Annotated in this window: 51 protein-coding genes and 3 pseudogenes (2 of these 54 cut by a window edge); 12 read left to right on the forward strand and 42 right to left on the reverse strand. The window is 45.9% G+C overall.

The features are described 5' to 3' along the window. Positions 1 to 249, reverse strand: partial view of a pyridoxamine 5'-phosphate oxidase family protein gene (locus DWW13_RS08700; RefSeq protein ID WP_117801882.1) — the 5' portion only. The gene continues 147 nt to the left of window position 1, outside the view; only the first 249 of its 396 coding nucleotides appear in the window; the start codon lies at positions 247 to 249; its stop codon lies off the left edge, out of view. Positions 250 to 514: 265 nt separating this feature from the next. On the opposite strand from DWW13_RS08700, the gene DWW13_RS08705 reads away from it, so the two are divergent. Then, on the forward strand, positions 515 to 883 hold the full coding sequence (locus DWW13_RS08705; protein WP_117801881.1) for a winged helix-turn-helix transcriptional regulator: 369 nt from the start codon (positions 515 to 517) through the stop codon (positions 881 to 883). A 67-nt stretch (positions 884 to 950) separates the two neighbouring features. Here the strand turns inward: DWW13_RS08705 and DWW13_RS08710 are convergent, their stop codons facing one another. From DWW13_RS08710 to DWW13_RS08760, 12 genes and pseudogenes are all read right to left on the reverse strand, one after another. After that, positions 951 to 2,996, reverse strand: a complete 2,046-nt coding sequence (locus DWW13_RS08710) for a beta-galactosidase (RefSeq protein ID WP_118719864.1) — start codon at positions 2,994 to 2,996, stop codon at positions 951 to 953. A gap of 18 nt (positions 2,997 to 3,014) precedes the next feature. After that, positions 3,015 to 6,053 (reverse strand): glycoside hydrolase family 2 TIM barrel-domain containing protein, encoded by a 3,039-nt coding sequence (locus tag DWW13_RS08715; protein WP_118719866.1) that lies wholly within the window; start codon positions 6,051 to 6,053, stop codon positions 3,015 to 3,017. A gap of 97 nt (positions 6,054 to 6,150) precedes the next feature. Next, positions 6,151 to 6,957 (reverse strand): carbohydrate ABC transporter permease, encoded by an 807-nt coding sequence (locus DWW13_RS08720; RefSeq protein WP_243026074.1) that lies wholly within the window; start codon positions 6,955 to 6,957, stop codon positions 6,151 to 6,153. After that, positions 6,957 to 7,820 carry a carbohydrate ABC transporter permease gene (locus tag DWW13_RS08725; RefSeq protein WP_243026076.1) on the reverse strand — a complete coding sequence of 288 codons (864 nt, stop codon included), beginning with the start codon at positions 7,818 to 7,820 and terminating at the stop codon, positions 6,957 to 6,959. Before DWW13_RS08725 ends, DWW13_RS08720 begins: the two co-directional genes overlap by 1 nt. Positions 7,821 to 8,032: 212 nt before the next feature. Then, positions 8,033 to 9,409, reverse strand: coding sequence for an ABC transporter substrate-binding protein (locus DWW13_RS08730; RefSeq protein ID WP_118697302.1), 1,377 nt, complete (start codon positions 9,407 to 9,409; stop codon positions 8,033 to 8,035). Positions 9,410 to 9,612: 203 nt separating this feature from the next. Continuing rightward, a complete protein-coding gene (locus DWW13_RS08735; protein WP_226906344.1) occupies positions 9,613 to 10,212 on the reverse strand; it encodes a helix-turn-helix domain-containing protein in 600 nt (199 codons plus the stop codon). Between the two features lie 43 nt (positions 10,213 to 10,255). Further along, a complete protein-coding gene (locus DWW13_RS19340) occupies positions 10,256 to 10,555 on the reverse strand; it encodes a hypothetical protein (RefSeq protein WP_243026078.1) in 300 nt (99 codons plus the stop codon). A gap of 181 nt (positions 10,556 to 10,736) precedes the next feature. Beyond that, positions 10,737 to 11,036, reverse strand: coding sequence for a cupin domain-containing protein (locus DWW13_RS08740; RefSeq protein WP_118719868.1), 300 nt, complete (start codon positions 11,034 to 11,036; stop codon positions 10,737 to 10,739). A 36-nt stretch (positions 11,037 to 11,072) separates the two neighbouring features. Continuing rightward, positions 11,073 to 12,476 (reverse strand): ATP-binding protein, encoded by a 1,404-nt coding sequence (locus DWW13_RS08745; protein WP_118719870.1) that lies wholly within the window; start codon positions 12,474 to 12,476, stop codon positions 11,073 to 11,075. Positions 12,477 to 12,719: 243 nt separating this feature from the next. Further along, a pseudogene (locus DWW13_RS08750) lies at positions 12,720 to 13,406 on the reverse strand (ABC transporter ATP-binding protein); the annotation flags it as partial. A 198-nt stretch (positions 13,407 to 13,604) separates the two neighbouring features. Beyond that, the gene (locus DWW13_RS08755; protein WP_118719872.1) at positions 13,605 to 14,858 is read right to left on the reverse strand and encodes an ATP-binding protein; all 1,254 of its coding nucleotides are present in this window, start codon (positions 14,856 to 14,858) and stop codon (positions 13,605 to 13,607) included. Positions 14,859 to 14,974: 116 nt separating this feature from the next. Next, positions 14,975 to 15,241, reverse strand: coding sequence for a TetR/AcrR family transcriptional regulator (locus DWW13_RS08760; RefSeq protein WP_118699745.1), 267 nt, complete (start codon positions 15,239 to 15,241; stop codon positions 14,975 to 14,977). A gap of 308 nt (positions 15,242 to 15,549) precedes the next feature. On the opposite strand from DWW13_RS08760, the pseudogene DWW13_RS20135 reads away from it, so the two are divergent. Next, positions 15,550 to 15,777: pseudogene (locus DWW13_RS20135) on the forward strand (FCD domain-containing protein); the annotation flags it as partial. 104 nt (positions 15,778 to 15,881) lie between these two features. Here the strand turns inward: DWW13_RS20135 and DWW13_RS19350 are convergent. The 8 genes and pseudogenes from DWW13_RS19350 to DWW13_RS20145 form a co-directional block, all read right to left on the reverse strand. Then, positions 15,882 to 16,619, reverse strand: a complete 738-nt coding sequence (locus DWW13_RS19350; protein WP_118699743.1) for an ABC transporter ATP-binding protein — start codon at positions 16,617 to 16,619, stop codon at positions 15,882 to 15,884. Continuing rightward, the gene (locus tag DWW13_RS08775; RefSeq protein ID WP_118699742.1) at positions 16,609 to 17,478 is read right to left on the reverse strand and encodes an ABC transporter ATP-binding protein; all 870 of its coding nucleotides are present in this window, start codon (positions 17,476 to 17,478) and stop codon (positions 16,609 to 16,611) included. Before DWW13_RS08775 ends, DWW13_RS19350 begins: the two co-directional genes overlap by 11 nt. Before the next feature lie 61 nt (positions 17,479 to 17,539). Further along, complete coding sequence (locus DWW13_RS08780; RefSeq protein WP_118601296.1) at positions 17,540 to 19,189, reverse strand: ABC transporter substrate-binding protein; 1,650 nt, start codon at positions 19,187 to 19,189, stop codon at positions 17,540 to 17,542. A 102-nt stretch (positions 19,190 to 19,291) separates the two neighbouring features. After that, positions 19,292 to 20,113 carry an ABC transporter permease gene (locus tag DWW13_RS08785; RefSeq protein WP_118601297.1) on the reverse strand — a complete coding sequence of 274 codons (822 nt, stop codon included), beginning with the start codon at positions 20,111 to 20,113 and terminating at the stop codon, positions 19,292 to 19,294. Further along, positions 20,110 to 21,051 (reverse strand): nickel ABC transporter permease, encoded by a 942-nt coding sequence (gene nikB / locus DWW13_RS08790; protein WP_118699741.1) that lies wholly within the window; start codon positions 21,049 to 21,051, stop codon positions 20,110 to 20,112. Before nikB ends, DWW13_RS08785 begins: the two co-directional genes overlap by 4 nt. Positions 21,052 to 21,060: 9 nt before the next feature. Then, positions 21,061 to 21,813, reverse strand: coding sequence for a class I SAM-dependent methyltransferase (locus tag DWW13_RS08795; RefSeq protein WP_118601299.1), 753 nt, complete (start codon positions 21,811 to 21,813; stop codon positions 21,061 to 21,063). 374 nt (positions 21,814 to 22,187) lie between these two features. Beyond that, positions 22,188 to 22,463 (reverse strand): IS4 family transposase, encoded by a 276-nt coding sequence (locus DWW13_RS20140; protein ID WP_330422999.1) that lies wholly within the window; start codon positions 22,461 to 22,463, stop codon positions 22,188 to 22,190. Between the two features lie 42 nt (positions 22,464 to 22,505). Further along, a pseudogene (locus tag DWW13_RS20145) lies at positions 22,506 to 22,820 on the reverse strand (DUF6783 domain-containing protein); the annotation flags it as partial. Positions 22,821 to 22,978: 158 nt separating this feature from the next. Here DWW13_RS20145 and DWW13_RS08805 point away from each other — a divergent pair. Both DWW13_RS08805 and DWW13_RS08810 read left to right on the forward strand, forming a co-directional pair. Beyond that, positions 22,979 to 24,565 carry an AAA family ATPase gene (locus tag DWW13_RS08805; RefSeq protein WP_118601300.1) on the forward strand — a complete coding sequence of 529 codons (1,587 nt, stop codon included), beginning with the start codon at positions 22,979 to 22,981 and terminating at the stop codon, positions 24,563 to 24,565. A gap of 11 nt (positions 24,566 to 24,576) precedes the next feature. After that, positions 24,577 to 24,924: a DUF2116 family Zn-ribbon domain-containing protein gene (locus tag DWW13_RS08810; RefSeq protein ID WP_118699740.1), complete on the forward strand. Its 348-nt coding sequence runs from the start codon at positions 24,577 to 24,579 to the stop codon at positions 24,922 to 24,924. A 47-nt stretch (positions 24,925 to 24,971) separates the two neighbouring features. On the opposite strand, the gene DWW13_RS08815 is transcribed toward DWW13_RS08810, so the two are convergent. The 10 genes from DWW13_RS08815 to DWW13_RS08860 form a co-directional block, all read right to left on the reverse strand. Continuing rightward, positions 24,972 to 25,277, reverse strand: coding sequence for a cupin domain-containing protein (locus DWW13_RS08815; RefSeq protein ID WP_118699739.1), 306 nt, complete (start codon positions 25,275 to 25,277; stop codon positions 24,972 to 24,974). Positions 25,278 to 25,280: 3 nt separating this feature from the next. Beyond that, on the reverse strand, positions 25,281 to 25,925 hold the full coding sequence (locus DWW13_RS08820; RefSeq protein WP_118719874.1) for an ABC transporter ATP-binding protein: 645 nt from the start codon (positions 25,923 to 25,925) through the stop codon (positions 25,281 to 25,283). Positions 25,926 to 25,929: 4 nt separating this feature from the next. Beyond that, complete coding sequence (locus DWW13_RS08825; protein WP_118719876.1) at positions 25,930 to 26,784, reverse strand: hypothetical protein; 855 nt, start codon at positions 26,782 to 26,784, stop codon at positions 25,930 to 25,932. Beyond that, on the reverse strand, positions 26,777 to 27,547 hold the full coding sequence (locus tag DWW13_RS08830; RefSeq protein ID WP_118719878.1) for a hypothetical protein: 771 nt from the start codon (positions 27,545 to 27,547) through the stop codon (positions 26,777 to 26,779). The genes DWW13_RS08825 and DWW13_RS08830 overlap by 8 nt, the downstream gene beginning before the upstream one ends. 172 nt (positions 27,548 to 27,719) lie before the next feature. Then, positions 27,720 to 28,676, reverse strand: coding sequence for a hypothetical protein (locus DWW13_RS08835; protein ID WP_147398320.1), 957 nt, complete (start codon positions 28,674 to 28,676; stop codon positions 27,720 to 27,722). A 452-nt stretch (positions 28,677 to 29,128) separates the two neighbouring features. After that, positions 29,129 to 30,445: a sensor histidine kinase gene (locus tag DWW13_RS08840; RefSeq protein ID WP_118719882.1), complete on the reverse strand. Its 1,317-nt coding sequence runs from the start codon at positions 30,443 to 30,445 to the stop codon at positions 29,129 to 29,131. After that, entirely contained in the window at positions 30,442 to 31,158 is a 717-nt protein-coding gene (locus tag DWW13_RS08845; RefSeq protein ID WP_118660557.1) for a LytR/AlgR family response regulator transcription factor, read from the reverse strand. Before DWW13_RS08845 ends, DWW13_RS08840 begins: the two co-directional genes overlap by 4 nt. A 248-nt stretch (positions 31,159 to 31,406) precedes the next feature. Beyond that, a complete protein-coding gene (locus tag DWW13_RS08850; RefSeq protein WP_118719884.1) occupies positions 31,407 to 33,260 on the reverse strand; it encodes an ABC transporter ATP-binding protein in 1,854 nt (617 codons plus the stop codon). Then, positions 33,253 to 35,574, reverse strand: a complete 2,322-nt coding sequence (locus DWW13_RS08855; protein WP_118719886.1) for an ABC transporter ATP-binding protein — start codon at positions 35,572 to 35,574, stop codon at positions 33,253 to 33,255. Before DWW13_RS08855 ends, DWW13_RS08850 begins: the two co-directional genes overlap by 8 nt. Then, the gene (locus DWW13_RS08860; protein ID WP_118719888.1) at positions 35,567 to 36,040 is read right to left on the reverse strand and encodes a MarR family winged helix-turn-helix transcriptional regulator; all 474 of its coding nucleotides are present in this window, start codon (positions 36,038 to 36,040) and stop codon (positions 35,567 to 35,569) included. The genes DWW13_RS08855 and DWW13_RS08860 overlap by 8 nt, the downstream gene beginning before the upstream one ends. Before the next feature lie 201 nt (positions 36,041 to 36,241). Here DWW13_RS08860 and DWW13_RS08865 point away from each other — a divergent pair, with 201 nt between their 5' ends. Further along, entirely contained in the window at positions 36,242 to 36,937 is a 696-nt protein-coding gene (locus DWW13_RS08865; protein WP_118719890.1) for a hypothetical protein, read from the forward strand. 85 nt (positions 36,938 to 37,022) lie between these two features. On the opposite strand, the gene DWW13_RS08870 is transcribed toward DWW13_RS08865, so the two are convergent. Beyond that, positions 37,023 to 37,949 carry an AraC family transcriptional regulator gene (locus DWW13_RS08870; protein WP_118719892.1) on the reverse strand — a complete coding sequence of 309 codons (927 nt, stop codon included), beginning with the start codon at positions 37,947 to 37,949 and terminating at the stop codon, positions 37,023 to 37,025. Positions 37,950 to 38,156: 207 nt separating this feature from the next. Between DWW13_RS08870 and DWW13_RS08875 the strand changes: the two genes are divergently transcribed. Both DWW13_RS08875 and DWW13_RS08880 read left to right on the forward strand, forming a co-directional pair. Then, positions 38,157 to 39,335 carry an MFS transporter gene (locus DWW13_RS08875; protein ID WP_118719894.1) on the forward strand — a complete coding sequence of 393 codons (1,179 nt, stop codon included), beginning with the start codon at positions 38,157 to 38,159 and terminating at the stop codon, positions 39,333 to 39,335. Between the two features lie 64 nt (positions 39,336 to 39,399). After that, positions 39,400 to 39,993, forward strand: a complete 594-nt coding sequence (locus DWW13_RS08880) for a DUF1349 domain-containing protein (protein ID WP_055218940.1) — start codon at positions 39,400 to 39,402, stop codon at positions 39,991 to 39,993. A 53-nt stretch (positions 39,994 to 40,046) separates the two neighbouring features. On the opposite strand, the gene DWW13_RS08885 is transcribed toward DWW13_RS08880, so the two are convergent. From DWW13_RS08885 to DWW13_RS08895, 3 genes are all read right to left on the reverse strand, one after another. Further along, complete coding sequence (locus DWW13_RS08885; protein ID WP_118719896.1) at positions 40,047 to 41,501, reverse strand: serpin family protein; 1,455 nt, start codon at positions 41,499 to 41,501, stop codon at positions 40,047 to 40,049. Then, positions 41,498 to 42,058, reverse strand: coding sequence for an RNA polymerase sigma factor (locus tag DWW13_RS08890; protein WP_118719898.1), 561 nt, complete (start codon positions 42,056 to 42,058; stop codon positions 41,498 to 41,500). Before DWW13_RS08890 ends, DWW13_RS08885 begins: the two co-directional genes overlap by 4 nt. Positions 42,059 to 42,180: 122 nt before the next feature. Further along, complete coding sequence (locus DWW13_RS08895; RefSeq protein WP_118719900.1) at positions 42,181 to 43,863, reverse strand: phospho-sugar mutase; 1,683 nt, start codon at positions 43,861 to 43,863, stop codon at positions 42,181 to 42,183. 397 nt (positions 43,864 to 44,260) lie between these two features. Here DWW13_RS08895 and DWW13_RS20150 point away from each other — a divergent pair, with 397 nt between their 5' ends. Next, positions 44,261 to 44,335, forward strand: coding sequence for a DUF6783 domain-containing protein (locus DWW13_RS20150; RefSeq protein ID WP_368249205.1), 75 nt, complete (start codon positions 44,261 to 44,263; stop codon positions 44,333 to 44,335). On the opposite strand, the gene DWW13_RS08900 is transcribed toward DWW13_RS20150, so the two are convergent. From DWW13_RS08900 to DWW13_RS08925, 6 genes are all read right to left on the reverse strand, one after another. Next, on the reverse strand, positions 44,314 to 44,982 hold the full coding sequence (locus DWW13_RS08900; RefSeq protein ID WP_117510068.1) for an SGNH/GDSL hydrolase family protein: 669 nt from the start codon (positions 44,980 to 44,982) through the stop codon (positions 44,314 to 44,316). The genes DWW13_RS20150 and DWW13_RS08900 overlap by 22 nt on opposite strands. A gap of 327 nt (positions 44,983 to 45,309) precedes the next feature. Next, a complete protein-coding gene (locus tag DWW13_RS08905) occupies positions 45,310 to 46,344 on the reverse strand; it encodes a TRAP transporter substrate-binding protein (RefSeq protein WP_226906341.1) in 1,035 nt (344 codons plus the stop codon). A gap of 16 nt (positions 46,345 to 46,360) precedes the next feature. After that, the gene (locus tag DWW13_RS08910) at positions 46,361 to 47,650 is read right to left on the reverse strand and encodes a TRAP transporter large permease (RefSeq protein WP_118601316.1); all 1,290 of its coding nucleotides are present in this window, start codon (positions 47,648 to 47,650) and stop codon (positions 46,361 to 46,363) included. Next, entirely contained in the window at positions 47,650 to 48,282 is a 633-nt protein-coding gene (locus DWW13_RS08915; protein WP_117761874.1) for a TRAP transporter small permease, read from the reverse strand. The genes DWW13_RS08910 and DWW13_RS08915 overlap by 1 nt, the downstream gene beginning before the upstream one ends. A gap of 104 nt (positions 48,283 to 48,386) precedes the next feature. Next, entirely contained in the window at positions 48,387 to 49,148 is a 762-nt protein-coding gene (aroD, locus tag DWW13_RS08920) for a type I 3-dehydroquinate dehydratase (protein WP_118601317.1), read from the reverse strand. 108 nt (positions 49,149 to 49,256) lie between these two features. Next, positions 49,257 to 50,471: an MFS transporter gene (locus tag DWW13_RS08925; RefSeq protein ID WP_055218956.1), complete on the reverse strand. Its 1,215-nt coding sequence runs from the start codon at positions 50,469 to 50,471 to the stop codon at positions 49,257 to 49,259. Between the two features lie 281 nt (positions 50,472 to 50,752). Here DWW13_RS08925 and DWW13_RS08930 point away from each other — a divergent pair, with 281 nt between their 5' ends. The 4 genes from DWW13_RS08930 (at position 50,753) to aroE (ending at position 55,808) form a co-directional block, all read left to right on the forward strand. After that, entirely contained in the window at positions 50,753 to 51,700 is a 948-nt protein-coding gene (locus tag DWW13_RS08930; RefSeq protein ID WP_055218958.1) for a LysR family transcriptional regulator, read from the forward strand. Between the two features lie 71 nt (positions 51,701 to 51,771). After that, the gene (locus DWW13_RS08935) at positions 51,772 to 53,793 is read left to right on the forward strand and encodes an oxidoreductase (protein WP_022462048.1); all 2,022 of its coding nucleotides are present in this window, start codon (positions 51,772 to 51,774) and stop codon (positions 53,791 to 53,793) included. Positions 53,794 to 53,843: 50 nt separating this feature from the next. Continuing rightward, positions 53,844 to 54,734, forward strand: coding sequence for a quinate/shikimate dehydrogenase (locus DWW13_RS08940; RefSeq protein ID WP_334291836.1), 891 nt, complete (start codon positions 53,844 to 53,846; stop codon positions 54,732 to 54,734). A gap of 201 nt (positions 54,735 to 54,935) precedes the next feature. Next, positions 54,936 to 55,808, forward strand: coding sequence for a shikimate dehydrogenase (aroE, locus tag DWW13_RS08945; protein WP_055218962.1), 873 nt, complete (start codon positions 54,936 to 54,938; stop codon positions 55,806 to 55,808). Positions 55,809 to 55,967: 159 nt separating this feature from the next. Here the strand turns inward: aroE and DWW13_RS08950 are convergent, their stop codons facing one another. Continuing rightward, a protein-coding gene (locus DWW13_RS08950; RefSeq protein ID WP_055267792.1) for an ABC transporter ATP-binding protein crosses the window boundary here: on the reverse strand, positions 55,968 to 57,671 show its 3' portion. It continues 84 nt past the right edge of the window; the window shows 1,704 of its 1,788 coding nt (coding positions 85-1,788); its start codon lies off the right edge, out of view — the gene reads right to left on this strand; its stop codon occupies positions 55,968 to 55,970.

Consider the following 57,671-nt stretch of genomic DNA (forward strand, 5'->3'; position numbering starts at 1 on the left):
ATTGTTTTCAAATACAGCTTTTCCGTTCAGACGGATCCATGCATAGGATGGGCTGGAAGTGGAAATTTCAATTTCCGGATTTGCCAGCATATCTTTATAAACATCTTTTGTGTTGTTGGTACAAAACCACAGTTTTCCTTCCATTTCGCCAATAAACATAAACGGACGGCATTTTGCTTTTCCATCGCGTCCTACAGTTGCTAAATACTGTACTGGGTTTTCTTTTAAGAATTCTACTACTTTACTCATGATGATGTCCTCCATTTTCGTTTTTTGATTTTGTTTTTGAGCTTGTTTCTTATGATTTGGTTTCGGCCTTTTTCGAATGCGCTCCAGACCTTTTTTCTCGAAAGGATTGCTTTTTTCTTTCGATGGCTTTATAATAAGCCCAAAGCGTCTTAACGTAAAGTAAGCACAATATTATGCTGTAGTTACCAAAAGGAAACTATTGTGTAAATACAAGGTTTTCCGTGCTTACTTTTACAAGAAAATCTTTATGAAATGGAGGTTTTTTATGTCAGTTTCTGAAAAAAACGCAATATCTTTAGCCGATCTCCCGGCCTGCCCGGTAGAGACTACCTTAACCTTAATCAGTGATAAATGGAAAGTCCTGATTCTCCGTGATCTGATGCCGGGCACCAAACGTTTTGGCGAACTAAAAAAATCCATCGGTCACGTTTCCCAGAAGGTTCTGACGAGCCAGCTCCGTCAGATGGAACAGAGCGGGCTCGTCAGCCGTAAAGTTTATGCAGAAGTTCCGCCGCGGGTAGAATATACCCTCACCGACCTGGGCTACAGCCTACAGCCAATCATGGATGCCATGTGGAGCTGGGGAGAAAATTATAAGAAAAAACTCTCCGCCGAAGAATCCGAAACCGCCTGATATTCGTTTGTTTTTTGCAAAAAAAATGTCTCAAAACCAGTCTTTTGTTTTGAGACATTTTTATTTTCTATTTTTCCCGGAAATTCGGACTGTTTTCTTTCAGCACCACTGTTTCCCAGCTTCCGATTGTTCCATCATACTGTCCGTTCCACACCGGATACTGTTCGACCGGAAGTTTGATTTCCACGGCATTCCGATTAAAGTTCTGTACGAACACATACCGGATTCCATTCTTTTCGCGCGTTGTAACCTCCACGCCATCCGGAATCTCTTTCACCACCGATGTGACACCTGCTTCTTCTGCCAGTTTTCCGCAGAGCTCATCGTACAGACCCTGTTCAAAACCGGCACAGATCTGATATGCTTTTCCTGCGCCATACTGGTTTTCTGTCAGTGCAGGCATTCCTGCATAAAAATCTTTTCCATAAGTCATCAGCACTTCTGCTGTCGATGGTTTCACCAGTTCACAGAGATTGCTGCACCGGTACGTCCGGGTCAGATGCAGACGGTTTTGCGGGACCGGAACTCCTTCGTTCCATTCCCCATCGTACAGGCCGTCAATCTCCATGCTCCGAAGTCCCATTACATCCAGCAGTCCGTGCGGCGTTCCGCCAAGGAAACAAAGATCCGTCTCATCTACAATTCCGGACCAGTACGTTGCCAGGAAAGTGCCGCCTCCGGCCACAAACTGCCGTACTTTTTCCACCCATCCTTCCCGCTGCAGATAAACCACAGGCGCTGCCACGATCTGATAGTCCGAAAGACCCTGCGTTTCATCGATGACATCAACATCCAGGCCGAGTCTGCGGAAGGCGCGGTATGATTTTTCCACGGTTTCTTTGTAAAACAGGCCCTGATTCCGTGGCCCTGCCGCATCTTCCAGTGCCCACCGGTTTTCGGTGTCATAAATCACAGCCACTTTCGGACTGCAGATGGCACCGGAAAGTTCCTGCATCTGCGCCAGGGTTTCTCCTACCTTTGTCACTTCCCGGAATACACGGGTGTCATCTCCTCCATAATGGTCTATCACCGCTCCATGAAACTTTTCGGAAGCTCCACGGCTCTGGCGCATCTGGAAATACAGGACGCTGTCTGATCCGTGCGCCACGGCCTGCATGGATGCGGCATGCAGCATGCCCGGCTTTTTCAGTTTGCTGACCGGCTGCCAGTTTGTTGCGGACGGACAGCTCTCCATCAGATAAAACGGCTTTTTCTGGATACCGCGCATGATATCATGCTGCATCGCCGTATCTGCTGCCGTAACTGCTTCCGCTTCTTTGTGCCAGGTCGGATAATTGTCCCAGGAAACAAAATCAACAATGTCGGCAAACTTGTGATAATCCAGTCCCTTGAAATCATACATCATATTGATGGTCGTAGGCTGTTTGGCACCGGCATCCCGCAGCGCGCTGATCTCCCATTTCACAAAATCGGCTGTCTGATCTGTTACAAATCGTTTCCAGTCCAGATTCAGTCCGTGCAGCGATGCGTCTCCTTTTGGCGACGGACTCTCCACCTGATCAAAACTCTGGTATGTATGACTCCAGAACGCCGTGTTCCATGCATGGTTTAAGGCCTGTAAACTGCCATATTTTTGTTTTACCCAGTTCCGAAATGCCTCCTGGCAGAGCGGACAATGGCACTCTCCGCCTAGTTCATTCGAAATATGCCATGCAATGACACCTGGATGATCCTTGAACGCTTCTGCCAGTTTTGTATTGATCTTTCTCGTTTTTTCCCGGTACACCGGCGAGGTATAGCAATGGTTATGACGCTCTCCGTACAGATTTCTCTGCCGCATCGCATCCATGCGGAGTACTTCCGGATATTTCTGTGCCATCCAGCGCGGTCTTGCCGCTGTCGGTGTAGCCATCATGACAGAAATTCCATTTTCATACAGACGGTCTACCATTTTTTTGAGCCATTCCAGATCAAACACGCCTTCTTCCGGCTCCAGGAATGCCCAGGAAAAGATGCCGAGGGAAACTTCATTTATTTTCGCTTTTTTGAAATACGCAAGATCCTGTTCCAGAATTTCCGGATATTCCAGCCATTGTTCCGGATTGTAATCTCCGCCATGCAGAAGTTTTCCAAAATTTATATTCTGTCTCATGAAAATCTCCTTTTATTCTCAAATGCCTCGGAATGTAAAGGTAAATTCCAGTTTCTGGTCAACCGGAATCAGGTATTCCGGATGGGTCTGTGCACCCCAGCTGTCGTCTCCTCCGACACCCATCTGCTGTTTTGCCACGCGCACAACGGTGTAATGTACCTGCGGCAGTTCATACGGATGCATCGCATTTTCCAGCTCGTGCGGTGTGTACGGCAGTGCGGAAAATTCCATCTTGTCGCCGCTGAACATCATACCACGGCCCTTGCGGTTCGTCACGGTTGCCCAGCGTACACCAACCTTGTTGCCGCACTCCTGCGGAACGAGATATTTCGCCATATTGTCTTCGACTTTATTCTTATAAACGCCAAGCTTTGCTCCGGCGCAGCGGTCCACATACGTCTCCTCCGGTCCCATGCCATACCAGGTAACGTGGTCGTAATCGGCATCCAGCTTGAACATCACGCCGAATTCCGGCATATCGCCGAGCTCTTTCACCGGATCATACGTCAGCGTCGTCTGAATGCTTCCATCGCCGAAGACACGGTAGGTCAGACGGCACTCACTCGCCGGTGTGGTCGGCATTACATAGCGGTAGCTGACTTCTGCGCAGTCCTCGTGTACTTCGATTTCCGGTGCATACAGTCCCGGATAATGGCTGCCGTTCGGATATTTGTGGGACAGATACATCGAAGCAATCTTCCACTGGCTGTAACGCATCGGCATCAGGCTTCCGCAGTCATTGTCGATCGGCGCACGCCAGAAGTTCGGTTTCGGAATCATTTTGATCATCTCAACGCCGCCGTAACGGTACGATACGAGTCCGCCGTTCAGATCGGAGAACATCACATCGAAATTCTCGCCGCGCACACCAAAATCATGGTTGGAACGGATCACTTCAAATTTCGCCGGTTTTTCTGCTTTCGCCGGTGCTTCCACTTCATAAACGCCCTGTCCAAATGCAACTTCATGGCCGCGCTTGCCCCATACGGTATCTTCTTTCAGGCGGAAGGAAACGGTCACCGCATACTCTCCCGGAAGTGTCTGTACCGCGATCGGCAGCTCCACCGTTTTTTCCGAAAGCGGCTCCACCGAAACTTCCATCGGCACTTCTTTCAGTTTCTTTCCTTCTTTTTCGAGAAGTACTACGCATGCAAATGTATCGGTATTCACAAACAGGTTTTTATTTTTTACAACCGCCTTGTCTTTCTGCACGTCAATGGAAATATTCTGATAGCAGAATTTTACTTCCTGCATCTTCGGAGACGCGTCGCGCTCGCCGCCGTATACGATACCATTTCCACTGAAGTTATAATCACACGGATGGTCGTCAAAATCACCGCCGTACGCCTGGAACTCTTTTCCGTAGCGGTCTTTTTTATAAATCGACTGATCGATATAGTCCCAGATAAAGCCGCCCTGGAACATTGGCTCTTCCTCGGTCAGATCCATATATTTCTTCATCGCGCCGCAGGAATTTCCCATGGCATGGGCATACTCACAGCAGACGTACGGTTTTCTGCGGTCTTTCGCTAAAAATTCCCGGATCTCGTTGACCGTGGTGTACATCCGGCTTTCCATATCGCTGGTGTCGTTGTATCTGCGGTCATCGTTCACTCCCTCATAATGGACAAGGCGGTTCGGATCCATCTTCCGGTATAACTGAGACATTTCAAAAATAACCTTTCCGCCGAACGATTCATTTCCGCAGGACCAGATCAGAATCGCCGGATGGTTTTTGTCTCTCTGATACATCGAGTTGACACGGTCCAGCATGCAGTCCATCCACTCCGGGCGGTCGCATGGTACAACACCGGAGAAATCTCCGTTTCGTACCGCATCCGTATCTCTCGTTCCATGGGACTCCATGTTGCACTCCGCGATCATGTAAAGACCGTATTCATCGCACAGATCATAAATGCCGACCGCATCCGGGTAATGGCAGGTACGGATTGCATTGATGTTGTTCTGTTTCATCGTTGTCAGGTCTTTGATCAGCTCTTCTCTCGAAACAACACGGCCGGATACGGAGCTGAACTCGTGGCGGTTGACGCCTTTAAAAACAATGCGTTTTCCATTCAGCATCATGATGTGGTCTTTCATCTCAAAGCGGCGGAATCCGACTCTCTGCGGAATCAGTTCCTGCACCGTTCCATCCTCTGCGGTGACTTCCAGCAGAAGATCATACAGCACCGGTGTCTCTGCGGACCACAGTTCCGGGTGATCGACTTTCAGAACAAACTGTGTTTCCCCATCCAGCACACCTTCGGTGCTCTGCAGTGCCGTTCCGTCTTTTGACAGGGTAATTTTTACTTTTCCTTTTCCGATCGTTTTCGTATCAATGACCAGATCTGCCTTCGTAAACGTATCATCCAGCAGCGTCTGTACTTTCAGATCCGAAACGTGAACCTCCGGAATCGTGTACAGATACACATCACGGTAAATACCGGAGAAACGGAAGAAATCCTGATCCTCGCACCAGCTTCCGCTCGTCCATTTGAAAACCTGCGCAGCCAGTTTATTTTCGCCCTCTTTCAGATACGGGGTCAGTTCAAACTCGGACGGAGTAAACGTATCCTCGCTGTAGCCAAGGAACGTTCCGTTCAGCCATACGGCAATACCGCTCTCTGCTCCCTGGAAGGAAACAAAAAGCCGTTTTCCTTTCATCTGATCCGGCACTTCAAAATATTTCACATAGGAAGCCGTCGGATTGAACCGCTCCGGAATCTCGCCCGGCTGGATTTCTTCTCTTCCTTCCCACGGATACTGCACATTGGCATACTGCGGTGCGTCGTATCCCTCCATCTGGATATGCGCCGGCACGCGGATATCATCCCATTTTGTGCAGTCATACTCCGGTGTCTCAAATCCCGGAATCGTGCTCTCGTAGTTCTTTGCGTAGTGGAATTTCCACAGTCCGTTCAGACTGTGACGGAAGTTTTCCACATGCTGCTCCATTTCTTCCACCGATCCATAATACCTGTGATCGGAATGCGCCGGTACCCGGTTCTCTCCATAATACGTCGGGTCCTTCACTTTTTCATACTGAAATACACCCATTTTTATTTTCCTCCTTCTGGAATTTTATTTTCTTTGATCTTTTGAAAAAAGGTGGATATTCATCCAAATATCCACCTTTTCTGTTCGATTCTTTTTCTTATTTTACAGCACCTGTGATACCTTCTGTGAAGCTCTTCTGGAAGCAGAAGAAAATGATTGCTGTCGGGATCGTACAGATGAATACGCCGAGCATCAGCACGCCATAATCTACAGTGTAGCCACCGAGCAGGTTCGCTACCAGCATCGGCATGGTAATGGAATCATTGTTCTGTAAAATAACCTTTGGCCACAGATAGTTGTTCCATGCATTCATGAAGGTGATGATCGTTGCTGCCGCATAGGTCGATTTCATGGTCGGCATATACATGCGGAAGAAAATTCCTGTCTCGCTTAAACCATCCAGTCTTGCCGCTTCGATGATATCGTGCGGGAAAGAACGGGAAGCCTGACGGAACATCATAATCATAAACGGAGTGGAAATCGAAGGAAGCATAAATGCTGCCATCGTGTTGACCATTTTTAACTGTGAAAACATACGGAACATCGGGATCATGATTGCTGCGAACGGGATCATCATCGCAGTCAGAAGCACGGTAAATACCGCATCTTTCGCTTTGTCATGATAAATTTCAAATCCATAACCTGCGATTGAGCAGACCAGAAGACAAAGGATCGTCAGTACCGTTGCATTCCGGAACGAGTTCCACAGTGCAAGACGCAGGTTCTGCTGCGCAATCAGTGACTTGAAGTTTTCCATCAGATAAGTACCCGGAATCAGTTTTCCGGCAATAACATCAATACTTCTGTTCGTAGACGCGCAGAACATATAGTACAGCGGAAATACAGAAAGGAGGGATGCTACCGTTAAAACCAGATACATGAAGAATTTCTTTGTTTTTCCCATTATCGCTCGTCACCTACTTTCATCTGAAGCAGTGCCAGAATGGCAACCATAATCAGGATCAGGATCGACATTGCTGCCGCATAGCCGAAGTTTGGACTCTGTACAAAGGACATGTTGTAAATGTAATGAGACATGGTCATGGTTGATTTTCCAGGACCTCCATTTGTCAGGTTCAGGGACTCATCGAACAGCTGCAGCGTACCATTGGTAGAGGTAATCGTGGTCAGCAGGATCATCGGCTTTAACAGCGGAACGGTGATCTTGAAGAAGGTCTGCAGCGGGCTTGCGCCGTCAATTTTTGCTGCTTCGTAGATCGAATATTCAATGTTCTGCATACCGGAAAGGTAGAATACCATATTGTATCCCGTCCATCTCCAGACCAATGCGATGATGATAACGGCACGGGCTGTCCAGGCATTGGAGAACCACATGATCGGATGCATGCCAAGTCCGCGCAGAACAGTGTTGATAAAACCATCGTTTGCAAACAGGGAACGGAAAATCATTGCGTAAGAGACCAGCGATGTTGCGCACGGCAGGAAAATGCAGGTACGGAACAGTCCCTTGAAACGCAGATCTTTGTTGTTCAGCATCGATGCAAACATCAGACCGAGAATCAGCATGATCGGCACCTGAATAATCAGGTAGAGGAAGGTGTTGCTTAAGGTCTGTTTAAAAGTCGGGTCTTTTAAAATACGCGCATAGTTTGCAAATCCGTTGAATTTCAGGTTAATGCCCATACCGGTCTGCAAAGACAGGATAAATGCCTGAATCATCGGATAAAAGCTCATCCATGCGATCAGAATCGTTGCCGGAAGCAGAAAAACCCATCCGGTAAGATTCTGTTTTCTTTCCAAGTTCATTCCTTTTTTCTTCTGGCTGCTCATGGAATCTTCCTTTCTTTTTTCGCTGCGAGGTACGCTTGAAAAAATCTTTTTGCAGACAACACTGCATGTTCTCCTGCAGAAATCATTTTTCAAGCCCACCCCGGTGCAGATACAGAACGGGCCTGCTTCTGTCTGTCTAGAAGCAGACCCGTTTCTTATCTTCCTACTTTTTTACAATATGAGAAATCTTAGTTACCCATGTTGAACTCTACGGTTTCCTGTGCAGTCTGGAGTTCGCTGTCCATATCTGCTCCTGTCTGGATGATATTGGAAAGTGCGGTTCCGACAGCATCGCGTGCATCGTAGTAGAATGCTCCAGTGATGTTGGATGGAGTCTTGGTTGCGAAATCAACGATTTTTGCATAAACCGGGTCATCACTGAAGAATGCAACTGGCTGTGCATATGCTTCGGACTCTCCTGCCGGTGCCCAGGTTGCCAGAGCGCCTTTTGCGATGATGTCATCGTAAAGAGCTGTGCTGCCTGCGAAGGTAGATTTCATAAAGTCAATGGCAAGATCGGTTTTCTTGCAGTTGGAAGAAATTGCCCAGGAAGAACCACCGTTGTTGGAGTAGTTGGTTGCTCCGTCGATGCCGTCCAGTTTTGGCATATTGGTGAGCGCCCATTTACCGGACTGATCGTCGTTTGCTGTGATGGAAGCCATGATCCAGCATCCGTTGATAACGCCTGCTGTGGTTCCGTTGTTGATGGATGCAATGTACTGATCCCAGTCGGTAACTTCTACCAGAGTACCGTCTTTTACCATCTGGCTGTAGATCTCAAGGATTGGTTTTAATGCTTTGTTGTCTACGATATTTACGGATCCATCCTCATTAAACAGAGACTCGCCGCAGGACTGCAGCATTTCCATAACAAGGTCCGGAGATCCGGCCTGAGATGTCAGGATTGGCTGGCCTGTTTTCTCTTTGACAACTTTTGCTTTTTCCATAAAGTCATTCCAGGTAATGTCTGTGAAATCATCTACGGTAAAGCCTGCCTCTTCCAGCATATCGGTACGCAGGCACTCGATCACAGCGCCATTGTCAAACGGAATTCCGTAGTTCTTTCCATCCAGTGTAGAGTAAGCAACTTTTGCGGATGAGAATTCACCAAAGTCGATACCGGAATCGGTCAGATCTGTGAAAATGTCCGGGTAGTTGGTTGCATATTTCTGGAAGGAGTTGTCCTGCATCAGGAAGATATCCGGCAGAGTACTTAAGTCTCCTGCAGAAACTGCTGTGGTCAGGCGGGTTTCAATGTCATCGGACTGTACTTCGCTGACTTCTACTTTAAAGCCTTCGTGATCCTGTGCGTAAATCTCAGCTGCTTTCTGGATCGCATAAACGTTGAAGTTCGGGTCCCAGGTCCATACGGTTAAGGTGTTGTCATCATCTGAACCACCTTCTACTACGTCACTGCTCTCTGATTTTGCAGTGGTGTCATCTGCTGCTGATGCATCGTTTCCGCCGTTGCTGGAGCTTGTTGTAGTTCCTCCGCTGGATCCGCATGCAGCCAGTCCAAGTACCATTGCTGATGCCATTACGATTGATACAATTTTTCTTCTCATATTGCACATCCTCCTTAAGATGTTATTTTACAACCTGACTTTTTCACATATATCGCCTAAAAGTCTTTTGGTTGTTTTGTACATTTTTTAGGCTTTTATCCCCTCAACATGTACAAATTATAACAACATTCTTTCGTCGGTTGTGCGCATATTCGACTCTATCCTATGCGTTTTCAACTATTTATAGATATTTTCACTTTGTTTCACCATCCTTCCTGTGTTTTTATGTCAAATTTCAACAAATTCTGCTCGTAATGTTCCGGTGCCCTCCGCCATTGCTGGGGCGAAACGCCGAGAATCTTTCGAAAATTACGATTAAAAGTGGATATTGTTGTGAATCCGCAGTGCAGTGCAATGTCACTTACGGAGGCATTTGTCTTTCTCAGCTCTTTGCACGCTGCCCGGATCCGAACCCAGTTGATATATTCCACCGGCGGCATCCGCATGGATTCCTGAAAAATACGGCGCAGATGTGTCTCACTGATGTGGCACACATCCGCAAGTTCTTCAATCCGGATGCTCTCGTGGAAATTTTCCCCGATATAATTGAGCGCAGGAAGAATCAGGGCAATGCTGGCATCATCCAGAATGGCATTCTTTTCCTGCGTCTCATCTTTTTCATTCCATCTCGCAATCTGCATCAGAAGCGCCCGCGTCAGCCCCTTTACTTCTTCCAGATAAAATTCCTCTTTTTCATCCATGCATTTAATAATCAGTTTGATCAGCTCCGCCACCTCAGGTCTGTCCTCATTTTTCGAGTAATGAGCCCTCTGGTTGATGCGGGAAATCAGCTTCTGTGCCATACGCGAATTATCCTTATACAGTTTTGTGATAAAGCCTTCCACATCAATAAACAGCCATGCCCAGGAGCACAGACTGTTTTCCTTTGAGTTTGTCGTATGTGGAAAGTTCTTTGGTACTACCGTAAATGCCCCCCCCGTCGTACGGAATTTCTTTATCTTCCAGGACAATTGTCCCCTCACCGTAATAGCAGACGCCGATCTCCATCATATTATGAAAATGCAGGTAATCAATCTGGTAACCGTAATTCTGCACCCATTTTTCTCCCAGAAGTGCCAGCACCGGACATTTTTCCGGCACTTCATAAAAGCGGTACTCCATTTTCATCTTTTTCTTTCTGCTCATACAGCCACCCCCTCGAAATAGTAACTCCATCATACCATGTACTGTTTTTTCCTACAAGCAAACCTGCAGAACCTGCCACTCATCTGTTCCCTTCGTATGCATGGAAACAAAAAAACTGCCGAAAAAGCTTCTCTTTCAAAATCTCTTTCGACAGTTTCCTTTCCTCTGACAGAATTTTTTATCATGCTTCTTTTTTCTGAATCATCGCCAGAAATACCAGCGGCTCGTCTCCTTTGCAGGAAATCGCATGCCCGTTTCCGTCCTCGCAGAAGGTCGTCATTTCTGCCTCCACCGGATACGTCTTGTCGTTGTCCTGGTACAGACCCTCTCCTGATAAAATGTGATATACTTCTGTCTCACCGTGATGCTCATGATAGGAAAGCTCATCCCCCGGCAAAATCGTCACTTTTGCAAATAAGGTTACTTTTCCCGAAAGGCGGTCGCCCTCCAGGAGTTTTTCTGTTGTGTGTTTGTCTGCCATAATTTTTTCCTCGCTTCATTTTGTATTTCCATTCACTTAATTCATCTCATCACCTGCAGAGATGTGAGAATCCTTGCTGTAAGCCCCTTCTAAGAACGCTTTCTCATCCACCCCTGCCAGATATCTTTTCAGCAAAAAAGCACAAAAATACGGAAACGTATAAATCTGCTCTCCGTATCCCATGTTACTGCCTGTAAATTTAATTCCGCAGTGGATGTCCGCATACTTTTTCCCGCTGATTAAAGTTCGTATGGATTTTGCCATTCCATTCTGTGCTTTAACCTCGACCGGAATCAGCGCATTTGCTGTCCGGACAAAAAAATCCTGCTCCAGTGAAGAATCGTCCCGTTTATAATAATACAGCCGGTAACCTGATTTTACCAATGCTTCTCCGACAACATTCTCATAAAGCACACCTTTGTATACACCAAGATTTTTATTGCTTCTTAAATCCACCTGGGCTTCTTCATCAAGCATGGCTACCAGCAAACCACTGTCTGCGAAGTAAAGCTTGTATTTCGTTTCATCATAATTTCCCTGCAATGGTAATTCCGGAAAATTCATACAATAGCATACATTGACCATTCCCGCATCATGCAGCCATTCGATACAGCCGCGGTAATCACGGAATCTCGCTCCTGATGCCACTTTTGAAATCTGAAACTTTTTGTTATCCTTGGCAAGCTGCACCGGAATATGGTTGAATACATTTAAAATTCTGGTCTGATCCATTCCTTCCGCATATTTGCGAATGTCCTCTTTATAGTCTGCAATCAGCTGTCTCTGTACTTCCAGTGAGCCCTCAAATGTTCCCTTTTCGACAAATTCCCGCACAACAGCCGGCATTCCGCCCAGAATACAGTAGTCTAAAAAGAGTTCACTGTACACCGCCATCTCTACTTCATTAAACGGCTTCAGCGTCCGCATATGTTCCAGCATATCCTCTACCGTGCTGTCATCATATCCTTTCGCCCACAAAAATTCTTCAAAATCCAGAGAAAACATTTCATAATCGGATTTATAGCCAACACTGTTGCTTTCAATTTTCCGGTAATTGATCCCAATCATAGAGCCACTGCAGATCACGTCGAATCTGCCATCGATTTTAAAGAATTTCAGTGCAGTTGCAATCTCCGGAAATTCCTGCAGCTCGTCAAAAAAGAGCAGGGTCTCGCCTTCTATAAAACGTTTTGACGGATCAATCCTGGAAATATTTTTGATAATACCTTCCGCTTTGTATCCATCCGTTGTAATCATTTTATACTTTGGTTCTTCTACAAAATTAATACTGATCACACTTTTATAGTTTTGCTCTCCAAACCGCCGGATGGATTCGGTTTTTCCCACCTGCCGCGGTCCTTTTACAATCAACGGTTTCCGGTCCGGATTGCTTTTCCATGCACTCAGAAAAAAATCGATTTTTCGTTTTAAATAAAGCATCTCTTTCGCGCACCTCCTCTGCTTATTCTGATGCTTTTATTATATTCTTAACCGCAAAGGAAAACAACTTTTTTCACAAAATCAGAGGGAATTTTTCTATCTTATTCACATTTTCTGAGCGACTTTACACCATTTCTTCACATTTTCCTTTTTTAGTTTATCGCGCATCAAAAGAGCCCGTCCGGATATGCCAATCGGATATTCCAAACGGGCTCTTTCTATTTTTCAATTTTTACGGATCTGCTATGCCACAACATCCTCAAACTGCGAGTTATACAGATTTGCATAGAATCCATTTGCCGCGAGCAGCTCTTCGTGATTTCCCTGCTCGATGATATCGCCGTCTTTCATAACAAGGATCAGAATCTTGTTGTCGGCCAGAATGGCACGCGCAATCGCCAGACGCTGTTTCTGACCGCCGGAGACGTTGCTTCCGCCCTGGGCGATCGGCGTTTCGTATTTGTCATCTTTTGCTTCGATGAACTCAGTTGCCTGCGCAATTTCCGCTGCTTTTGCAATCTCTTCATCTGACGCATCATCTTTTCCAAAACGGAGGTTGGATGCGATCGTTCCGGAGAACAGAACACCTTTCTGCGGTACAAAACCGATTTCATCCCGCAGATCTTTCATTGTGATCCTGCGGATATCTTTTCCATCCAGTGTGATGGATCCGCCCGTTACATCGTAAAGACGCGGAATCAGGTTGACCAGTGTAGATTTTCTACAGCCGGTACTTCCGATGATCGCGGTTGTCTTTCCAGATTCTGCCACAAAGTCGATGTCATGAAGCACATCTTCCTCGGCACCCGGATATCGGAAGTTGACATGTTCGAAACGAACCACACCGTTTTTGACTTCCACTTTTCCCGGATTTTCTGCAGCTTCAATCGAGGACTTGGTCTGAATGACTTCGTCAATTCGTCCGGCAGCATGGACACCACATTCAGCTTTTTAAACTGATGCAATGCACGAAACAGTTCTTCAAAACTCTCTGTCACTCTTTTTCCCTTCTTCTTCCGCAAATATTTAATATCGTTATCTATTTACTAGTGTTAAATAATAACACCGGCAAGTTTCTCTGCCAAGAAAAATGCCGGTGTTTCTACTTTTTTTATAAATACGCAAGTTTTATTTTATACTATACTTCGTGCTGCGTCCCTTACCTTCCACAGTTATGATCCCTTTTTCCTCCATCTCTTTCAAAAGCTTTGTCGTTTTTGATCTTCCAAATGAAACATATGGTGCAATTTCCCCCATAGATTTCAACCTGTTTTTGCTTAATATCCCGTATATCATTTTCTCATCTTCTGTCAAATCCAGATTGCTTTCCCAGACCGGAAGTACAATCTGAATCGCATTTTCTGACACTTCAAACTCCGGTTTTCTTAAGCTTTTTTCGTAAAGTTGTCTGATTCTCATAATTCCCGTTCCAAAGATCTCAACAAATCCCAACCGGTAAAAAACATTTGCCAGATTTCTATTTCTTAAAACAGAAAGTTTTCCGGACAAATATTCATCTTTTGTAATACCTGCCGGCAGACCTCCCGGAGAAACTACTTCGATTCGATCCTCAAACATCAGAACTCTGATTTGCGATTCCACATCCCAGATCCTGTGAATCAAACCATTGGCGATCGCCTCTCGAAATGCAGCTTCTGGTATTTTTTCTATTTTTTTTCTGTCCGCACCTTTAATTTCCTCATATTGATAGTAATCTCTGAAAATTTCAATCGCTTTCTCATACACCTCTAAAATCGATCTGTTTTCAAATGTTACTCTTTTCTGGATAATACTGATGTTTTCGCCGAATCTGACCATGTTGATTCCCGGAAAGTGGTTCTGATCTGCCAAAAGACCAGCGGCATTATTGTATCCATTGGCATTGTCGTATAGATTCAAGGTTTTCAGCGTGTCCTGGCTAAAGGTTTCGATCTGAATATGTTCTTTCAGCTTTCGCTGTAAAATCTGAAAGGTCAGATTCTGGTCTTTGCATGGCAGTTCTTCAAATCGGATATTTTTTCCTTCCAGAACAAGCCTGGAAAATTCCTGTGTATCTACTTCTATCGTCGCGGTATCATTTCGTTTATATGCTTTTGACCTATATAAATACGGCTTCTGCGCACCGCTTTGTACGGTAAGTTTGATAATTTTATCATTATTTTGTGTTTCCAGTTTATAATCTGGCTGTGGAGAAATACTGTCATTAATTTTATTTTCTATATCCAGGCATGACTGTTTTACATCCGATAAACCTTTACTGTTTCCCTCGTCATCGACTCCAAACAGAATAACTCCACCGTCATAATTCGAAAAAGCACTTACTGTTTTCAGAAATGTATTGGTAATCGTTTCTTTAAATTCCATGGTCCGTGTTTCTCGCATTCTGTTCACATCCTTTCCACTTTTTCATGCTTTTATTATACGCAAAACGCGCAAAAAAGCAATCGTATTTTTTTGCGATTGCTTTTTTGCGTGTTTTCAATCAATAAACTCGCGAATCAATTGTTTGTTTGCTTATTTCCATTCAAAAAATATTCGCAATCTGATTCGTTTAAAATTTCCAGCGTTCTGCCTCCTGCTGCCGGTTCCACCAGAGCGCCAAACAGTCCTTCCTTGTCCCGGAACCGGGAATAAATAGAACCCGTGGTTGTCTCTGCTTTTGCCGCAATTGTGCGAAGCGATGCATCCGCATATCCTTTTTCCAGAAACCCCTCCTTTGCACAGGATAAAATTCGCTCTGAAACGCCTTCGATTGGTTTTGTCAAGTTAACCTTCCTTCTTATAACAGTGTTATATAACGCTGTTATAAATATAAATCGTTTTCTTTTTGTTGTCAAATACGGTAATTGTCAAGGTCGGTTTTTCAAATACGCTTTCTGTTTCCATCTTGAATGGATTCCTGCTCCATGTTAGAATAAACACACAATGAAATTTCTATCTTAATCAGACTTTAGCAAAAACAAGAGTTTTTATGGGATGAAATAAATCAACCTTATCTGAACAAACTTATCAGATTCTGCGAGACGATATTTTAACGCAGAAGATCAAATGCGGAGAAAAGCTGAAAGCCGAAGTGACCTCTATTTTTGCCAAAGGGCGCGAAGCCGCAAAATGCGGGGACATAAAAACCTGGAACGACTGCTCCGATGATTTTCACCTGGTCTTCTACCGCTATTGCAACAATTCCCGACTCACCGAGTCTGCCAAACGCCTCAAAAGCGGCATTTCCATTTTTTCCAACCAGTACAGCCAGGAAACCGCCATCCAGACGAGCATTGATGCCGAACATGAAGCAATTTTCGCTGCTTACCAGAACGGTGAAACAGAAAAAGCCGTCCAGATGATGAAAACTCATCTAAACGACTCTCATGCCCTCCTGCTGAAATACTCCGGCCCTGCTGCAGCTTATTGCGCTTCATCCGGCACACACTTTATTTTCTTTATTTCTCCATCAGAAAGCATCAGAATCCGGTCGCAGACATTTGCTACCAGCGCCAGATCATGGGAAATAAAAAGCATGGCCATATGCTCTTCTTGTTGAATCTCTTTCAGAAGATCCACGATTTCCTTCTGCACCGAAACATCCAGCGCGCTTGTTGCTTCATCGCAAATCAACAGCGCCGGATGCCGCAGCAGTGCTCTGGCAATACAGACTCTCTGGCATTCCCCTCCGCTGATCTGCGATGGATATTTGGCGAGATAGCTCACCGGAAGGTGCACACGTTCCAAAATCTCTTCACACTGCCTTTTTCTTTCTGTTTTCGGAATTTTTCTGTAATAAAGCAATGCGTCATCCAGATTCTGCCCAATCGTCATCTTCGGATTCAGGGAAGATTTCGGATTCTGAAAAATCATCTGCACTTTTTTTCCAATTTCTTTTTGCGTCCTTTTTCCGGAAATCTGTTTTCCTTCCAGGTAAATGCATCCTTTCGTTGCCGTCGTAATGCCTGTCAGGATCTTTACGATTGTACTTTTACCGCTTCCGCTGTTTCCAATCAGCCCCAGACACTCTCCCGGCATCATTTCAAAACTGATGTCTTTTAATACATAAGTTCCATCTGAATTTCTGTGAAACTGTTTTTTTAAATGTTCCACCCGAAGCAGTGCTTCCATACCATTTCCGTACCTTTCTCTATCCCTCATCGAGTACAAGTTTCACCGGCTGCGGAATTGCCGCAATCAGTTTTTTCGTATAATCCTCTTTTGGGTCGTTCCATATTTCTTCCGGCAAACCCGATTCTATGATCCGGCCCTGATACATAACGCCGATTTCATCGGCAAGTCTTCTTGCAACTTCCATATTATGTGTCACCAGCAGAATCGAAAGATCTGTCTTTTTCCGCAGTGCGAGCAGCGTCTCGATCGTCATATCCTGTGAGGCGACATCCAGCGCACTGGTCGGTTCATCTGCCAGTAAAAGGGACGGCTGATTCATAATCGCAAGCGCAATTGCAACACGCTGACACATTCCTCCGCTTAATTCAAATGGATATGATTTTAAAACGCGCTGCGGGTTTTCAAATCGAAGCTCTTTTAAAAGCTCTTCCGCATCCTCTAAAATCTCTTTTTTGCTTTTTTTCCCCGCTGTTTTTGCATGCATATTTTGGCATTCCACAAACTGTTTCCCGATTTTGGCAAGCGGGCTTAATGACTGTTCCGGGTTCTGAAAAATATAACCCATTTTGTTTCCATGGACTTCACACCATTCCTTCTCTGAAAGCTGTATCAGATTCTGTTCTCCCATCCAGATATCTCCGGAAACAATTTTTCCCTCTTTTGTCAGGAGTCCTCCGATTGTACGAAGCAGAGTCGATTTTCCAGAACCACTCTCGCCGACAATAACGTAAATTTTCCCGGGAGAAAGAGAAAAGCTGACACCGTCAACTGCCAGCTTTTCTCCATATGTTACCGTTAAACGATCCACAATCAGATTTTTCTCTATTTGATTTTTCTCTGCCAGATGTTTGTCTGTCTTATTCTCTTCTATCCTGTTTTTTTTCATCTTTTGCGATCCGTTTCGTCTTTCGCCGTTGTTCCGGCTTTTGTTTCCTGTGTTTCTTTATTTATTCTTCCACAGACAGAGTATTGGTTACCAGATAATATTCCGTCGGATTGATCTGTACTCCTTTTACTTTGTTGGAGTATACAAAGATCAGCTGCTGATCTGCCACAAATGCAAATGGCATATCATCCAGTACCTGCTGCTCCAGTTCTCTGGTAAGAGAAACCACTTTGTCGTTATCCGATGTGGTACCAATTTCCGCTGCCAGCGCGTCTACTTTTTCGTTGGAATATCCACCATAATTGTTGCTGGCTCCCGTCGTAAACAACATATTGATAAAGTACGACGGAGTTCCAATCGGCGCCATGGCATAGTTTAAAATAGCAAGATCGAAATCACCCGATGCAAGAGGATCATCCAGCACATCCTGTGTCTCAATGGAAAGCTCAATTCCAATCTGGGACAGTTCTGCCTGAAGCATATCAGCAAGCTGGATGCAGTTGTCATTGTAGCTGTAAGTCAGCACTTTGAACGAAAGATTCACGCCGTCTTTGTCGAGGATACCATCTCCATCGGTATCCTGGTATCCTGCATCTGCAAGAATTTCTTTTGCTTTATCCGCATCGTAGGAATCGACGGTCAGATTTAATCCGTCTGTACCGCCAAATGCCAGGTTGTCCGGATAAATTCCATAGCACGGAGTTGCAAATCCCTGATAAACAACATCTGCATAGCCTTCACGGTCAATACAGTAATTGATTGCCTGACGTACTGCCAGATCGTCCAGTCCTTCTGTTTTCAGATTGAAGCTTAAAAAGTTTGCTCTTGTTGTCGTCACGGTATCGGTTGTATATTTCGAAGTATCTGTGAACTTTGATGCTCCGTTTGCTGTTTCCTGTGCGATCAGGTCAATCTCTCCGTTAGCAAGTGCCATATCCAGCGCATCCTGATCGTCGATAATTTTCAGCTCTACGGTGTCTGCCTTCGGAGCGCCGCCCCAGTAATTTTCGTTGGCACGCATTTTGACATCCGTCATAGCGGTAAACGAAGTTGCAACGTAAGGTCCTGTGCAGGAAACACCAAGCTCCTCATCCGGTTCTTCTGTTGCATCATAAATACCGAGAAGCGGATCACACAGATCATTTAACAGTGTTGGATTTGGTTCCGGCGTTACAATTGTAAATTTCATGCCGTCTGCTTCCATGGATTTGATTTTTAAGGTCGAATCTGCTCTCTCATTTTTCTCATAGGTACGCTCAAAGCATGCTTTTACTGCTTTTGCATCTACCGTTTTTCCGTTTGAGAACGTTACGCCATCACGAATGGTGAAAACCCAAGTATTTTCATCCGGTGTCTCTACCGATTCTGCGATCCATGGCTGCGGCTCAATATTTTCATCCAGACGGTACAGATTTTCGCTGATTCCATAGATGGACATGATCCAGCCATCCCAGTTATACGCAACGTCCAGACTTTCTGCACCAAAGAAACCGGTAGTAGCTCCAAGAACGAGATCTGCTCTTTCTCCATCTGTAGTCGTTTCCCCGGACTTTGAAACTGCGCCTGCTGCTTCCTCGGATGCTGAAGTCACACTTGCTGCTTCCGAACCTGATTTGGAAGATGTTTCACTCTCATTTGCCGTGCCGCATCCCGTTGCAAGAGATGCGAACAGGCAGGCTGCCATCATGACACTTACAATCTCTTTTTTCATTTGATTTTTCTCCTCTTTTTTGGTTTTTCCCGTCTTTCAGACGATCTTTTTTATGGAATCATCTGTCCGCCTTTTCGCGTTGCAGGTGGTTTCATCTTGAATTTAATTTTCTGTTCTTGCTTCTTTCTTATGTACAAACTCGCTCAGTCGGTCTCCGAACAGCTGAAAAACTGTCACAACCAGAAACAGGGCCAGACCATTAAAAACGATAATCCATGGTGCTTTCTGCAGATAATCTCTCGCCTCGCTCATAACGGCTCCCCACTCTGCGGTAGGACGCGCAGCACCGAGTCCCAGAAACGAAAGTCCTGCCATACTGAGGATTACACTTCCAATATCCATAGCCGCTGTTACAATAAGGCTTCCCATCATATTGGGCAGAATATAGGCTGTTATCATGCGATAAAGCGGTACACCGTTCATTCTTGCGGCATATATATAATTTTCCTGTTTCATGGAAACCACAAGACTCCGGGAAAGCCGTGCATACGTTGTCCAGTACACGGCGCTTAAGGCAAGCACGCCGTTCCACAGGCCGACACCTAAAATTCCCGCAATCGCAATCGACAGTACAAAAGCAGGAAAAGCCTGGAAAACCAGCGTGATTTTCATCAGAATCTCATCCAGAACCCCGCCTGCAAATCCGGCCAGAATTCCAACCAGTGTTCCCACCAGAAATACGATTCCGACAATCAGAAGTGCTGTATAAATCGATGTCCTGCTTCCCGCCAGAATACGGCAGAACACGCACCGCCCCAGATTGTCCGTTCCAAACAAATATTCTTTGCACGGCGATAAGAATGCATTTCTTACATTCACCGCATACGGATCGTGGCGGATCAGATGCGGACCGATTACCGGGATGATTAAGATAACTGCGAGAAACAACAGACTGATTTTAAATTTTCCATCCATTTTTTTCATCGTGCACTCTTTTCCCTTCTGACTCTTGGATCCAGAATCTGACACAAAAACTCTACTGCAGCATTTATCAGCAGGTAAATCATTGCCATCCAGACAACATAAGCCTGAATCACCGGATAATCCCGCGCGCTGATGGATGTCACAGCAAGTCTTCCGACTCCCGGCCAGGAAAAAATAGTTTCCACGATGGCAGAACCGCCAAGCAGAGTTCCAAATGACATGCCAAGCAACGTAACAATCGGAAGCATACAATTTTTCAGCACGTGGAAAAAGAGAATCCGGTTCTCCGAAGCTCCTCTTGACTTTAAACCATCGACATACTCCTGTTCCAGCTCCTGAAGCACAATGCCGCGAATCTGGCGGATATACCAGGCAGACAGTGTCAGCGCCAGGACAAGAGCCGGCATAATAATTCCTTTTCCACTTACCGATCCTATGACCGGCAGAAGCTGCAGTTTCATGGACAGTACATACATCATCAGCAGCGCCAGGAAAAAGGATGGAAGGGAGGACAGAAAATAAGTGACGAAACGAATCATATTGTCAAACCCTCTGTCCTTATACTTCGCACACAGTACTCCGATCGGAAAGGAAATCAGAATCGTAAGCGCGAGCGCTGCCACTGTCAGAAGCAGAGTCGCCGGAATCGTTTTCTTTAACTCGCCGGCCACGGCTTTTCCTGTTTTATAGGATTCTCCCAGATCTCCGTGGAAGAATTCATTCAGCCATCTTCCATACTGCACGGCAAAGGGATCATTCAGGCCAAGCTCTTCCCGTTTTAATTCCAGTGCCTCTTCCGAAACACGCATACCGGATTTTTTCAGTGCCACCATTGCCGGATCTCCCGGCGAATGATAAACCAGTAAAAAAGAAAGGAACGTAATTCCGATCAGCAGAAGTATTGTTTTTCCGATCACTGTTAACCATTTTTTTATCATGCTATTCCTCTACTTTACCGCGCGGAGCATAAAAAGCGGGGTCGATGCAAAATTAATTTTTTCTACATCATCCCAGACTTTTTTCCAGACCTCCCTGTCTGCCGTTGCTTCGCAAAAACCAGCCCGACGAATCATCCTCAGATCTTCTGTCGGACGCGCGCATCTGCTCAGAATCAGATTTCTGGCGATTTCTTCCATCTTATACGCTTCATCATATGCATTGAAATCAAAAACTTCTGCATCCTCTACATTTCTGTGATCCTCTTCGAATGCATTCTTCTGTTTGTCATCAAAAAGATAGTTATACCATCCTGCATCAAAATTTAAAAGAATGCCTCCTTTTTTCAGAACACGGCACCATTCCTGATATGCCTTCTGCGGTTCTTCCAGATTCCAGGTGAGATTTCTTGTTACAATTACATCAAAACTTCCGTCCTGTATGTTTTCTAGATTCTGCACATCTCCTCTCATCCATGTGATCCTGGAAGCATACGTTCCCGCATTCTGCATAGCATGGTTCAGCATTTCCTGCGTATAATCTACCGCGGTCACATCATACCCTCTTTTTGCCAGGCTAATGGCGAAAAATCCAGGACCAGTTCCCATATCGGCTATTTTTATCTTTTTATCCTCTGGAATTTCTTTCAATATGACATCCATCCAGCTCTTTTCATTGCTGTGATTCAGTTCATGACAGACAACATCCGAATAGCTCTCTGCCCGGCGTGTCCAATATTCTTCTACTTCTTTTAACATTTTCATAGTCTGTCTGTTCTTTTCTATCTGTAATTAAAGTCAAAATCCTCTTGCAGGTCTGCTGCAAAAGGATTTTGGAATTGATTTGCAGGAAGCAGAGGAAAACGCCCCGAAGCGGAGGAATGGCGGCGATTTACAGCTGTTCCCGCATCCTGCGCGTCAAAAAGTGCGGAACTTTCTGACGTTACAGGATCAAAAATTTTTGACGTAAGCATAATAACATAAAAAAAACGCTAAAATAAGCCCCTCTGGGGGATATTTTTCGCGTTTTTTCAAATTTTTTTTTAATACAACCACTATTTTGCCCATCTCAATTACTTGCGTAAATTCGATGGACACGTCTTATATCCCCATAGCTAAAGCCTTAACTTGACCCATATTTATACAAGATAATTTCGATAAGCAAGCAATGAATATAGTACATCCAGTCCTTGCCAGATAGAACGTACTCCGGGCATACCATCGCTCGGAGCACCTTTCGTCCCTCCAAGAACTCCCAGATCATAAATTGCTTCTTTAAGTGAATACGCTTCAGGAATTTCCTTGCTTTTTCTTGCGCAACAACATAATACTTTCCATTCCTCTTCAGCAAATACGATCCCACTTGAAATTTCCGGACATATTTTCCCAAGATAAGTCAGATTTAATATCTGCATTGCAATGACAGAATATAATAACGTCAGAAAGCTTAATCTCCCATATTCCCTTGCCTGGTTCTTTTCTATTTTGCATCCACTCTTTAATATAAAATGAAACCGTTCTATCTTCCATCTGTGTGCATAACACTGTACCAGCTTTTTTATTTCTTTTTCGCTCTTTACCGTTACCGTTGTCAGCCGTGACATGTGACAATAGGCGGTAATACATAACGCCAGAGCGTGTCTGAAAAAGGCTTTTCGCAGGCTGCGAGTCCCGTTTGTGGGAGATTTTGTCCGAATGAAGGTAGCGTAGCGTGCTACGGCAACTGAATGAGGGCAAAATGCACCGCAAAGTGGTGCTTGCAACACAGCATGTTCACGCTTGAATCACGTTCTTGCGCACCTGAACAGCAAGTGTTCAGGTGCTGAGGAAATAGCAATGAATCGTGTTCCTGGTTTTTGCCGGTCTTGCTATTTTCGTAGGTGGGTGATAAAATGACGATAGATCGTGAGATCAAAAAGGGAGGAATGTTGTGGGACGATTCTTTAATTCGAAGGTCAATGCGTTTCAGGATGTGTTAAACTCCAAAATATATATCGATAAAACAGGATTACTGGAATACACCAACAGTGTGATAGACACAACATCAAAGTTTATCTGCAACAGCCGACCCAGAAGATTTGGAAAATCAATCACGGCGGATATGCTCACTGCGTATTACAGCAGAAGTCTGGATACGGAAGAAATTTTCGAAAAACTTGAGGTCGGAAAAACAGCGGATTTTCGAAAGCATCTGAATCAGTACGACGTGATTCATATTGACATTCAGTGGTGTATTGAGCCGGCCGGAGGTGCAGATCAGGTAATCACTTTTATTAACAAAAATGTGATTGAAGAGCTGCGTGAAACATATGAAAAAGAATTATCGGAGGGAACATCGTCGCTTCCGGATGCGTTGTCACAGATCAGTGCAAAAACAGGAAAAAAGTTTATTCTGATTCTGGACGAGTGGGATGTACTGATTCGAGATGAGGCGGCAAATCAGAAAATACAGGATGAATATATCAACTTTTTGCGAGGGCTTTTTAAGGGAACGGAACCTTCGAAATATATTCATCTTGCATATCTGACTGGAATCCTGCCGATCAAAAAAATAAGGACACAGTCTGCACTGAACAATTTTTCAGAATTTACAATGCTGGATGCGAAAGTTTTTGCAAAATACACTGGTTTTACAGAAGAAGAAGTGCAGGCGCTCTGTCGGACATACAACAGCGATTTTGAAAAAGTAAAGCGCTGGTATGACGGATATCTGCTGGAAGAGTATCAGGTTTATAATCCAAAAGCAGTTGTAGAGGTTATGACCTGGAATAAATATCAGAGCTACTGGTCAGAAACGGGCACGTATGAATCAATTGTACCGATGATTAACATGAATTTTGATGGTCTGAAAACGGCAATGATTGAACTGCTGGCAGGCGGATCTGTGAAGGTAGATACTTCAACGTTTCAGAATGATATGATAAACTTTTCCGATAAGGATGATGTGCTCACATACCTCATCCATCTGGGGTATCTGGGATATGATCAGCAGCAGGAAACAGCGTTTGTGCCAAATGAAGAAATACGGCTGGAACTGACGAAGGCGGTAAAAAGAAAAAAATGGAATGAATGGATTTCGTTTCAGAGAGAATCGGATGCACTGCTGGATGCGACACTGGATGGAGATGCGGAAAGCGTTGCTGAAAAGATAGAAGAAATTCACATGGCCTATACATCTGTAATTCAGTATCACGATGAAAATTCATTGAGCAGTGTGATTTCGATCGCATATTTAAGTGCTATGCAGTATTATTTCAAACCTGTCCGTGAAATGCCGACAGGAAGAGGATTTGCAGATTTCGTGTTTTTACCGAAACCGGAATATATACAGCAGTACCCGGCGATGGTTGTGGAATTGAAATGGAATAAGAGTGCACAGACAGCGTTGAATCAGATCGCGGATAAAAAATATCCGGAGTCTTTGCGACAGTATACGGGAGAAGTTCTGCTAGTGGGAATCAATTACGACAAGAAAAGTAAAAAACATGAGTGTGGAATTGAGAGCTATGAAAAATAGGAGGAATCTGTATGAAAAGATGTAGTTACTGTGGCAAAAAAATAAACGGAAGTGTTGGATTTTGCAGTGATGCATGCGAAAGCCGCTATAAAAAAGTAATGGAAAAAGATGGACCTAAAGTTAAATATTTTATTTCCGGTATTATTTTAGGATTCCTGGTGATGTTTTATGGAATTATATCAAACAGCAGCTTCCTGATAGGGATGGGAAGCATAGTAATAGGAATTGATGTTGTTTTCTTTCCGTTTACCACGCCGGAAACAACCGCTTTTTTGGGATATCAAAAGGCAAAATTAGTGGGCCGCGTAGCAGGTATATTCCTGATAGCAGTTGGAATATGGGTGGGGACTATTCACTGATGAACAGAGATGCAGAAGCTGCCGCATTAACGTGCGGCAGCTTATTTTTACAGCAATTCCGCTTTCTTTTGGATCATTGCCAGAAATACCAGCGGTTCTTTTCCGCTACAGGAAACGGCATGGCCGCTGCCGTCCTCGCAGAACGTCGTCATGCCCGCCTGCACCGGATATGTTTTGTTATTATCCTGATATATTCCCTCCCCGGACAGAATGTGATACACTTCCGTCTCGCCGTGATGCTCATGGTACGGGAGCTCATCGCCCGGTAAAATCGTTACTTTTGCAAAGAGTGTCACCTTTCCGGAAAGGCGTTCGCCTTCCAGCAATTTTTCTGTTGTGTGTCTGTCTGCCATTGTTCACGTCCTCGTTTTCGTAATCTTTCCTCTGTCAATCTCCACCGTCGTATCGCACAGTGCCGCGATGTCTTCCCGGTTGTGGCTGGCCAGAAGAATCGTTTTTCCTTCCTCTTTTAACTTCAAAAACAGCTGCCGCATCTCCTGCACGCCCTGGTTGTCGAGACCGTTCATCGGTTCGTCCAGGATCAGGAGAGAAGGTTCTTCCATAATCGCCTGTGCAATGCCGAGACGCTGGCGCATGCCGAGCGAATACTTGCCGACATGCTTTTTCGCTTCCGGATCCAGTCCGACTTTTCGGATAGCCTCATCGATCTCCTTTTTTCCGATCTTCCTGCGGATACCGGCGAGAAACTGCAGATTCTGTCTGGCGCTGTATCCCGGAAGAAAGCCCGGCGTCTCGATGATGGCGCCAATACTCTCCGGCGCTTCGATCTCTTTCCCGATCTGCTTTCCATCCACAAAAACCGCGCCATCATCCACCCGGAGAAATCCGCAGATGCACTTAAACAGTACCGTCTTCCCACTTCCGTTTCTTCCGATCATTCCGTGAATTTTTCCTTTTTCAAAGCTCAGGCTGATCCCGTCCAGCGCCGCGTAGCTGCCAAACTTTTTTGTCACGTTTTCTATTCTTATCTTTTCTTCCATTCTTTCAGATTTCCTCCACAAAGTTCAGATCCTTTTTCCGGATCCCGAGATACGAAAGGATCGTGCATGCGCCGATGACAATTGCAAAGACACTGTAAACATATGCTATCGACGGCCCGTTTCCATACCCCTGCCACTTGTAGCTTGCAATATTCATCCAAAGCGGCGGCGCGCAGTAATAGCCGATTGTGATGCTGGAAAATTTGCTGAGCAGAAGCGCGGTGAGTGCGATGCCGCAGTTGATGACGATTCCAAATCCCCTGTGTACCAGAAAATTTCCGGCATAACTCACAACGCCTGTCATAACCGACAGGCACCAGATTGCAAGCATTGTGAGCCCCATTGCCTCCTGCGGCGAAAATCGCGAAAGGATCAGATAATCCAACGGTTCCTGGTCAAAGGTATATGCCGCATTCGTCTGAGCCAGCGTACTGATCACCTTCCCCCATCCGGTTTCCCACCCTACATTCGGAAACACAAGCAGTACCGGAATCATACTTAAGCATATGGTGTAAAAAAAGGAAACAACCACAATGTATAGCATGTTTCCCCAAAACCAGCTTTTTCGCCCGGCCCGCAGAATCTGCCACCCGCTGTTCGGTTCCAGAAACGGAGCATCACAGAAAAGCAGCAGAGCCCCAAGAACGATGATAATCTGGTCTCCATTATATCTGGTCATAAACGGCAGCATCCAAAAAGTCACATCAACTCCGGTCTGCTCGCAGAAGCCTCGAATACCCGCCGTCATTACATGAAAAAGGATCGCAATCCACAACAGCGCAACATAAAACCGTGGTGTTGTGAATGTTTTCCGCAAACGTATCTGACATACCCGAAGGCTCATCCGTATTCTATCCATTCTGCGCCCTCCTCTTTACCACTTGTACGAAAATTACACCTTCCATCCCTGTAAGAATAAGGAAATAACCAGCTATCACAAAAAAGTCTTTAAAATTCCGTATACTTCCCCCATGGAGCTGGTACCACCTCATCTGGCCCGGCAGCTGCAGCGCTTCTGCTACAAGCTGGCTTGCATAATAAAAAAGAGCCGGTGTGCTGACCAGCACGAACAGATTTTTTATTTTCCCCGATATCATAAGCGCAAAAACTGCCATAAATGCATATTTGACAGCCTCAACTCCAAATCTTGCGGCAAGGTAAAACGGCAGAACGAGTCCATTTTCATAGCTTAAACCGCCTGTTAATGTTTCAAGCTCTTCTTTTTTTATCCACGGTATTTTTAATGCCAAAACGCCATAAACAACTGCCATTCCCAGAAAAATGCTGATCACAGAGCCGAAAAAGGCAACCACCAGATGCGACCAGCAATATGCTGTTCTCCCTATGCGTGTCTCAATGCATCTAAGATAGCCATTTCTGCTGTCTTCCCAATAGCTCAGCGCAAACGGCAGCACAGCCAGCACAGAAAACACTTCAAAAAATGCACCCACACCATGGCTGCTGACAACCAGGTAATATACCGATACATTCCACCGGCTCTGCATTGCTTCCTGACTGATGTTCAACACAGTAACCAGTATCGCACCTGCGATGGCAAAATAAAATTTTCCTGATAAAAACATTCTTTTAAAATCCATTTTTATCATTCGAAAAAAATTCATGAAAGATCACCTTCTTTCTGTTTTGATTTTCGAGATGGTTTTATCGGTTGATATATTCCATCCCTTGAAACTTCTCTTCGCCTCTATAAAAGATGTGACCCCGCTTAGCCCGGAGCCACATCTTTCACAAAAGTAATTTATTCTTTGAGTAAATCATAAAGCTCAGACAAACTCACCCCGCAATTTCCCGTCCATCTAGTGCATTGATGTAAACATACTGTTCGATCTCATCTTCTATAAATCGAAACTGCCACGCAGGAATCATATCACACATCCAATGCCCCGTTTCATTTCTTCCCGTTGTCATTGGGTAATAAATCAGTTTCATCTGATCCAGCGTAATCGGCTCGGCAATTGCCAAATCATACTTATTTCTCAGCGTTTCCAAAATAATATCTTTTTCCGCAAGAGATACCGGTTCCTTTTCCCGAATAGCATAGTGATTAACTGCTTGAAGATATTGAATTCCGCCCTCCGTTATAACAGCCTGTATTTTAGATGACGGAATATAAAGATCATCCTGCCGGTTAATTTCATTGCATAATACAGGAACCCCATTCAGATATCCCTGAAAAAACAACAGGAAGCAATCATCTGCTTTTGACCACTCATATTTCTGAATCTTCTGAGGCTTTAGCAATTCTCCATTCTCGATTGCCTGTTCCATTAATTCCTGCTGTTTTTCCATCTGTTTATACGAAAAACTGTATTTACTGGTCAATTCAACTTTTTCCCAGTCTCCAATCCATCTAACAAACTCTTTTCCTTCCTCTATCAGCTTTTCTTCGTCTTCCAATGAAATTTCCTGCTCATTGTCTCTGACCAAAATCCCTTCACCATAGGCTGATGTAATATATTCAACAGGTAAATTATAATAAACTTTTTTCCCTTCTTCCGTTTCCACTCCTAATATATTACTGACAGACACCGTTCCATTTTGATTTTTTAATTGTTCACCAAGTGTTCCCTCATACGAATAACAAACATCCGGCTCTCCCATGTCTCCTTTTCTTGTTTCCAATCCACTTTCCGGAATTTTCCCAAGTATTTTATTGAACACACTTTCTCCTTGAAATCCATCCACTTCTATCACACATTTTTCAAACTCGTTCCATTTTTTGTCCGGCATGTCAACAACCGCATCAATTTTTGCCTGGCTGCCAAGCTGAAAACGGATGTGCTCACCATTGCTTAATTCCTGATCCTTTTCATGTGTCACATTTGTTTCCGTTTCATCATTGCTGATAGAACTATTCCGTTCTTCTCCATTTTCCTGTTTTTCTACCTGCTGCAAATTTTCTGCCTCATTCCCCATATTCTGACAACCCGTAAGAATCAACAATATCGTCAGAACTCCCAACACTTTCTTTCCCATATATCCCCTCTTTTCAAAATTTCGTTCTTTCTCTTCTGTTACTCGAAGCATAACGAAAATTTTCTCCATCGTCAACGGATCTGGGATATCATGCTCTATCTGGGATAATCGGTACAGATAGCAAAAAATATAAGACTTTGTTCTTTGAAATCCGCATTCTTTTTGCTTCCTTCATACAAACAAAGTCTTTTTTATTACGTTTTATCTTATTTTATCGGAAACACTGCCTCTGCGCAAAACAAATCTCCTGTCTCATAATACTTTAACGCGCCACCTACCTTTTCCATCGTCCGTTTTACACTTTTGTGCCCAATCCCATGGCTGCTTGTATCTTTCTTCGTCGTATTCAAACTTGAATTTTCATTTAAAACAGATTTCTCTATTTTATTTTGAATCTCCAACCGAAGATATCCCATTTTTTCCTCTACAAAAATTATAATTTCTTTCTTCCCTGTAACTTTCCGCTCTGCTTCAATCGCATTATCCATGAGATTTCCAAACACAGTGCAAAACTCCAAATCATCAATTCCTTCCATTTTGCTCAGAATCGTACATTTCACATCTACTTTTTCACTTCTCGCAAGAGTAATTTTTGTATTAATCATAGAATCCACATAACTGTTTCCGGTCTGAATCAGTGTCTGCACATCTTCAATTTTCTGATTAATTTTTTCCCATACCTTTACCATTTCCGACTGCGGCATGGTCTCCATTGCCTCTTGCAGAGGTAAAAGATAATTTTTCAAATCATGTTTAAATTCTCGTAATTCTTCATTACTTCTCTTAATAATTTCCATACTTTCCTTTGAATATTTCTCTTTTTCTTTCATCAGTTCATATTCTAGCTTTGTTTGATTATCCTTGCTCATTTGCTGTACTATAAAGTACATAATCAGGCACATCAGCCAGATACAGCATACGCACAGCAAAATCCATTTCTGTTCCTGCATCTGCACACTTGGCAGATCTCTTACTACCAAAATCATAGTATCTCCCGCAATAATTGAGAAAACAAGGTTGCATCCCATGACAATCCATTGCCAGCTTATCAGATTCTCTCGTTCAAACAAAAGACTATTTAGTAATTTACCAACAAAAAAATAAGAAATTTTTGATAATAGCACGAGCGCAATTCTTACTGTATCCTGATCTTGAATAAACGATGCAACACTTTCTTGAAGGATAAAACTGCCGCCGAAAAGGATCGCTGTGTTTACCATCATCAATACTGCTCTCGCAACTACCGCTGCAGTAACCTTTCTCAGAACACTTCCCTGTGTACCCACCATCAAATAGACAAAAAGCCAAATCAATGTGATCCACATTTCCCACCTGTCATATAACGCAGGATACTTTTCCAACGCAGGAAAGATTAGCCCAAATAGCACTGCAATTCCCCACAAAACTTTACCTTTTTTCCCTCTGGGTTTCTGCTGCATAAAATCCATGCAGAATTCCAACAAAAGTATGTTTTCCCAAACAGAAATTGCAAGTTCAAAGACCTTCCAAAATGCTGCACTCATTCCATCACCACTCCCATAATTTTCATTCGAACCTGATTCAGATAATTTCTGCTGACAGGAATGCTTTTCCCGTTCAATAGCAGAAGTTCTTTTTCGCGCAACCGATATACATAGTTCATGTTAACCAAATATCCTTTATGGGTCCTTACAAATTTATGCGCTTCTAGTTTTTTCTCCGCTTCTGACATTTTCATCCTTACGCGAATCGCCTCATCCCTCGTATCTTTTTCCCGATAAAAAAGCAGATAGTTCTTCTCGCTCTCCACAAACCAGATATCACGCAATGCAAGTTTTACACTCTGACGCCCTGTCTGCAGTTCTATTTGGGGAACTTTCTTTCCTGCCTTTTTCTGCAGTTCCAGCAGCTGCGGCTCCAGTTCCTCATCCAGATGTGCCTTGCGGATAAAAAAGAATGGATGATACACCAATGACTGAAACACCAGATCATCCTTATTCGATACAAACACAATGCAACATTCCCTGTTCCACTTTTTCAGATACGATGCAACCTCAAATCCATTCACTTCCGGCATATCGATATCAATAAAAAAAACAGAAATCTCATCAAGATTTTTGATTCCTTCCAGCATCTCCTTCGCAGATACGTAGCACTCCATTTCCACTGCAATCTTATGTTTCTGACATAAACCTCGAATTCTGATTTCCAGTTTATCTAAAAATGCTTTATCATCATCGCATAAAATTAAATTCATTATTTTCCCCCATACTCTTCTTATCGAAGATTCTACTTCTCAACAGCATACCAAATTTTTTGTTTTCTCTCAAGTAACTTGGGATAACATGCATGATCTGGGACAAACATCAGATCATTCTGCTCTGAGAGCTTTTTTGCCTGACGGGAAAATGTAACGAGATTTTCCCTCGAGAAAAAAAACAACACCTGAACCGTTTTGCCAACTCAGGTGTTGTTACAATAAATTTATATCGCCCGCAAAGGCTGTTACGCAACTATATCCTCGAACTGCGAATTGTAAAGATTTGCATAGAACCCGTTTGCCGCGAGCAGTTCTTCGTGATTTCCCTGCTCGATGATGTCTCCGTCTTTCATGACGAGAATCAGATCCGCATCACGAATCGTGGACAGCCGGTGGGCGATGACGAAGCTTGTTCTGCCCTTCATCAGGTTATCCATGGCCTTCTGGATCTCGATTTCGGTTCTGGTGTCGACGGATGAGGTTGCCTCGTCGAGGATCAGAATCTTGTTGTCAGCAAGGATTGCGCGTGCAATCGTCAGCAGCTGTTTCTGTCCCTGCGACACATTGCTGGCATCTTCATTCAGTTCCATCTGATAGCCGCCCGGCAGGGTCTGGATGAAGTGGTGGGCCCTTGCGGCTTTTGCTGCTGCGATGACTTCTTCATCTGTCGCATCGAGCCGGCCGTAGCGGATGTTTTCCATGATGGTTCCCTTGAACAGCCACGTATCCTGCAGGACCATACCGAAGGCATCGCGCAGCTCTCTGCGGTTGAAGTCTTTGATGTTGTGGTCGTTCAGCAGAATGGCTCCGCTGTTGACATCGTAGAAGCGCATCAGCAGTTTGACCATCGTCGTCTTTCCGGCTCCGGTCGGGCCGACGATCGCGGTTTTCTGGCCCGGTTTTACTTTGGCGCTGAAATCGTTGATGATGATCTGCTCCGGGTTGTAGCCGAAATGTACGTGGTCGAAGGTGACTTCTCCTGTCACAGTCTCGATTGCTGCCGGATTCTCGACAATCTGGTCTTCCTCTTCCTCGTTCAGGAATTCAAAGACACGCTCGGATGCCGCCGACATCGACTGTACCATGTTGATAACCTGCGCAATCTGCTGAATCGGCTGGGTAAAGTTTTTCACATACTGGATAAATGCCTGGATATCACCGATCGTGATCACGTTTTTGATCGCCAGAAGTCCGCCGGTCAATGCCACGCAGGCGTAGCCTAAATTTCCGACAAACATCATAATCGGCTGCATCATACCGGATAAAAACTGGGATTTCCATGCGGAATCGTAAAGAATATTGTTGGTTTTTTCAAACTCTTCGATCGTATCCTTCTCGCGGTTAAATGCCTTGATGACGAGATGGCCGCCGTAAACCTCCTCAACCTGACCGTTGATGTGGCCTAAATATTCCTGCTGGGCACGGAAGAATTTCTGTGATTTCTTTGTCACGAGTCCGATGAGTCCCATTGAAATCGGCAGGATCACAAGCGCGATCAGCGTCATCAATGGGGAGATACTCAGCATCATGATCAGAACACCGATGAGCGTTGCCAACGAGGTGATGATCGTCGTGATACTCTGGTTCAGTCCCTGGCCAAGCGTATCGACATCATTTGTGATGCGTGAGAGCACTTCACCGTACGTGCGGCTCTCAAAATATTTCATCGGCATACGGTTGATCTTCTCCGAAATCTCTTTTCGAAGCTGATAGCACACCTTCTGCGTCACGCCCGTCATGATCCATCCCTGGATGAAGCTGAACAGGGCGCTCATCAGATACAGGCCAAGTACAAACAGCAGAATCGTTCCGATTCTTGCAAAATCAATGCTTCCTGTGCCCCGGATCTTTTCCATCAGTCCCTCGGACAGTGCGGTCGTAGCTTTTCCGAGAATCTTTGGTCCGGCAACATTGAACACCGTTGAGCATGCGGCACAGATCATAACAATAAAAATCGCAATTTTATATTTTCCGATGTACTGGGCGAGCTGTTTGATCGATTTTTTCAGATCTTTCGGCTTCTCGCCCGGCTGCATGCCGCGGCCCATCCGTCCCATCGGTCCTCTTTTGCGCGGCTGCTGGTTCATTTCATTACTCATGGTCAGCCACCTCACTTTCCTTCAGTCCAAGCTCTTTCTCTGACAGCTGGGATTTCGCAATCTCCTGGTAAACCTCGCAGCTTCTCAGCAGTTCCTCATGCGTACCTTTTCCGACTACTTTTCCGTCATCGAGCACCAGAATCTGCTCCGCATGGAGAATCGTGCTGATCCGCTGTGCCACGATGATCACGGCGCTGTCTTTGACATTCTCCGCCAGTGCTTTTCGAAGCGCCGCATCCGTTTTCAGGTCAAGTGCAGAAAAACTGTCGTCGAAAATAAAGATTTTCGGGTCTTTTGCAATCGCACGCGCAATCGCCAGACGCTGTTTCTGTCCGCCGGATACGTTCGTTCCGCCCTGTGCAATCGCGGTTTCGTATTTGTCATCTTTTGCCTCGATAAACTCGGTTGCCTGCGCAATTGCGGCTGCCTTTTCGATCTCCGCATCCGTCGCATCGTCTTTTCCGAAGCGCAGGTTGGATGCGATCGTTCCCGAGAACAGCACACCTTTCTGCGGCACGAAACCGATCTCATCGCGCAGATCCTTCATCGTAATGTTTCGAATATCTTTTCCGTCGAGCGTAATCTTTCCGCCCGTCACATCATAGAGACGTGGGATCAGGTTGACCAGCGTCGATTTACCGCAGCCGGTGCTTCCGATGATCGCCGTCGTCTTGCCAGGCTCGGCAACAAAGTCGATGTCATGCAGCACATCCTCCTCGGCGCCCGGATAACGGAAGTTGACGTGATCGAAGCGGACAACTCCGTTATGAACCTCCAGCTGCTCCGGATTTTTGACATCCTGAATGGAGGATTCTGTCTGAATGACTTCATCGATACGGCCGGCGGCAACAGCGGCACGCGGCAGCATGATTGACATCATTGTCAGCATCAGGAAAGACATGACGATCATCATGGCGTAGGTAATAAATGCAGTCATTGCACCGACCTGCATCGTGCCGGCATCGATTTTATGTGCACCGAACCATACGATTCCGACGGTCAGCACGTTCATAATCATCATCATACCAGGCATCATAAAGGTCATGACGCGGTTGGTGAACAGGGTTGTTTTGGTCAGTTCCTTATTCGCACCGTTGAAGCGCTCTTCCTCTTTGTCCTCTCTTCCGAACGCACGGATGACAGAGAGTCCGGTCAGGATTTCACGCGATACGAGGTTGATGTTGTCAACCAGTTTCTGCATCAGCTTGAATTTCGGCATCGCAAGGGAGACAAGCAGCATCACGTATCCGAGAATGACGATGATCGCAAGAACAATGATCCATTCCATACCGGCTCCCGTTTTCATGACTTTCAGCACACCGCCGATGCCAAGGATCGGAGCGTAGGCAACCATTCGCAGCACCATGACGGAGACCATCTGGATCTGCTGGATATCGTTCGTGCTTCGGGTAATCAGCGATGCGGTGGAGAACTGATCCATCTCCGCATTGGAGAATCCGACAACCCGTTTGAATACTTTTTCGCGCAGATCGCGGCCGATTCCGGCGCCGACGCGGGAGGCAAACAGTCCGACGAGAACAGTTACCACACCCATCAGGAGTGCCATGCCGACCATCTTGAGGCCTGCAGTCAGAAGGTACGTTTTCTGAATCTGGTCTACATCGAGACCCGCCGCTTTGTCTGCGGAAACTGCATACGCAATGCCCATCGATTTTACCAGGGAGCTTCCCATCGTATCAAGCGTTTTTTCCATGCTGTCGCGCATCGAGAGCACGGTGTCTTTATCCATCTGTCCGCTCTCGATCATCGCTGCAAAGATTGGACGGACATCCACACAGGTGACTTCGACTTTGTTTCCATCGTCATCCTCTTTTTCCTGCTGGAAGTTCTTCAGCTCCACATGCATCATCTCGCCGATCTGCTCAATCGTCATGTTTTCAAACACCGACGCATCCTGACCGGTCTGCTGTGCCATGAGTTGTTTAAAGGCATCCTCCTCCATCGCACCCATCTGGTAATTCATCAGCAGTGCAACGGTCAGCGTTTCATCCGCTGTATCTAGTTCTTTTTCGGAAGCTTTGTTCCGTTCGTAATAGCCGTCCTTTTTCGTATAAAGGCTTTCCCACAAGTCTGCCTCATCATCCGTCATGATGAACTTTGCTGTCTGAAATTCTTCCTCTGTGATCCTTTTTGGCGTAACGTGCTCAACACCGCTGTTCTGAATGCCCACATCGATGATATCAGATGTGTACGACGGGAGCGACAGGTCGCACCACGCCTGGACAAACAAAAGCATAAGAATCACAAGAATCGATTTCCAGTACGGGAGCATATTCTTGAAAATCTTACTCATTTTTTCCCCTTTCTGTCTTTCTCGTACATCGTTTTCGGGTTTCAATTTCTTTTTCTGCAATCTCATAGATACGATCCAGATAAGCAACCAGCTGATCTACATCCTCTTCCTTTAACTGTGACATCACAGAGCAGCCAAAATCCTGCATTCTGTCCCGTACCTCTTCCCCCTTTTTCCAGCCCTTCTCTGTCAGACTGATATACGTATTTCTGCGGTCTTTTTTGTCAACGCTCCGCTCTACATATCCTTTTTCTTCCAGTCCGCGCAGTGTGCGCGACACAGCCGGCGGAAGCGTTTTGGTCTTTGCTGCCAGCTCTGAGCTTGTAATTTTTCCGTTTTCTCCCATTTGCAAAATCGCACCCATAACGGAGAATTCGGAACTGCTGAGTCCCGGAATCAGGTCTGATACGTTCAGTTTTTTAAACTGGTGCACCGCACGAAACAGTTTTTCAAATGCATCTTTCATATTATCCCCCTCCTTTTTGTGCAAATACTTAACAGTGTTATTTATTTACGCATGTTAAATAATAACACCGGCAAATTTCCATGTCAAGAAATTTGCCGGTGTTTATGTTTTTTTTAGAATTTACGCTACTCAAATAGAATTTGACAAACGCTGCCATTTTGTTTAGATTAGAAGCAAATACGAAAGGACATCTTCATTCCCATGCCAGGTTTTATTTTACATCTCACCGCAGCCCAAATGCTGTTAAAGCACCTCCCGTCCCACCCGGATTTTCCATATCCGATTTCATCGGTAAATGATTTTCTAATCGGAAATCTTCTGCCGGATGCGACGCAGCAGAAAGAATCCTCCCATTTCCGCGATCCGCTTTACCGCGAAAAAATGATGGTATTCCCGGATCTTACACGGTTTACAGCGAAATACCGTTCACTTCTGCCAGATTCGAGCGCACTGGGATATTATTTTCATCTTTATATTGACCGGAAATTTTTTAAGGATTTCATTCCGCAGATTGTGGAATTTTATAATGCGGATGGGGAAATTACAGATATGAGAGATGAGATTGCAACGGTTTATATCAAAAAATCGCGGACATCCATTCCTTTTTCCAGATATCTCACGGAGGAGTATTATTATGGGGATTATACACGAATGAATACATATCTTGTCAACCGCTATTGCATCCCGCTCGATCTCAATCCCAACGTCACGAACCCTGGAATCACAGAAATTCCGTATGAGAACGTCCAACAGGTACTTGACCTCCTTCATCACTTCCTCTCCGTCCCGCCGGAAGCCGCGCAGGATCTGAAGGTCTTTCCGCTTGAAGAGCTGCTTGCGGCACTGGAGCAATATGTAGAAGAGTTTTTTGCCGTGCCGAATAAGTATATTCCATAATTTCCATTTAAAAAGGAGCAGAACCCACACCGGATTCCGCTCCTTTTTCAGAATGTAATTTTTCCGTTTCCTCTTACACTACATCTTAAACGATCCCTTCTCTGTCATCCGTATCCATTTGTTTTTTTCTTCGATATTCCGTCGGTGTCCTCCCATAATATTTCTTAAATGTCTTGCAAAAATAATCCATATTTTCAAATCCCGTCTCGCCGGAAATTACAGTTATCTTTTTCTCCGTCGTGGCCAGAAGTTTTGCAGCCTCCTGCAGACGATACTTCACCAGATAATGCACCGGCGTATCGTGAAGATATCTTCGGAACAGATTCAATGCCGTACTTTTGCTCACCATAGCCTGCCCGGCGATATCCTCCAATGTAAGATTCTGTCGGAAATTTTGATGAATATATTGCATCATCAGCTGTGTTCTTCCCTGTGAGGATGCCGTATTTTCTCTTTTTTTCTGCAGCACTTCCGAATCCATGTGCAAATAAAGCAAGTGCCACAATTCCTGCGTCAGAAATAAAGTAACCAGTTCCCGGTCTTTGTTTGATTCCTGCGCTTTGAGAATTTTCTGCATGAGCTCCAGTGCTTCTGCCTGCCATTTTATTTCCCTGCAAAAGACAATGCAGTCCACCTTACACGCCTGTATCGGTGCAATGTATTTTTTGTAAATCAGGCTGTCTGCCGGAGCGAGAAATGTCGGTTTCAGAACGAAATTTGGCACAATCGCATGGCCTTCAGAAAAATAGCGATGCAAAATCTTTGAGTTAATAAAAATGCCCGTTCCCTGTCCCAGTGAAAACTGCTTTTCGCCAACCCAGAAGGTTGCTGTTCCCTCCTGTACAAAAACAAACTCAAACTCCACATGCCAGTGCCATTCTACACAATGAAAATCAAACAACGCAAGATCGTCGTAATACAATTGAAACGGATATTCACTGTTTCCATGCTGTATCGTTTCCATCATGGTTTCATCCGTTTGGATCTTGTTATAAAATGTATTAAATTCCATCTTTCCCCGCCTCCGTTTTTCAGGCACGCCCCTCTCTATTTTACGATATTATACAATAAACAGACGATATATTCCAGTGAAAGCGACACTATTTTACGTTATTATACAAAAAGAATCGTTGTTGCTCCATGGAACACGGTGAACGGCAACGAAACGAACACTACGGCCGCAGCAGTTCTGCCATTTTAAAAAACGGAGTATATCATTATGAAAAAGAACTACCACAAAACCTTAATTGCCTGTTATCTTGGATTTATCACGCAGGCAATTTCTGCAAATTTTGCACCTTTACTATTTCTTACCTTTCACAGAACTTACCATATTTCTCTTGGAAAAATTGCGTTTATCTCGACAGTATTCTTTTTCACACAACTTCTTGTCGATTTGTTCTGTGCCAGATATGTCGATAAAATCGGTTATCGCAGGTGTGTCGTTGCTTCTGAGATTCTTTCCGCCTGCGGCCTGATTGGACTTGCCTTTCTGCCCAATATTCTGCCAAATGCCTATGCAGGAATTTTGCTCAGTGCCATGATCTATGCCGCCGGAAGCGGACTGATTGAGGTTCTTGTCAGCCCAATCGTAGAGGCTTGTCCGTTTGACAATAAGGACAGCGTTATGAGTCTGCTTCATTCCTTTTACTGCTGGGGGTCTGTAGGCGTCATCTTACTCTCCACTGCTTTTTTGGCAGTTTTTGGTATGGAACGCTGGCCGATCCTCGCATGTATCTGGGCTGTACTTCCACTGTACAATACGTTTAATTTTCTTTCCTGCCCGATTGAATCACTCACCGGAAGCGAAGAAGGACTTACCATTCGTCAGCTGTGCCGTCTTCCCATTTTCTGGATTTCCCTTGTTCTTATGGTCTGCGCCGGAGCAAGCGAGATTTCGATGGCGCAATGGGCTTCCGCTTATGCCGAGTCTGCATTAGGTCTCTCAAAAAGCATTGGAGACATTGCAGGACCGTGCCTGTTTGCTGTGATGATGGGCATCAGCAGAACCTTCTATGGTAAATACGGGGAAAAAATTGACTTAACAAAATTTATGATCGCATCCGGTACACTTTGCCTGATCTGTTATCTGGCTGCAGCTCTCGCACCATATCCTCTTTTAAATCTTATAGGCTGCGTTATGTGTGGTTTCTCTGTAGGAATTATGTGGCCGGGAACCATCAGTATTTCATCCTCTAAAATTCCACTCGGCGGAACTGCACTGTTTGCACTTCTCGCCATGGCCGGAGATATGGGCGGTTCCATTGGCCCATTTGTTATTGGATTTGTCACACAAAACACCGGCGACGATCTGAAGGCAGGTATGCTGGCCGGCTGCATTTTCCCTGCTGTACTGATTTTGTCTGTTTTTCTGCTCCGACAAAGGAACGCAGAGTAAAAATAAGCACCGAAGAGATACTGTAACGTGTCTCAGACACACTTCTTAGAAAGGAGATAGGATGATGGATTTTTCCTGGTTAAATGAAAGCGAATTAAAAAGAGAGGAAGAAGGCAAGCTTGTCATCTTTGCACCGGCTGGGACAGATTTCTTCTGCAACAACGGCACTGTTTCGGAAGAAGGCATTACGCCGGAATCACTGCACAATGCACCCTATTATTATACGGAAATCGAAGGCGATTTTGTTCTGACTGTCAAAGTTTCTCATGACTTCAAAGACATCTATGACTCTTCTTCTCTTATGGTCATGGAAGATCTGGACAACTGGGCAAAAAGCTGCTTTGAAAAAACCGATTTCGGAACTCATGCCGCTGTCAGCGTTGTGACGAAACAAGGTTATTCTGACGATGCCAACGGAAGTAATATTTCCGGAAATACCGCATGGCTGAAAATTTGCAGAGTGAAAAATTCCTTTGCTTTCCATTATTCTGAAGACGGCATTCATTATTTTATGACAAGATTTTTTAATCTTTCCGGTAAAAAGACCGTAAAAGTAGGGCTTCTTGCCCAGGCGCCGCAGGGAAATGGTGGCAACCGGATTTATGAAGATTTGCATATTGAGAAGAAAACAGTAAAGAATATCCGCTTCGGAGAATGAAATACCCTGAGTTCTTCTATTTTAAAAGGAGTCGGACAGTCCGACTCCTTTTTTCACTTCCCGTCGATATTTCTTACAACTCCCGAGAACAACAGCGATCCGTCCTGCCCCGTAACAAGAAACAGGAATGGACGATCCAGTACGAAATCGATTTCGTCGTCCGGGATTTCTGCTGCGGTTTCTGAAACGCCAAGTTCTGTATAGGCTGCTCCGGTTACTCCGTTTTCATCAATTTCGAGCATGGCGGCGTGGTCTGCTTTGCTCAGGTATAAGCCATTCCTGTTCTCTGTTAATGGACTGAAATCCGCCAGATCCGCATCCAGTGCATCCGTTACACCAAGTGCACGCACCGTTTCGATCAGGTCTGTTTTCTCCGATACTTTAAATTTAGGAACAGACAGATTCACCATAGGGGAATACCAGTTATCACTGCTTTCATCCCGCCGTATAACCTTCATCAGATCCGGCGATGATACCAGTTCACTTACATCTGCATTTTCATCCGGAAGCAGGAAATACATAGAGCCGCTGTCCTGAAGGCTAAGACCGATTGCCGTAAATTGTTCTCCCTGGTAGACATCCATCCGTTCCGTTTTTTTCATCATATCCACATCGGTGTCTCCCGCAGTTCCGTGGAACGTTTCCTTCTCTGTATTCACTTCCCAGAAATTTTCCCTCCACATCGCCTTATAATAGATGGTAGATACAAGCTCAAACACGGTATCCGGTGCGATCGCCATGTCTTTCGTATATTCCTTCAAAAGCCCGCCGGTATTATTATCCGTCCAGGTCTGCAATGCCTGATCCATTTCTTTTGATCCTGGCGTTCCTCTGAATGTCGATGCATAGTACTGCTCCGCCAGCCGCTGCAGCGTTGTGTCATTGTATGTTTCCTCACCATCCAGCCACAGCGAATTTGCCAACACACTGTTCAGCGCGGGCGTGTCTGCATAATTGCTTTCCCAGAGTGAAGAAACATTTTCCCGTAAGGTGTCCATGTCCTGCGCACCAAGCATATCCAGAATCTGCTGCCGCGTATTTCCATCCGAAGTTTCCGCCAGCATCGCAAACGCGATATACAGATTGATCGGCGAGCAGACGGTATTTTCATCTTCTGAAACCAGCATTTGTTTCATCAGGTTCTGATAATATGCATCCATTCCCGACTGCAGTTCTGCTGATTTTGCTGTCAACTCCCGGTACGAATCCCACCAGTCCCAGTGTGCATCGCTTTCCATGAATTTCTGTGCATCCATTGTCCGCTCCACAGATGCCGGATAAGCCGCCAGAACCGTCGTTACCCCCGACGGATAACGGACTGCAGAACCCTCCCGACCGTTTCTCCATGCCGCAACCCCCAGCACAGCTCCGCCGATGATCACCGCACAGGCTGCGGCGGCCGTCCATTTTTTCCATACGCCTCTCCGCGGGTGGCGATCACTCCGTGCTTTTTCCACCATACCAGGCTCCAGATTTCCCAGCACTTCAAACAATTCTTCTTTCTTCATAATTCGAACCCCCTTTCCGTCAAGTGTATATGCAATTTTCCACGGATCCGGTTTAATGAAACTGAAATATAATTTTCACTTCTTCCCAGCCGCTCCGCGATTTCACCGATACTGTCTACATACCAGTACCGCAGGACAAACATGCATCGTTTCTCCTCCGGCAGCTTCTGCAGAAACTGATTGATCTCCGCGATCAGTTCTTTCATCTCCCACTGCCTCTCGATATCATCTTTTCCCGAAACACATTCTTCCAGCTCGTCCAATACCGCATCCATCTGACTTTCTCCGCGTTTTTTGCGATGCATTTTTCTATACAGATCAAACGAAAGATTTCTCGTTATTTTTCCAAGAAATGTGGATAACAGAGACGGCCGGTGCGGCGGCATAGCGTTCCACGCGTGAAGCCAGGTGTCGTTGACACATTCTTCTGCATCCGCCGGATTCCGCAGAATATTCTGTGCAATGGACGTACAGTATGTACCATATTTCATCGCAGACTCGCTGATCGCTGTTTCGTTCCTGTCCCAGTACATTTGGACAATATGAGTATCCTCCATATGGAAATCCCCCTTTCATCTATCATCACGCCATTTTGCAGAAAATCTTACACTTTTCAAAAGAAATTTCAGTTCAAAAAAGGGCGTGACCAAAGCCACGCCCTTCCATTCTTTTATTTTCTTTATGCCAGAATCGGTTTCAAAGCCTCTGCGAGTTTTTCTTTCTCTGCTTCTGCCTCTGCCAGATCCTTACCAAGTGTTGTGTAATATACTTTGATTTTCGGCTCTGTTCCGGACGGGCGAACGATGACGGTTTCACCGTTTGCCAGTTTGTAAATCAGAACGTTTGCGGATGGGAGTCCGGTTTCTTCCGGTTTCTCGTAATCGGTTACTTTGACAACAGCGGAACCTGCGATCTCGGTCAGCGGCTGTTTTCTGAGGCCATCCATGATGCCGGCCATTTTGTCCATTCCGCTAAGTCCCGGGAACTCGAAACTGTCTACTTTGTTCAGGTAGCGGCCATACTCGGCATAGATCTCTTCCAGTCTCTGTTTCAGGGAGCTTCCGATGCTTCTGTAGTAAGCTGCCATCTCGCAGATCAGCATGGAGCCGATGACTGCGTCTTTATCTCTTACATACGGGCCGGCCAGGTATCCGTAGCTCTCCTCGAATCCGAAGATGAAGCGGTCTACTTCGCCGTCTGCCTCAAGGTTTGCAATCTGATCGCCGATCCATTTGAATCCGGTCAGAACGCTGCGGAGCTCTACGCCGTAGTGCTCTGCAACTGCATCTGCCAGCGGTGTGGACACGATGGATTTTACAGCAACTGGTTTCTCCGGCATGGTGCCTTTCTCGATGCGGCCTGCGCAGATGTAGTCGAGAAGCAGAACGCCGACTTCGTTTCCGGTTACCAGCTCATAGCTTCCATCCGGGCATTTCATGGCGATACCAACGCGGTCTGCATCCGGGTCGGTTGCCAGCATCAGGTCTGCGCCAGTCTCTTTTGCAAGATCCAGGCCTTTTTCCAGTGCAGCAAAGATTTCCGGGTTCGGATAGCTGCAGGTGGTGAAGTATCCGTTCGGATACTCCTGCTCCGGGACGATGGTGATATCAGTGATGCCGATGTCTTTTAATACACGGGTAACCGGTACAAGACCAGATCCGTTCAGCGGGCTGTAAACGAGTTTCAGTCCAGCTGTTTTGCACAGACCTGGACGAACCTGACGGGATTCGATGGCTTCGTACAGTGCATTTTTGCAGTCATCGCCGACGAAACGGATCAGTCCCTCTTCCACGCCTTCTGCAAACGACATATATTTTACGCCGGTCAGGATGTCGGTCTTCTGAATCTCTGCATATACGATTGCTGCAGCATCATCGGTCATCTGGCATCCGTCCGGTCCGTAAGCTTTGTAGCCGTTGTATTTTGCCGGGTTGTGAGATGCCGTTACCATGATGCCTGCGTTGCAGTTATAATAACGGGTTGCAAAGGAAAGCGCCGGTACCGGCATCAGTGCGTCGTAAATTCTGACTTTGATTCCGTTTGCTGCCAGAACGCCTGCTGCGGTTTTTGCGAATACATCGCTCTTGATACGACTGTCATAGCTGATGGCTACGGTCTGGTTTCCGCCCTGTGTTTTTACCCAGTTTGCAAGACCCTGTGTTGCCTGACGCACTACATAGATATTCATACGGTTTGTTCCTGCGCCAAGTACACCACGAAGTCCTGCGGTTCCGAATTTCAGAGATACAGCAAAACGGTCCTTGATCTCCTCATCGTTTCCTTCAATCCGTGCCAGCTCCGGGTTCAGATCTGCGTCTTCCAGATCAGCTGCCAGCCATCTCTTATACTCTTCCAGATACATATCTTTTTTTCTCCTGTTCTATTCTTTATTTGTAACCATTCAGATCCATGCGAAAGAGAAGAAAATCGTGAATCACGCTTGCATGAATGCGCGGTTTTCTGGAATTTCATATGGCGAGAAGCAACATCGAGATGCAGCGCAAGCGGAATCGAGATGGGGTTCTGAATAGTTACCTTTCTTTTATGTCTCACTCTTATGTCCCCATGTAGCGCCACATAAATGTATGTATAGTCATAATATACCATAACTGTCCCAAAACAGCAATTATTTTTGGTAATTTAAGCAAAATTTTACCGATTCTTTTTCTCTTTTTTCGACTCTGTCCGCTGTTTTCAGACAGAACAGGACAAAGAAAAAGCGAGGACCCCAATAACGATTCCCGCTTTTTGTCTGCCTTATGAGGGCAAGCCATACCGCAAAGTGGCGCTTTCAGATTGCGGAAATGGTTTTTCAAGCATGCTCCGGTCTGTGATTATAGTCGAATCCGCATTTTTCCAGAAATGCCCGTGCGATCACTGTAGCGCCGATCTGGTTCGGATGGATTCGATCCCAGGCGATGTAGGAGGAATGGCGGTACTGGAAGTAATCGTTGAAGACGGCCTGCAGGTCGATAAAACGGCAGCCGTATTTCTCAGCCAGCTCGCTGCAGATCGCGCCGTAGGTGTCCATGCGTTTTCTCATCCAGTCCTCCCCATTTGGCTCCATGTAGTATGGGGTCATGAGGAAAATTCCTTTTACATTATCTTTTACGGAAAGAATCATCTTTTCGACGTTGGAACGGTACTCCTCCGGCGATACCTGCTCGTCCGGGATGGCCGGGCTGTCGAACTGTCTCCAGACGTCGTTGATGCCGATGCAGATGGATACCCAGTCTGGTTTTAATGATACGACATCACGGTCGAAGCGCTGCAGCAGGTCGCGGCTTGTGTTTCCACTGATACCGGAGTTTGTCACGCGGAGATATATCTCCGGGTAGAATGCTGCGAGCATGTTCTCGACAATTCGAACGTAGCTCTTTCCGACATTTTCAAATAAACCTTCCCCCACCGGCTGTGCACTTTCCATATCCGTTACGGAATCTCCTGCAAATACAATCCGGTCCATGTGATTAAAAATCATTTCTTTGCCTCCCTTGGTCATAATAATAGATCAAAAAAAACTTCCAAATCCCATTATAATCTTGTAATTTCGACGGTACAAGGCAGATTTTGTAAATTTAAAGCGATTTTAAAGCGATCCAGACAAAAAAACGACTGCGAAGCACCGTTTTTCAGCGCCCCGCAGCCGGGAAATTTCTTTTTTTGCAACGATTCAGAGCCATGCGAAGCCGAAGAAAAATCGCGAAACACGCTTGCATGAATGAGCAATTTTTCCGGAGTTTCATATAGCGAAAAGCAACATCGAGATAAGGCTCTGAATCGTCACCATTTTTTTAGTGAATAACGCTCAGTTTTCAATCCCATCCATATACGCATTGTAAATCGCCGGATCAATATTCTCCTCAATCGACTTATACACGCTCTTCGATGCCTCGCGGATGTCAGCTCTTGTCTGGTCATCGAGTGTCAGAATCTTCGTTCCGCTCTCCTCGATCGTCGCAATTTTATCGGCGATACGGGCATCGGACTGCTCTCTTGCGTACTCGGTCGCAATCTTTGCCGCCTTGGTCATGATCTCCTGCTCGTCTGCAGGCAGATCTTTGAAGAAGTCATCGTTGACGATCAGGGAAATCAGATGCGGCAGATGGTTCGTTTCCACTACGTAATCCTGCTGCTCATACAGGTTATTCGAAACGATGACCTCATACGGGTTTTCCTGCGCATCGATCGTGTGCTGCTGCAGGCCGATATAAACCTCACTGAAGCTCATCGGCGTCGGGTTGGCACCGATGGCTTTCCAGAATGCCAGATGGTAGCTGTTCTCCATGGTACGGATCTTCTGGCCCTTGAAATCCGAAAAGCTGTAAACCGGCTTATTCGTACTCATGACACGAAATCCCTGATCCGCCATACCGAGCAGGTGATAGCCGCCCTCTGTGTAAACATTGCTGATCAACTCGTAAAACTCCGGATTATCAATCTTCTCACGGCATTCATCGAGAGAATCAAACACACACGGCAAATCAAACACGGCAAGATCCCCCATAAAAGAAACCTGCGGTGCCGTATTCTGTACGACAAACGGAATATCGCCGTCAGCACACGTTTCCAGCAGATCGCGGTCGCCGCCAAGCGTTGAGTTTGCGTAAACCTGAATTTTCATCCTTCCATCGCTCAGCTCTGAAATCTCTTCCGCAAACTTCTCAGCGAAGATCTGCGTTACCGTGTCCTCCGGGCTCGCCGTTGCCAGCGGCCAGGAATAGCGCTGTGTCGTCTCTCCATCGGAAGAGCCGCAGCCGGCAAGCGATGCGCCAAGCGCAATGACAGCGGCAAGTGCCGTCACTTTTCGGAAAAGCTTTTTCTTTTTTGTCATCTTTTTCATTGTCCTTCGCTCCTCCCTATAAAATTCCAATCGAAATCGCCGGAATAAACGTAATCAGCAGCAGTGCCACAAGGAAGAAACCGATCATCGGCATAGCCTTCTTTGCGATCTGCATGACCGGAACCTCGGTCAGGGAGCTTGCCACGAACAGGTTGACGCCGATCGGCGGTGTTACGAAGCCGATCGCCAGGTTGACAACCATGATGACACCAAACTGAATCGGATTCATGCCGATCGCCTGTACAATCGGCAGAAGGATCGGAGTCAGAATCAGGATTGCCGGTGTGGTATCCATCACCATTCCGACAATCAGCAGGAATACATTGATGATCAGAAGGATCGCAACCGGGCTGTGGAAGTTGTTCAGGATAAACTCGCTGACCGTCTGCGGTACCTGCATCAGCGTCAGCACACGGGAAAATGCCGTCGATGCCGCCAGAATAAATAGGATCGGGGTGAAGGTACGAATCGCCTCAACCAGAATGGACCAGATGTCGCGGATGCGGATACTCCTGTACACAAAAAGGCTGATGATCAATGCATAGAATACGGAGATAACAGCCGCCTCAGTCGGGGAAGCGACACCGCTGTAGATACAGCCAAGGATGATCACCGGGCTGAGCAGTGCAAAAAAGCTCTCTTTTAAAACGCGAAGCAGGCCTTTGTCATGCAGCACTTTGACTTCTGCATGGATCTTCTCTTTGTCCTCCCCATACCGTTTGCAGTGATAAACGGCATAAACCATCAGCAGCAGACCGATCATCAGACCCGGTACAATTCCGGCAAGGAACAGGTCACTGACCGAAGCGCCGGAAGCCATACCGTACATGATGAACGGAATACTCGGGGGAATGATAACGCCAAGGCCGCCGGCAACTGCCACAATCGCTGTGGAGAATGTCAGATCATAACCAAGGGTAGTCAGAATCGGGATTGTCATGCTTCCGACAGCGGCAACGGTCGCCGGAGCGGAACCGGAAATCGCACCGTAAAAAAGGCAGGTGACGATAACGGCGCACGGCATACCTGCGGTGAATTTTCCGAGAAAATAGGCAAAGACATCAAACAGTTTTTTGGAGATGCCCCCCTTAGCCATGATGATACCGGAGAGGACGAACATCGGAACTGCCAGCAGAGGGAAGGAATCGAGTCCTCCGAACATGGCACGGATCAGATATTTGGCTCCTACCGTAAAAGACGGGTCAAACACCGACGGAAGCACAGATGTGATTCCAAGGGTAATCGATACCGGAACAGCGATGACCAGCAATGCAACAAAAATCAGAAATAATACTACGACCGGCATTAGCGTTCCTCCTCATTCGAATTTTTAATCGTATGGATGCGGTTGTCGATACCCGCGTTCAGAGCATTTTCTGTGGTGTTATCTGCTCCGGCATTTGCCTCAATGAAGGATTCCGGCGTATTTCGCTCCGGATGGGCCGGGTCGAAAACGTTCTCACCGCGTGCCACACGGAACTCGATCATCCACCGCTGCAAAACACGGAATGCAACCAGTACAAAGGAGACAAGCGGTGCTGCCTGGATAAAGTACATCGGGATTTTGCAGGCCGGGGAAAGCTGGCCGCTTTTAACTGACGACATCATATAAGAAAAAGCAAACGGAATCATATAGATGAAAAAAATCAGTTCAAACGTATGATTCACAATTTTGAAAACGGCTTTTCCTCTCCGCGGAAAAATCGCAACAAACTGCTCGATCTTGATGGAAAGGCATTTTTTGCTGCAGTAGCTGACGCTTAAAAAACCGCACCAGATAAAAATATATCTGGTCAGCTCTTCCGACCACGACAGCGACATGCCAAGGACGTAGCGGCAGAAAACCTGAATTCCCATGATCAGCGTCATGGCGATCAGACCGATCACAAGAAGAAATTCTTCCAAGTTTTCATCCAGCCAGTGAAATACTCTCTTCATAAAAGGCATACCTCCGTTAAATTTATAACAGAACAATAATACAAAAGGGACATCGGCATCAACAGCAAAGCTAAAAATACCGGTGTCCCCCAAAGAAAAAACGGTTACATGGCTTTGTGAAGCAGATCCAGAACGGTGCTCAGATCATTCACACCCATCTGACCCGGTGCGGATGCTTTCTTCGCCGCGCCGAAGGTCATGGAAGAACCAAACACCTCACCGCAGAGACGGCTGATTACACCGGTGCCTGCCATAGACATGGTGATGATCGGTCTGTCCGCATAATTGGTGGTCATTTCCTCTGTTGCTGCAAGCAGGGTCAGAACGTCTTTCTTATTCTGCGGCATAACAGCGATCTTCGGAATGTCTGCGTTCATATCCTGCATCTTGCGCAGTCTGTAGATGATGTCTGCTTTTGCAGGAGTTTTGAAGAAATCATGGTTAGAAGCAACAACCTTTACGCCTGCAGCGTGTGCGCCGTCGATGATTTTCTTTACGATCTCATCTCCGGTGAAGATCTCAACGTCGATCAGATCAACGTATCCGGTCTGTGCTGCCTTGATGTTCAGCTCAGCGTATGCTTCCGGCTCGATAGCTTTTTCGCCGCCTTCTTTGGAGGTACGGAACGTCATCAGAAGCGGAATATTGCCGAGTGCTTCGCGGAGGTCTTTTAACACGTCCTCTACCTGCGCAAAGTCGAATACGCCTTCAAACCAGTCTACACGCCATTCTACAACATCAACCGGAATCGAATGGAAGGTTTTTGCTTCTTCGATGATATCGTTTTTGGTAACACCTACGATCGGAACGATGATTTTCGGTGCGCCGGCACCGATTTCAATATCACGAACTTTTACTGTATTCATGTGTTTTTCCTTCTTTCTTCAATTTAACCCTGACTTTTCTTTGCAGGCTTTTCTTTTTCACGTCCGGATTCCTTGGTACTTCGTACTTCCGCAATCCTTAACCTCATTTTAATTGTCCTGCTGTGCAAGTTCAACCATTTTTTTATAGCGGATATTTACAAACAGTCCAAGTGCAACACCAACTGCGGTCAGAACGATATTCATGGTCATAACGCCGGACGGCTGCATTTTAGATGCTGCGGTCAGGATGGTGTAGTTGCAGAGAGAAGATGCGATCATAACCAGTGCGGTTACGGTTCCTTTGATTTTCGGGAACAGCATGTTGCAAACGGAAGTTGCGATCTGAAGCAGTCCGCCTGCACCAGCCCATCCGATAATGAAAGCACCGGCGATCATCAGCGGTTTACTCTGTCCCATCAGGACAGCGATCATTGTTACAAGGCAGATAGCCGGGTAAACAACGATGAAACGAACGTCTTTGATTTTTCTGGTCAGGAATGCGGTTACAACGAGTGCCAGCATAGTTCCTGCAGAATAGTAGGTCTGCATGATGGACGGATTCGCCCAGCCTACATTTTCTTTTGCAAAGTTCTGCGCGCAGTTCAGCCACAGCTGGAAGGTACCGGTGCAGGTGAATCCGATCAGGATCATGGCGATGGACTCGAAAGAGAAATGGGTATGCTTCAGGCTGTCGATCAGACCCTCTTTTTTGCCGGATGCTTTCTGGTCAGCATCTGGCAGCGGGAACAGGAATACCAGTACAAAAAGTACGATATACGCAATTCCGCATCCATAGAATAACGGATTGTAGGAGGTAAAGCCGGCTGCGGTAGAAGTAACCGCTACACCAAGAACAAATGGAAGCAGCATCTGTGCGATTGCGATGAAGAATTTGATTCCCATAGTAGCAACGCTCGGAGCTTTGTAAATAATTTCGGATACTGCCGGGTAAATACCGGTATCCAGAAAGGAGTTTGCGATACCGCCGATAATGGCGCATACGTAAGCGATGGTATAACCACCGTGTGTTCCTGCATTAAATGCAAGGGCAAGGCCGATCAGATAAATTGCATAAGAAGCACTTCCGATTGCGGTGGAAATGCGACGTCCGAGCTTGTCGGACAGAGGACCTGCAAATGGCAGTGCGATCAGACGGCCAAGACCGAGTGCTGCGGAAATTGCGGTAATTGCCATTGCTTCCACTCCCCATGCTGCTGCCAGAGCCTCTTTGATGACTGCCTGGCCCAGAATAGAGCATCCAACACCGTGGATAAAGTAGTTCAAGTACAAAATTAATGCACTTGGCAGGTATTTCTTGTTCATGGTTTCTCTCCTTTTTAAATAGATCATGTGTTGAGGTCAAATTGTCTTTTTCCTCTGTTCGGTTCATCCTTTTGTTTTGTCACAAACAACAGATTACCAGTTTCGTGAATGTTAAAAAAATAACATTTGCCTTTATTTTAACAGTGAAAGTGTGTGCGGTCTAATGCTTTTAAAGGAAAAAATCAATGCATTGAATGCATTGATATGGTATACTTGAGTTATCATAATAAGAGGAAGCAAAGACTTTCTTACGGAACCATTTTTTCAGGAGGAAAAACCACATGACACTGAATCAGATTCTCTATTTCCGAAAGGTCGCCCGGCTGGAAAATTATCACCAGGCGGCAGAGGAGCTTTATATTTCCCAGCCATCCCTGAGCCGTTCGATGGCCGCCCTTGAAAGTGAGCTTGGAATCACGCTGTTTGAAAAGAAAGGGCGCGGTGTTGTCCTTACCAATGCCGGCCGTCTTTTCCTGGAGCATGCAGACCGGATCGCAGGCGACTGTGACATTGCGGCAGGCAAGATGAAAGAACTCGCCTCCGGTGGCGGAAAAATCAACATCGGTTATATTTTTCCACTTGCCGGACATTATATTCCGCACAATGTCCGCACCTTTCTGGACCAAGAAGAAAACAAAAATGTTGCCTTTAGCTTTTGGCAGAACCATACCCCGGCCATTGCACAGAAGGTGAAATCCGGCGAACTCGATCTTGGGTTTGGCGGCTTTTTAAAGCGCGACGACATGGAGTTTTTTCCGTTGATCCAGCAGCCGCTTGTCATCGTGTCCCCGGAACAGCATCCGATTGCCGACGAACCGGAGGTTCCGCTTGTAAAGCTTACCCGTTATCCGGTGATCGGCTACGACCGCGCATCCTGGATGGGGGCCTACACCGGTCATCTCTACCGCAAATATCAGCTTCATCCCAATATTATCATGGAATGCCCGGATGAATATTCGATTGTGGCACTGGTACGCGAAAACTTCGGCATCGCGCTCATGCCGCGAACCGATATTCTGGAACAGGCAGACGGTATCCGCATCCATACACTGAAAGGTCTCGAGATTTATCATCAGACTTTTATGTTCTGGATGAAGAACCGCTACCGGCTTCCGGCTGTCGAACGGTTTACCGAATACATGAAACAGCACGCTGACATTATCGAAGAGTCCAGAAACGATAGCGAAAACGTATCAAAAGTTTATCTGAAAGATATTGTTAATTTTTAGTCGAAAGAGTTATGATGGATTTGTCACAAACAGAGGATTACCGCTCATGTAATGAATAAGGAGAAATTTTCATGAAGAGTGCTTACCCAAAAATTTTTGAACCAATTACCATCAAACGAACAACGATTAAAAACCGTATTGCAATGACCCCGATGGGAACCAACTACGGTGAAACAAGCGGTGAGATGAGTAACCGTCATATGAATTATTACTCTCTCCGCGCAAAAGGCGGCGTTGGTCTTATTATTCTGGAGAACGCCAACATCGAGTACCCGGTCGGTTCCAACGGAACCAGCCAGATCCGTATCGACCACGACAGCTTTATGCCGCGCTACTATCAGTTAGTCGAAAATCTTCATAAAAACGGTGCTACCGTAGCAATTCAGATCAACCACGCCGGAGCTTCCGCATCTTCCGCAAGAACCGGTATGGAAACCGTTTCTTCTTCCAACATCCCGACAAAAGCCGGCGGAGAAACCCCTCGCCCGATGACAAAAGAAGAAATCATGACAACCGTGAAAAAATACGGCGAGGCTGCAAAACGTGTGCAGGCCATCGGCTTTGATGCCATTGAAATCCACTGCGGCCACTCCTACCTGATGAGCCAGTTCATCTCCCCGTATTACAATAAAAGAACCGATGAATTCGGTGGTTCTGTAGAAAACCGCCTGCGCTTCCCACGTATGGTTCTCGAAGAAGTACGTAAAAACGTCGGACCGTGGTTCCCGATCATCGTTCGTATCTCTGCTGAGGAGCGTGTTCCGGGAGGAAATACTCTGGAAGATACCCTCGAGTACCTCGAGTACCTGGATGAGTTCGTAGATATGTATGACGTATCCTGCGGCCTCAACCCATCCCTGCAGTATCAGATCGACTCCAACTTCCTGCCGGATGGATGGCGTTCCTACATGGCAAGAGCCGTAAAAAATAAATTCAAAAAGCCTGTGATCAATGCTGGTAACTACCGTGACCCGAAGGTCGTTGAAAAAGTTCTCGAGAGCGGCGATGTAGATATCGTCGGAATGGGACGCGGCCTGATCGCTGAGCCGAACTGGGTGAAAAAAGTTGAGAACGGCGAGGAAGATCTTCTTCGGAAATGTATCTCCTGTAACGTTGGATGTGCCGGAAACCGTATCGGCGTCAACCGCCCGATCCGTTGTACCGTAAACCCGGCTGTTCCGGAAGGCGATATTTACAAAGCACTGAAAGTAAATAAAAACTGTAACGTTGTTGTTGTCGGCGCCGGTACTGCCGGTATGGAAGCAGCCTGCACCGCAGCAGAAGTCGGATGCAACGTTTTCGTACTTGAGAAAAACGATCACATCGGCGGTCTTTCCACTTTCATCTCCGATCTTCCAAGCAAGACCCGTATGAAAGATTTCCCGAAATACCTTGAGGCAAGAGCTGCAAGACTGAAAAACCTGTATATTTTCCTCAACACCGAAGCTACGGTGGATAAGATCAAACAGTTCAAACCGGACATCATTGTAAACTCCACCGGTTCCGTTCCGCTTGTTCCGCCGATCAAAGGCCTGAAAGAGAACATCGATGCCGGAAACGTAAATACCATCTTTGGTATGATCAACAATGTAAACGCCGGAAAATATCCGGAAGAAGCCTGTCAGAGCAAGAAAGTCGTTGTAGTCGGCGGCGGTTCCGTAGGACTTGACGTTATTGAATACTTTGCACCGAGAGGCGCCGAGTGTACCATCATCGATATGCTGCCGCAGATCGGTATGCTTGCAGACCCGATCACCAAATGCTCCATGCGTGAGACACACGACAAATACGGTGTAAAAGAATATGTCAACACTGCTCTTCAGGAAGTAAAAGAAAACGCATTCACTGTAAAGCTTCCGGACGGAACCATCCAGGATCTCACCTTCGATTACGGATTCAACTGTCTTGGAATGCGCTCCAATAACCCGATTCTGCCGGAGCTTCAGGAAGCATTCGCTGATACCCATACTTATATTTATACCATCGGCGATTCCGTCCGCGCACGCCGCATCATGGAAGGTACCATGGAAGGCCGCGCGATCCTGAATGTACTGGAGTCCCAGGGCTACCTGCATCTGGAGCCGCTTGAGTAATCACTGAATCACTTTCTTACACAATATAAAAAAACAGAAAAGAGGAAAATATCATGCCAAATATTACAGGACATACCGAATTAGTTGGATTAATGGCTTACCCGATCCGTCACACCCAGTCTCCGACAACCCACAACCTTGCATACGACAAAAACGGAGATGACGTCATTCAGCTTGCTTTCGAAGTTGATAACGATTCTTTAAAAGATGCTGTGCAGAGTATCCGCGCGCTGAAAATGCTCGGTTCCAATATTTCCATGCCAAACAAAACTGTTGTCCACAAATATCTGGACGAAGTAGATGAAGCAGCTAAGTTATGCGGCGCTATCAATACCGTAGTCAACCTCCGCGACGAAAACGGTCAGGTAACCGGAAAACTGAAAGGCTACAACACCGATGGTATGGGATACTGGCAGGCACTGACCGAAGAGGGCATCGATTTCAAGGGAATGAAGATGGTCCTGATCGGAACCGGCGGTGCTGCTACTGCAATTGCAGTGCGCGGTGCTCTGGATGGAGTTGCAGAAATTGAAATCTTCAACATCAAAGACAAATTCTACAGCCGTGGAGAGGAAATTGTTGATCTGATCAATAAGAACACCAACTGCAAGGCTACCATGAACGATCTGGCAGACAAAGACCTCCTGAAAGAAAAAATGCACGCAGCTGACCTGTTCTGCGATGCTACCGGCGTAGGAATGCATCCACTCGAAGACCTTTCCAACATTCCTGATCCTTCCTTCTTTAAAAAAGATCTCATCGTAACGGATACCGTTTACGCTCCGCGCGAAACCGTTATGATGAAACAGGCAAAAGAAGCAGGATGTGAGAAAGTATTCAACGGCATGGGCATGATGCTGTTCCAGGCACTCATCGCAATCAAGCTGTACACCGGAAAAGATACTCCGGTTGACTACATGAAAGAGAAACTTGGAATCTGATTTCCGGGCGAATCTTTTCCATCTTAAACCTTAATCAAAAACCAACACGAAAAGAGGAAATGAACTTTGCGTCATTTCCTCTTTTTTTCTTGCTTTCTTTCGGCATCTGGAGTATAATTCACTTCATATAGTAGCAGTTTAAAGTGCTACAGCACGATTTATCATCATGCGGAAATACGAGGAGAGAGAGGATTTCAAACTATGTCAAAACACATCACAGGACACACCGGATTATTATGTTTACTCGGAAGCCCGGTTGCACACAGTGTTTCTCCGGAAATGCACAACGAAGCATGCGACCAGCTCGGCCTTGATTATAGCTACCTTGCCTTTGATGTACCGGAAGACAAAATGCCGCAGGCAGTCGAAGGACTCCGCACCATGGGTGCAAGAGGCTGGAACATCACCATGCCTGGCAAAAATATCATGTGCAAATTGGCAGACAAGGTTTCTCCTGCTTCGGAGATCTCCGGCGCATGTAATACCATCGTCAACGACAACGGCGTTCTCACCGCTTACACCACCGACGGTGTCGGCTTCATGAGAGCAGTTGCAGAAAACGGCGTAGACATCATCGGCAAAAAGATGACTCTGCTCGGTGCCGGCGGCGCTGCTACTGCAATCCTGGTACAGGCAGCCCTCGACGGCGTAGCTGAGATCAATGTATTCAACGTCAGAGACAATTTCTTCGGAAGAGCCGAGGAAATCGTTGCAAAACTCAATGAGCGTACTTCCTGCAAGGTTACCCTGCACGACTTCTCCGATCCGGAAGTCCTTCGCGCATCCATCGCAGACAGCGCCATTCTTGTCAACGGAACTTCCGTCGGAATGGCTCCAAAAACCGAGAACACCATCATCACCGACACAACGATGTTCCACAAAGACCTCTTCGTTTTCGATGTGATCTACAATCCGCAGGAAACCCGCCTGCTGCGTGAGGCAAAAGAGGCTGGATGCAAGACCGGAAACGGTATGTACATGCTGTTATACCAGGGAGCTGCTTCCTTCAAACTGTGGACTGGCGAGGATATGCCGGTTGAGATCATCAAAGAGAAATACTTCTCCGGAAAATAAGAAGAACTCCTGCTTTGCCGAATTTTCCGCCTGCGGCGGGTCGCTTCGGCGACACGCGCAAAAAGCGACACGAACAAGAAACGGCAAAAGGCTTCTGCCACGGATTTTTATCCGCTGGCAGAAGCCTTTTTTATAATCTTTTTTATGATCTTTTTTTGATCAGCCCGCTTTCTGTACTTCATCAAGCTGTGCTGTATACAGTTTATAATAATGGCCTTTCTTTGCCATCAGCTCATCATGTGTTCCGCTCTCCATAATACCGCCGTTATCGATATACATAATCTTATCGCAGTTGCGGATCGTAGACAGACGATGCGCAATGATAAATGAGGTTCTGCCCTTCAGCATGGCATTGAGTCCCGTCTGCAGTGCTTTTTCGGTCTGTACGTCAATGCTTGAGGTCGCCTCATCGAGAATCAGAATGGCCGGATCGGAAAGCAGGGTACGCGCAAACGAAATGAGCTGCTTTTGTCCCTGGCTCAGCATGGAACCACGCTCCCTTACCTCCGTCTGATAGCGATCCGGCATTTTGCTGATAAACTCGTCCGCACAGACAGTTCTGCTCGCCTTCACAATCTCCTCATGCGTTGCGTCAAGCTTTCCGTAACGGATATTATCCTCAATATCTCCCGAGAAAATAAAGCTGTCCTGCATCATAATACCCATCTGCTCACGCAGGGAATGAATGGTCACCTGCGAGATATCCTGTCCATCGATCAGGACGCGACCGCCATTGACATTGTAAAACCGTGAAATCAGATTGACAATCGTACTCTTTCCGGCTCCGGTCGGTCCGACAAGCGCCACACTCTCACCCGGTTTTACCGTAAACGAAACATCGTTTAAGATCTGTTTTGACGCATCGTACGAGAAATTTACGTGATCGAAGGTCACCTCACCGCGGATTTTTGGCATTTCAACGGCATCTTTTGCATCCTTTACCGTCACCGGCTCATCCATCGTCTCAAAGATACGTTCCAGATACGCAATGTTGTTGATAAAGTTATTGAAGATGTTTCCAAGGTTCATGATCGGCTGCCAGAAATACGATGCATAGCTCGAAATCGCTACAATCGTACCAACCGACTTATTTCCCTGCCCGAAAAGGATCAGACCGGACAGAAAAATGGCAGCACGCACGCAGACGGAAATTGAATCGATACCCGGCCATACCAGGTTGGAATAGCGAACTGCTGTATTCCATGTTCTGCGGCAATCCTTGGAAAGATCTTTGAAAATCTCCGCATTCTCATCCTCTCGTGCAAAGATCTGCGTAATGCGGGCTCCGACAATATTCTCCTGCAGATAGGCATTCAGGTTTGAGTTCTTGTTCGAAACTGCCTGCCATGCACGTCTCTGTTTATTCTTGATCCAGACCATGAAAACGCACAGCACCGGCACGCCGCAGAGCACGACAAATGCCATCTGCACATCAACCAGAAACATGAAAATCACGATAAACAGAAGGTTGAAGCTCTCCAGAACGATGTTGATCAGACCATTTGACAGCATATCCGATACCGAGTTGACGTAGTTGACAACCCGAATCAGGATCTTGCCGTGCGGGCGGTCATCGTAATACTGGAACGGCAGCTCCTGCAGATGTGCAAACAAATCTTTTCGGATATCATAGATGATACTCTGACTGACATCCACCATAATGCGGCTTCGGATTGTTGTGAAGATCACGCTCACCAGATAGATGCCGACCAGCATTCCCACAAGAGAAAATAAAAGCCTCTCGTTTTTCTCCGGAATTGCAAGGTCCAGCGCCCGCTGGATAATCATCGGCGCCACATAGCCGGACGCACCGCCGATGCCACTCAAAAGGATCGCAAAAACCATCCGTTTTGCATATTTTTT

The sequence above is a fragment of the Blautia sp. AF14-40 genome, assembly GCF_003479665.1.
GTDB classification, from domain to species: Bacteria; Bacillota; Clostridia; order Lachnospirales; family Lachnospiraceae; genus Fusicatenibacter; species Fusicatenibacter saccharivorans.

Bases quoted from the DNA above. Each gene is read 5' to 3' on its own strand.
- DWW13_RS08705 (WP_117801881.1), top strand. From the start codon at position 515: ATGTCAGTTTCTGAAAAAAACGCAATATCTTTAGCCGATCTCCCGGCC.
- DWW13_RS08710 (WP_118719864.1), bottom strand. From the start codon at position 2,996: ATGAGACAGAATATAAATTTTGGAAAACTTCTGCATGGCGGAGATTAC.
- DWW13_RS08715 (WP_118719866.1), bottom strand. From the start codon at position 6,053: ATGGGTGTATTTCAGTATGAAAAAGTGAAGGACCCGACGTATTATGGA.
- DWW13_RS08720 (WP_243026074.1), bottom strand. From the start codon at position 6,957: ATGGGAAAAACAAAGAAATTCTTCATGTATCTGGTTTTAACGGTAGCA.
- DWW13_RS08725 (WP_243026076.1), bottom strand. From the start codon at position 7,820: ATGAACTTGGAAAGAAAACAGAATCTTACCGGATGGGTTTTTCTGCTT.
- DWW13_RS08730 (WP_118697302.1), bottom strand. From the start codon at position 9,409: ATGAGAAGAAAAATTGTATCAATCGTAATGGCATCAGCAATGGTACTT.
- DWW13_RS08735 (WP_226906344.1), bottom strand. From the start codon at position 10,212: ATGGCACAGAAGCTGATTTCCCGCATCAACCAGAGGGCTCATTACTCG.
- DWW13_RS19340 (WP_243026078.1), bottom strand. From the start codon at position 10,555: ATGAGCAGAAAGAAAAAGATGAAAATGGAGTACCGCTTTTATGAAGTG.
- DWW13_RS08740 (WP_118719868.1), bottom strand. From the start codon at position 11,036: ATGGCAGACAAACACACAACAGAAAAACTCCTGGAGGGCGACCGCCTT.
- DWW13_RS08745 (WP_118719870.1), bottom strand. From the start codon at position 12,476: ATGCTTTATTTAAAACGAAAAATCGATTTTTTTCTGAGTGCATGGAAA.
- DWW13_RS08755 (WP_118719872.1), bottom strand. From the start codon at position 14,858: ATGCGAGAAACACGGACCATGGAATTTAAAGAAACGATTACCAATACA.
- DWW13_RS19350 (WP_118699743.1), bottom strand. From the start codon at position 16,619: ATGAGGGATAGAGAAAGGTACGGAAATGGTATGGAAGCACTGCTTCGG.
- DWW13_RS08775 (WP_118699742.1), bottom strand. From the start codon at position 17,478: ATGAAAAAAAACAGGATAGAAGAGAATAAGACAGACAAACATCTGGCA.
- DWW13_RS08780 (WP_118601296.1), bottom strand. From the start codon at position 19,189: ATGAAAAAAGAGATTGTAAGTGTCATGATGGCAGCCTGCCTGTTCGCA.
- DWW13_RS08785 (WP_118601297.1), bottom strand. From the start codon at position 20,113: ATGAAAAAAATGGATGGAAAATTTAAAATCAGTCTGTTGTTTCTCGCA.
- nikB (WP_118699741.1), bottom strand. From the start codon at position 21,051: ATGATAAAAAAATGGTTAACAGTGATCGGAAAAACAATACTTCTGCTG.
- DWW13_RS08795 (WP_118601299.1), bottom strand. From the start codon at position 21,813: ATGAAAATGTTAAAAGAAGTAGAAGAATATTGGACACGCCGGGCAGAG.
- DWW13_RS20140 (WP_330422999.1), bottom strand. From the start codon at position 22,463: ATGCAGATATTAAATCTGACTTATCTTGGGAAAATATGTCCGGAAATT.
- DWW13_RS08810 (WP_118699740.1), top strand. From the start codon at position 24,577: ATGAAAAGATGTAGTTACTGTGGCAAAAAAATAAACGGAAGTGTTGGA.
- DWW13_RS08815 (WP_118699739.1), bottom strand. From the start codon at position 25,277: ATGGCAGACAGACACACAACAGAAAAATTGCTGGAAGGCGAACGCCTT.
- DWW13_RS08820 (WP_118719874.1), bottom strand. From the start codon at position 25,925: ATGGAAGAAAAGATAAGAATAGAAAACGTGACAAAAAAGTTTGGCAGC.
- DWW13_RS08825 (WP_118719876.1), bottom strand. From the start codon at position 26,784: ATGGATAGAATACGGATGAGCCTTCGGGTATGTCAGATACGTTTGCGG.
- DWW13_RS08830 (WP_118719878.1), bottom strand. From the start codon at position 27,547: ATGAATTTTTTTCGAATGATAAAAATGGATTTTAAAAGAATGTTTTTA.
- DWW13_RS08835 (WP_147398320.1), bottom strand. From the start codon at position 28,676: ATGCCGGACAAAAAATGGAACGAGTTTGAAAAATGTGTGATAGAAGTG.
- DWW13_RS08840 (WP_118719882.1), bottom strand. From the start codon at position 30,445: ATGAGTGCAGCATTTTGGAAGGTCTTTGAACTTGCAATTTCTGTTTGG.
- DWW13_RS08845 (WP_118660557.1), bottom strand. From the start codon at position 31,158: ATGAATTTAATTTTATGCGATGATGATAAAGCATTTTTAGATAAACTG.
- DWW13_RS08850 (WP_118719884.1), bottom strand. From the start codon at position 33,260: ATGAGTAATGAAATGAACCAGCAGCCGCGCAAAAGAGGACCGATGGGA.
- DWW13_RS08855 (WP_118719886.1), bottom strand. From the start codon at position 35,574: ATGAGTAAGATTTTCAAGAATATGCTCCCGTACTGGAAATCGATTCTT.
- DWW13_RS08860 (WP_118719888.1), bottom strand. From the start codon at position 36,040: ATGAAAGATGCATTTGAAAAACTGTTTCGTGCGGTGCACCAGTTTAAA.
- DWW13_RS08865 (WP_118719890.1), top strand. From the start codon at position 36,242: ATGCCAGGTTTTATTTTACATCTCACCGCAGCCCAAATGCTGTTAAAG.
- DWW13_RS08870 (WP_118719892.1), bottom strand. From the start codon at position 37,949: ATGGAATTTAATACATTTTATAACAAGATCCAAACGGATGAAACCATG.
- DWW13_RS08875 (WP_118719894.1), top strand. From the start codon at position 38,157: ATGAAAAAGAACTACCACAAAACCTTAATTGCCTGTTATCTTGGATTT.
- DWW13_RS08880 (WP_055218940.1), top strand. From the start codon at position 39,400: ATGGATTTTTCCTGGTTAAATGAAAGCGAATTAAAAAGAGAGGAAGAA.
- DWW13_RS08885 (WP_118719896.1), bottom strand. From the start codon at position 41,501: ATGAAGAAAGAAGAATTGTTTGAAGTGCTGGGAAATCTGGAGCCTGGT.
- DWW13_RS08890 (WP_118719898.1), bottom strand. From the start codon at position 42,058: ATGGAGGATACTCATATTGTCCAAATGTACTGGGACAGGAACGAAACA.
- DWW13_RS08895 (WP_118719900.1), bottom strand. From the start codon at position 43,863: ATGTATCTGGAAGAGTATAAGAGATGGCTGGCAGCTGATCTGGAAGAC.
- DWW13_RS08900 (WP_117510068.1), bottom strand. From the start codon at position 44,982: ATGATTTTTAATCACATGGACCGGATTGTATTTGCAGGAGATTCCGTA.
- DWW13_RS08905 (WP_226906341.1), bottom strand. From the start codon at position 46,344: ATGAAAAAGATGACAAAAAAGAAAAAGCTTTTCCGAAAAGTGACGGCA.
- DWW13_RS08910 (WP_118601316.1), bottom strand. From the start codon at position 47,650: ATGCCGGTCGTAGTATTATTTCTGATTTTTGTTGCATTGCTGGTCATC.
- DWW13_RS08915 (WP_117761874.1), bottom strand. From the start codon at position 48,282: ATGAAGAGAGTATTTCACTGGCTGGATGAAAACTTGGAAGAATTTCTT.
- aroD (WP_118601317.1), bottom strand. From the start codon at position 49,148: ATGAATACAGTAAAAGTTCGTGATATTGAAATCGGTGCCGGCGCACCG.
- DWW13_RS08925 (WP_055218956.1), bottom strand. From the start codon at position 50,471: ATGAACAAGAAATACCTGCCAAGTGCATTAATTTTGTACTTGAACTAC.
- DWW13_RS08930 (WP_055218958.1), top strand. From the start codon at position 50,753: ATGACACTGAATCAGATTCTCTATTTCCGAAAGGTCGCCCGGCTGGAA.
- DWW13_RS08935 (WP_022462048.1), top strand. From the start codon at position 51,772: ATGAAGAGTGCTTACCCAAAAATTTTTGAACCAATTACCATCAAACGA.
- aroE (WP_055218962.1), top strand. From the start codon at position 54,936: ATGTCAAAACACATCACAGGACACACCGGATTATTATGTTTACTCGGA.